General features: G+C 58.2%; 50 protein-coding genes and 1 pseudogene (1 of these 51 running past the window's edge). 26 read left to right on the top strand and 25 right to left on the bottom strand.

Annotated features, from left to right (window positions below; all coding sequences use genetic code 11):
- Positions 1–419: pseudogene (locus tag CKW23_RS26990) on the top strand (hypothetical protein); the annotation flags it as partial.
- A gap of 74 nt (positions 420–493) precedes the next feature.
- Here the strand turns inward: CKW23_RS26990 and CKW23_RS17590 are convergent.
- Both CKW23_RS17590 and CKW23_RS17595 read right to left on the bottom strand, forming a co-directional pair.
- A complete protein-coding gene (locus CKW23_RS17590; RefSeq protein ID WP_025262522.1) occupies positions 494–1,714 on the bottom strand; it encodes a CaiB/BaiF CoA-transferase family protein in 1,221 nt (406 codons plus the stop codon).
- Positions 1,715–1,724: 10 nt separating this feature from the next.
- Positions 1,725–2,906, bottom strand: coding sequence for an acyl-CoA dehydrogenase (locus CKW23_RS17595; protein ID WP_025262523.1), 1,182 nt, complete (start codon positions 2,904–2,906; stop codon positions 1,725–1,727).
- A 156-nt stretch (positions 2,907–3,062) separates the two neighbouring features.
- Between CKW23_RS17595 and CKW23_RS17600 the strand changes: the two genes are divergently transcribed.
- The 10 genes from CKW23_RS17600 (at position 3,063) to CKW23_RS17645 (ending at position 12,887) form a co-directional block, all read left to right on the top strand.
- Positions 3,063–3,971 carry a LysR family transcriptional regulator gene (locus CKW23_RS17600; protein ID WP_025262524.1) on the top strand — a complete coding sequence of 303 codons (909 nt, stop codon included), beginning with the start codon at positions 3,063–3,065 and terminating at the stop codon, positions 3,969–3,971.
- Between the two features lie 433 nt (positions 3,972–4,404).
- Positions 4,405–5,526: a Re/Si-specific NAD(P)(+) transhydrogenase subunit alpha gene (locus CKW23_RS17605; RefSeq protein ID WP_025262525.1), complete on the top strand. Its 1,122-nt coding sequence runs from the start codon at positions 4,405–4,407 to the stop codon at positions 5,524–5,526.
- Positions 5,527–5,536: 10 nt separating this feature from the next.
- On the top strand, positions 5,537–5,857 hold the full coding sequence (locus CKW23_RS17610; RefSeq protein WP_025262526.1) for an NAD(P) transhydrogenase subunit alpha: 321 nt from the start codon (positions 5,537–5,539) through the stop codon (positions 5,855–5,857).
- Positions 5,857–7,311: an NAD(P)(+) transhydrogenase (Re/Si-specific) subunit beta gene (locus CKW23_RS17615; protein ID WP_025262527.1), complete on the top strand. Its 1,455-nt coding sequence runs from the start codon at positions 5,857–5,859 to the stop codon at positions 7,309–7,311. Before CKW23_RS17610 ends, CKW23_RS17615 begins: the two co-directional genes overlap by 1 nt.
- Before the next feature lie 181 nt (positions 7,312–7,492).
- Positions 7,493–8,986, top strand: a complete 1,494-nt coding sequence (locus tag CKW23_RS17620; protein ID WP_095068067.1) for an acetyl-CoA hydrolase/transferase family protein — start codon at positions 7,493–7,495, stop codon at positions 8,984–8,986.
- A 320-nt stretch (positions 8,987–9,306) separates the two neighbouring features.
- Entirely contained in the window at positions 9,307–9,522 is a 216-nt protein-coding gene (locus CKW23_RS17625) for a DUF1127 domain-containing protein (protein WP_025262529.1), read from the top strand.
- A 354-nt stretch (positions 9,523–9,876) separates the two neighbouring features.
- Positions 9,877–10,194, top strand: coding sequence for a DUF2388 domain-containing protein (locus tag CKW23_RS17630; RefSeq protein WP_025262530.1), 318 nt, complete (start codon positions 9,877–9,879; stop codon positions 10,192–10,194).
- A gap of 72 nt (positions 10,195–10,266) precedes the next feature.
- Entirely contained in the window at positions 10,267–10,572 is a 306-nt protein-coding gene (locus tag CKW23_RS17635) for a DUF2388 domain-containing protein (RefSeq protein WP_025262531.1), read from the top strand.
- Between the two features lie 36 nt (positions 10,573–10,608).
- Positions 10,609–10,929 (top strand): DUF2388 domain-containing protein, encoded by a 321-nt coding sequence (locus tag CKW23_RS17640; RefSeq protein WP_025262532.1) that lies wholly within the window; start codon positions 10,609–10,611, stop codon positions 10,927–10,929.
- Complete coding sequence (locus tag CKW23_RS17645; RefSeq protein ID WP_025262533.1) at positions 10,926–12,887, top strand: DUF4105 domain-containing protein; 1,962 nt, start codon at positions 10,926–10,928, stop codon at positions 12,885–12,887. Before CKW23_RS17640 ends, CKW23_RS17645 begins: the two co-directional genes overlap by 4 nt.
- A 1-nt stretch (position 12,888) precedes the next feature.
- Here CKW23_RS17645 and CKW23_RS17650 read toward each other — a convergent pair whose 3' ends face one another.
- The 4 genes from CKW23_RS17650 to CKW23_RS17665 all read right to left on the bottom strand — a co-directional run bounded on the left by CKW23_RS17650 (position 12,889) and on the right by CKW23_RS17665 (position 15,343).
- A complete protein-coding gene (locus CKW23_RS17650; RefSeq protein WP_025262534.1) occupies positions 12,889–13,266 on the bottom strand; it encodes a helicase in 378 nt (125 codons plus the stop codon).
- A 216-nt stretch (positions 13,267–13,482) separates the two neighbouring features.
- The gene (locus CKW23_RS17655) at positions 13,483–13,758 is read right to left on the bottom strand and encodes an HU family DNA-binding protein (RefSeq protein ID WP_025262535.1); all 276 of its coding nucleotides are present in this window, start codon (positions 13,756–13,758) and stop codon (positions 13,483–13,485) included.
- A gap of 190 nt (positions 13,759–13,948) precedes the next feature.
- Positions 13,949–15,097: an NAD(P)/FAD-dependent oxidoreductase gene (locus CKW23_RS17660; protein WP_025262536.1), complete on the bottom strand. Its 1,149-nt coding sequence runs from the start codon at positions 15,095–15,097 to the stop codon at positions 13,949–13,951.
- A 78-nt stretch (positions 15,098–15,175) separates the two neighbouring features.
- Positions 15,176–15,343 (bottom strand): rubredoxin, encoded by a 168-nt coding sequence (locus CKW23_RS17665; RefSeq protein WP_025262537.1) that lies wholly within the window; start codon positions 15,341–15,343, stop codon positions 15,176–15,178.
- A gap of 213 nt (positions 15,344–15,556) precedes the next feature.
- Here CKW23_RS17665 and CKW23_RS17670 point away from each other — a divergent pair, with 213 nt between their 5' ends.
- The 5 genes from CKW23_RS17670 (at position 15,557) to CKW23_RS17690 (ending at position 20,624) form a co-directional block, all read left to right on the top strand.
- Positions 15,557–16,117, top strand: a complete 561-nt coding sequence (locus CKW23_RS17670) for a chorismate lyase (protein ID WP_025262538.1) — start codon at positions 15,557–15,559, stop codon at positions 16,115–16,117.
- On the top strand, positions 16,117–17,007 hold the full coding sequence (gene ubiA / locus CKW23_RS17675) for a 4-hydroxybenzoate octaprenyltransferase (protein ID WP_025262539.1): 891 nt from the start codon (positions 16,117–16,119) through the stop codon (positions 17,005–17,007). The genes CKW23_RS17670 and ubiA overlap by 1 nt, the downstream gene beginning before the upstream one ends.
- 100 nt (positions 17,008–17,107) lie before the next feature.
- Complete coding sequence (gene phoB / locus CKW23_RS17680; RefSeq protein WP_025262540.1) at positions 17,108–17,797, top strand: phosphate regulon transcriptional regulator PhoB; 690 nt, start codon at positions 17,108–17,110, stop codon at positions 17,795–17,797.
- Between the two features lie 63 nt (positions 17,798–17,860).
- Entirely contained in the window at positions 17,861–19,183 is a 1,323-nt protein-coding gene (gene phoR / locus CKW23_RS17685) for a phosphate regulon sensor histidine kinase PhoR (protein WP_025262541.1), read from the top strand.
- A 100-nt stretch (positions 19,184–19,283) separates the two neighbouring features.
- Positions 19,284–20,624 (top strand): hemolysin family protein, encoded by a 1,341-nt coding sequence (locus tag CKW23_RS17690; protein WP_025262542.1) that lies wholly within the window; start codon positions 19,284–19,286, stop codon positions 20,622–20,624.
- A gap of 43 nt (positions 20,625–20,667) precedes the next feature.
- On the opposite strand, the gene CKW23_RS17695 is transcribed toward CKW23_RS17690, so the two are convergent.
- The 9 genes from CKW23_RS17695 to CKW23_RS17735 form a co-directional block, all read right to left on the bottom strand.
- Complete coding sequence (locus tag CKW23_RS17695) at positions 20,668–21,570, bottom strand: M23 family metallopeptidase (protein ID WP_025262543.1); 903 nt, start codon at positions 21,568–21,570, stop codon at positions 20,668–20,670.
- 160 nt (positions 21,571–21,730) lie between these two features.
- A complete protein-coding gene (locus CKW23_RS17700) occupies positions 21,731–25,678 on the bottom strand; it encodes a deaminase domain-containing protein (RefSeq protein WP_159918435.1) in 3,948 nt (1,315 codons plus the stop codon).
- Positions 25,679–27,136: 1,458 nt separating this feature from the next.
- Positions 27,137–28,030 (bottom strand): response regulator, encoded by an 894-nt coding sequence (locus CKW23_RS17705; protein WP_025262545.1) that lies wholly within the window; start codon positions 28,028–28,030, stop codon positions 27,137–27,139.
- A gap of 203 nt (positions 28,031–28,233) precedes the next feature.
- Positions 28,234–28,995, bottom strand: a complete 762-nt coding sequence (gene phoU, locus CKW23_RS17710) for a phosphate signaling complex protein PhoU (protein WP_025262546.1) — start codon at positions 28,993–28,995, stop codon at positions 28,234–28,236.
- A 70-nt stretch (positions 28,996–29,065) separates the two neighbouring features.
- Positions 29,066–29,899, bottom strand: coding sequence for a phosphate ABC transporter ATP-binding protein PstB (gene pstB / locus CKW23_RS17715; RefSeq protein ID WP_025262547.1), 834 nt, complete (start codon positions 29,897–29,899; stop codon positions 29,066–29,068).
- A gap of 67 nt (positions 29,900–29,966) precedes the next feature.
- Positions 29,967–31,637, bottom strand: a complete 1,671-nt coding sequence (gene pstA / locus CKW23_RS17720; protein WP_025262548.1) for a phosphate ABC transporter permease PstA — start codon at positions 31,635–31,637, stop codon at positions 29,967–29,969.
- 15 nt (positions 31,638–31,652) lie between these two features.
- Positions 31,653–33,686: an ABC transporter permease subunit gene (locus CKW23_RS17725; protein ID WP_081741996.1), complete on the bottom strand. Its 2,034-nt coding sequence runs from the start codon at positions 33,684–33,686 to the stop codon at positions 31,653–31,655.
- Between the two features lie 390 nt (positions 33,687–34,076).
- Positions 34,077–35,075: a phosphate ABC transporter substrate-binding protein PstS family protein gene (locus tag CKW23_RS17730; RefSeq protein ID WP_025262550.1), complete on the bottom strand. Its 999-nt coding sequence runs from the start codon at positions 35,073–35,075 to the stop codon at positions 34,077–34,079.
- A gap of 160 nt (positions 35,076–35,235) precedes the next feature.
- Positions 35,236–36,525: an MFS transporter gene (locus tag CKW23_RS17735; protein WP_025262551.1), complete on the bottom strand. Its 1,290-nt coding sequence runs from the start codon at positions 36,523–36,525 to the stop codon at positions 35,236–35,238.
- Between the two features lie 432 nt (positions 36,526–36,957).
- Here CKW23_RS17735 and CKW23_RS17740 point away from each other — a divergent pair, with 432 nt between their 5' ends.
- Together CKW23_RS17740 and CKW23_RS17745 are read left to right on the top strand one after the other, a co-directional pair.
- Positions 36,958–37,359 (top strand): acyl-CoA thioesterase, encoded by a 402-nt coding sequence (locus CKW23_RS17740; RefSeq protein WP_025262552.1) that lies wholly within the window; start codon positions 36,958–36,960, stop codon positions 37,357–37,359.
- Between the two features lie 93 nt (positions 37,360–37,452).
- A complete protein-coding gene (locus tag CKW23_RS17745; protein WP_025262553.1) occupies positions 37,453–38,352 on the top strand; it encodes a D-hexose-6-phosphate mutarotase in 900 nt (299 codons plus the stop codon).
- Between the two features lie 9 nt (positions 38,353–38,361).
- Here the strand turns inward: CKW23_RS17745 and CKW23_RS17750 are convergent, their stop codons facing one another.
- The 4 genes from CKW23_RS17750 to purE form a co-directional block, all read right to left on the bottom strand.
- Positions 38,362–38,895, bottom strand: coding sequence for a DUF3299 domain-containing protein (locus CKW23_RS17750; RefSeq protein WP_025262554.1), 534 nt, complete (start codon positions 38,893–38,895; stop codon positions 38,362–38,364).
- 72 nt (positions 38,896–38,967) lie between these two features.
- On the bottom strand, positions 38,968–39,216 hold the full coding sequence (locus CKW23_RS17755; RefSeq protein ID WP_025262555.1) for a GlsB/YeaQ/YmgE family stress response membrane protein: 249 nt from the start codon (positions 39,214–39,216) through the stop codon (positions 38,968–38,970).
- Between the two features lie 128 nt (positions 39,217–39,344).
- Positions 39,345–40,427 (bottom strand): 5-(carboxyamino)imidazole ribonucleotide synthase, encoded by a 1,083-nt coding sequence (locus CKW23_RS17760; RefSeq protein ID WP_025262556.1) that lies wholly within the window; start codon positions 40,425–40,427, stop codon positions 39,345–39,347.
- Positions 40,428–40,436: 9 nt separating this feature from the next.
- Positions 40,437–40,928: a 5-(carboxyamino)imidazole ribonucleotide mutase gene (gene purE, locus CKW23_RS17765; protein WP_025262557.1), complete on the bottom strand. Its 492-nt coding sequence runs from the start codon at positions 40,926–40,928 to the stop codon at positions 40,437–40,439.
- 436 nt (positions 40,929–41,364) lie between these two features.
- On the opposite strand from purE, the gene CKW23_RS17770 reads away from it, so the two are divergent.
- Positions 41,365–42,006, top strand: a complete 642-nt coding sequence (locus CKW23_RS17770; protein WP_038400107.1) for a hypothetical protein — start codon at positions 41,365–41,367, stop codon at positions 42,004–42,006.
- Positions 42,007–42,037: 31 nt separating this feature from the next.
- Here the strand turns inward: CKW23_RS17770 and CKW23_RS17775 are convergent, their stop codons facing one another.
- Positions 42,038–42,940 (bottom strand): LysR substrate-binding domain-containing protein, encoded by a 903-nt coding sequence (locus CKW23_RS17775; RefSeq protein WP_025262559.1) that lies wholly within the window; start codon positions 42,938–42,940, stop codon positions 42,038–42,040.
- 414 nt (positions 42,941–43,354) lie between these two features.
- On the opposite strand from CKW23_RS17775, the gene aspA reads away from it, so the two are divergent.
- From aspA to CKW23_RS17790, 3 genes are all read left to right on the top strand, one after another.
- Entirely contained in the window at positions 43,355–44,779 is a 1,425-nt protein-coding gene (gene aspA / locus CKW23_RS17780; RefSeq protein ID WP_025262560.1) for an aspartate ammonia-lyase, read from the top strand.
- A gap of 282 nt (positions 44,780–45,061) precedes the next feature.
- The gene (locus CKW23_RS17785) at positions 45,062–46,513 is read left to right on the top strand and encodes a sodium:alanine symporter family protein (RefSeq protein ID WP_025262561.1); all 1,452 of its coding nucleotides are present in this window, start codon (positions 45,062–45,064) and stop codon (positions 46,511–46,513) included.
- A 26-nt stretch (positions 46,514–46,539) separates the two neighbouring features.
- Positions 46,540–47,544 (top strand): asparaginase, encoded by a 1,005-nt coding sequence (locus CKW23_RS17790; RefSeq protein ID WP_025262562.1) that lies wholly within the window; start codon positions 46,540–46,542, stop codon positions 47,542–47,544.
- Between the two features lie 36 nt (positions 47,545–47,580).
- Here CKW23_RS17790 and CKW23_RS17795 read toward each other — a convergent pair whose 3' ends face one another.
- The 3 genes from CKW23_RS17795 to CKW23_RS17805 all read right to left on the bottom strand — a co-directional run bounded on the left by CKW23_RS17795 (position 47,581) and on the right by CKW23_RS17805 (position 51,936).
- Positions 47,581–49,185 carry a glucan 1,4-alpha-maltotetraohydrolase domain-containing protein gene (locus CKW23_RS17795; RefSeq protein WP_095068069.1) on the bottom strand — a complete coding sequence of 535 codons (1,605 nt, stop codon included), beginning with the start codon at positions 49,183–49,185 and terminating at the stop codon, positions 47,581–47,583.
- Positions 49,186–49,273: 88 nt separating this feature from the next.
- Positions 49,274–50,188 carry a bestrophin family protein gene (locus tag CKW23_RS17800; RefSeq protein WP_177434659.1) on the bottom strand — a complete coding sequence of 305 codons (915 nt, stop codon included), beginning with the start codon at positions 50,186–50,188 and terminating at the stop codon, positions 49,274–49,276.
- Positions 50,189–50,379: 191 nt separating this feature from the next.
- Positions 50,380–51,936 (bottom strand): PLP-dependent aminotransferase family protein, encoded by a 1,557-nt coding sequence (locus CKW23_RS17805; protein ID WP_095068071.1) that lies wholly within the window; start codon positions 51,934–51,936, stop codon positions 50,380–50,382.
- Positions 51,937–52,025: 89 nt separating this feature from the next.
- On the opposite strand from CKW23_RS17805, the gene CKW23_RS17810 reads away from it, so the two are divergent.
- From CKW23_RS17810 to CKW23_RS17820, 3 genes are read left to right on the top strand one after another with little or no spacing between them, the layout of a single operon-like run.
- Positions 52,026–52,649 carry an FMN-binding negative transcriptional regulator gene (locus CKW23_RS17810; protein WP_038400110.1) on the top strand — a complete coding sequence of 208 codons (624 nt, stop codon included), beginning with the start codon at positions 52,026–52,028 and terminating at the stop codon, positions 52,647–52,649.
- 11 nt (positions 52,650–52,660) lie between these two features.
- Positions 52,661–53,107, top strand: a complete 447-nt coding sequence (locus CKW23_RS17815; RefSeq protein WP_025262571.1) for a GNAT family N-acetyltransferase — start codon at positions 52,661–52,663, stop codon at positions 53,105–53,107.
- Between the two features lie 16 nt (positions 53,108–53,123).
- The gene (locus CKW23_RS17820; protein ID WP_025262572.1) at positions 53,124–53,795 is read left to right on the top strand and encodes a GNAT family N-acetyltransferase; all 672 of its coding nucleotides are present in this window, start codon (positions 53,124–53,126) and stop codon (positions 53,793–53,795) included.
- A gap of 100 nt (positions 53,796–53,895) precedes the next feature.
- On the opposite strand, the gene oadA is transcribed toward CKW23_RS17820, so the two are convergent.
- Together oadA and CKW23_RS17830 are read right to left on the bottom strand one after the other, a co-directional pair.
- Positions 53,896–55,701, bottom strand: a complete 1,806-nt coding sequence (gene oadA, locus CKW23_RS17825; protein ID WP_095068072.1) for a sodium-extruding oxaloacetate decarboxylase subunit alpha — start codon at positions 55,699–55,701, stop codon at positions 53,896–53,898.
- Positions 55,702–55,804: 103 nt separating this feature from the next.
- On the bottom strand, positions 55,805–57,220 hold the full coding sequence (locus CKW23_RS17830; protein ID WP_025262574.1) for an acetyl-CoA carboxylase biotin carboxylase subunit: 1,416 nt from the start codon (positions 57,218–57,220) through the stop codon (positions 55,805–55,807).
- Positions 57,221–57,443: 223 nt separating this feature from the next.
- On the opposite strand from CKW23_RS17830, the gene CKW23_RS17835 reads away from it, so the two are divergent.
- On the top strand, positions 57,444–57,671 hold the 5' end (the start) of the coding sequence (locus CKW23_RS17835; protein ID WP_095068073.1) for a LysR family transcriptional regulator. The gene runs 726 nt beyond the window's last position; the window shows 228 of its 954 coding nt (coding positions 1–228); the start codon lies at positions 57,444–57,446; the stop codon falls past the right edge of the window.

Below are 57,671 nucleotides of genomic sequence, written 5' to 3' on the forward strand. Positions count from 1 at the left end.
CTGATAATCTGTTGACTTCAGTCTTACACCACAAGCACCCACACGAATTGCTTGATTCAGTTGTTAAAGAGCGGTGGGTTGAGCCTTTCGTCTCAACCGAGGCGCGCATTCTACAGCACCCTCTGTATCTGTCAAGCGGTTATTTCAACAAGTTTCAAAGTTTCCTTTGCAACTTCAACCACTTGCGCTTCGATCAACCTCAGGTTGCTCGTCAGCGGGAGGCGAATTCTACAGGACCCGAAGGCTGTGTCAAACGCTTTCTCACACCGCTGCTGATCCAACCACGATCGAAGCACTTCCAGCTCGACTCCAGAACCGTAAAACACTTGCAAACTATTGATCTACAAGGCTTTTTCAGTTCCGTCTGCTCCGGAAGTGGGGCGAATTATAGAGACATTAAATCGCCCGTCAACCGTTAATTTCGATTTCATTGAAATTAACCGAAACGGACGCTTCCCATATAGATGAAGAGCCTCTCGCTTCTATGTATGAGCTAAAGCACCCCAGCCTCACGGAGCGCCAGCACCTCTTCAGCCTTGAGCCCCAGAATGTTCTGCAAGACTTCCTGTGTATGCTCACCCAGCAATGGAGGCGCACGCCGGTATTCAACCGGCGTCTCGGAAAGCCGGATCGGGCTGGCCACCTGCGCAACGCTACCACCCAGTGCATGCGGCATCTCTATAGCCAGTCCACGCGCTTGAACCTGCGGATCTGCGAACACCTGGGCAAGATCATTGATCGGCCCACACGGCACACCCGCCGCTTCAAGTACCTCGACCCACTGCGCCGTCGTCCTGAACACCGTCACCTGGCGGATCAGCGGGATAAGCTCGGCACGATTGGCCACCCGCAGCGTGTTGGTCCGGAAGCGAGGATCATCAGCCCACTGCGCCTGCCCGGCCACCTCGGCAAACTTCCTGAACTGGCTGTCGTTACCGACTGTAAGAATGAAGTCGCCATCCGCCGTCGGGAAATCCTGATAAGGCACGATATTGGGATGAGCATTCCCCAGACGACGTGGAGCATTGCCCGTGGCGAGATAGTTCATCGCCTGGTTTGCCAGGCAAGCCACCTGTACATCCAGCAAGGCCATGTCGATATGCTGCCCAATGCCACTCTGATCCCGATGGGCCAAGGCCGCCAGCATCGCACTGGTCGAATAGAGCCCGGTGAGAATATCCGTCAAGGCGACACCGACCTTAACAGGCCCCGCGCCCTCCTCCCCTTCAGGGCGACCGGTAAGACTCATCAGCCCGCCAAGCCCCTGGATCATGAAGTCATAACCCGCTCGCTTGGCATAAGGCCCGTTTTGCCCGAAGCCGGTGATGGAGCAATAGATCAAGCGTGGATTGATAGCCTTGAGCGCTTCGTAGTCCAGCCCATAAGCCGCCAGCCCACCGACCTTGAAGTTCTCGATCAGGATATCGGAGCGCACCGCCAGCTCCCGCACCAGCTTCTGCCCTTCAGGCCGTGTGAAGTCGATGGTCACGGATTGCTTGTTGCGGTTGGCCGAGAGGTAATAAGCCGCCTCAGAGGTGTTCTCACCCGCCGGATCCTTCAGGAATGGCGGCCCCCATGAGCGCGTATCGTCACCATTGCCAGGACGCTCGACCTTGATGACGTCAGCCCCGAGGTCCGCAAGGATCTGCCCCGCCCAGGGACCGGCCAGGACGCGCGACAGGTCAAGCACTCGAATATGCGAAAGCGCGCCCATGGCAGACTCCTTAATAGAAAGCCTGAATGCCGGTCTGCGCACGCCCCAGAATCAATGCGTGCACATCATGCGTGCCTTCATAGGTATTCACGACTTCAAGGTTCACCAGATGACGGGCAACACCAAACTCGTCGGAGATGCCATTGCCGCCCAGCATGTCGCGAGCCATTCGAGCGATATCCAGCGACTTGCCACACGAATTGCGCTTCATGATCGAGGTGATTTCCACCGCCGCGATACCTTCGTCTTTCATGCGCCCCAGCCGCAGACACCCTTGCAGCGCCAGAGTGATTTCAGTCTGCATGTCAGCGAGCTTTTTCTGGATCAACTGATTTGCGGCCAGAGGACGTCCGAACTGCTTGCGGTCCAGCGTGTATTGCCGCGCCGTGTGCCAGCAGAACTCCGCAGCCCCGAGGGCACCCCAGGAGATTCCGTAGCGGGCCGAGTTCAGGCAAGTAAAAGGGCCTTTGAGACCACGCACATCCGGGAAGATGTTTTCTTCAGGCACAAAGACGTTCTCCATCACGATCTCGCCAGTGAGGGATGCACGCAATCCCACCTTGCCGTGAATCGCTGGAGCACTCAGCCCGGCCCAGCCTTTCTCCAGGACGAAGCCGCGAATGTCGCCCTCGTCATCCTTGCCCCAGACCACAAACACATCCGCGATAGGGCTATTGGTGATCCACATCTTGCTGCCGCTCAGGCGATACCCACCCTCGACCTTGCGCGCCCGGGTGATCATCGCACCCGGATCGGAACCGTGATCAGGCTCGGTGAGGCCGAAACAGCCGATCCACTCGCCGGACGCCAGTTTTGGCAGGTACTTCTGCTTCTGGGCCAGGGTGCCGAACTCATTGATCGGCACCATCACCAGAGAAGACTGAACACTCATCATTGAGCGATAGCCCGAATCGACGCGCTCCACTTCCCGCGCAATCAGTCCGTAGCTCACGTAATTCAGGCCGCTGCCGCCGAACTCTTCCGCAATGGTCGCACCCAGCAAGCCGACCTCGCCCATTTCACGAAAAATGGCAGGATCGGTCTGCTCATGACGAAAGGCTTCAAGCACCCGGGGAGCGAGCTTGCTTTGGGCGAACTGTTCAGCACTGCGCATCACCATGCGCTCTTCTTCTGTGAGCTGTTGATCCAGCAGCAGCGGATCAATCCAGTTGAAGCTTGCTTTACCACCCATGACTCACTCCTCGCGTCGCTCGCAAATGTTGTGAAGTGATCCTAGACCCGCTTTCACAAGGCGACAAACGACGATTACTCAAGCTCTTGTGCTAATTTCTCACTCCGTGATTCGTATAAACGCCAGATCTATCAACGACGAGTGAGGCCAGCGTACATGCGGCGAAAAATACCCAGCACAGCCGCACTCGTCAGCTTCGAGTCCGCCGCTCGCCACGAGAGCTTTACCAAGGCGGCACACGAACTGTCGCTGACCCAGAGCGCCATCTGCCGGCAGATCGGCAGCCTGGAAGAATTCCTGGGCATCGAACTGTTCCGACGCTCCAGGCGTGGCGTGAAGCTGACCGAAGCCGGCCTTTCCTATAGCCGTCGCGTTGCCGCGCAATTGGATGCGGTGGAGCGCGACACGCTGTCGATCATGGGTCAGCAAGGCGCCAGTGTGATTGAACTGGCGGTCGTGCCCACCTTCGGCACGCAATGGCTGCTGCCACGGCTCAAGGATTTCCAGCAGCGCCACCCTGAAGTCACGGTCAACCTCACCAACCGGACTCGCCCCTTCCTGTTTGCCGATACGGATTTCGACGCCGCAATCTACTTTGGCGATGCCGACTGGCCGGGCACCGAGGCCCATCGCCTCATGAGCGAGAACCCCATGCCGATCTGCAGCCCGGCTCTCATGCAAGGACGGCACAGCCTGGATACCAGGCAAATCGCCGAGATGCCACTGCTGCAACAGACCACGCGGCCTTACGCCTGGCGACAGTGGTTCAACGCGCAGCACCTGAATATCCCTCGCGACATGACAGGCCCTCGGTACGAGCTATTCTCCATGCTTGCCCAGGCAGCCATGCACGAGATGGGAATTGCCCTGATTCCTCCCTTTCTGATTCAACGCGAGTTACAGGAAAAGCGACTGGTCATTGCCAACACCCATGCACTCTCCAGCATCAAGGCCTATCACTTGATGATTCCGGAGCGAAAAGTCGAATCAGCGTCTCTGCGCGCATTCCGGGATTGGCTGATCGATCAGGCAAAAGACTACAGGCTGCCACCAGCAAGGGATTGAGCACCGAAACCAGAAAGTAGTGATGCCTTATAAACACCTACAAATATAAGGTTTTGTCGCTTGAGGACAATCTTTCACCATGACGCAAAAATTGACTGATGCTCTTTATTTACGGGGTCTTTGGCTGTTTTTGAAGCGTTTCGGGCAAATCCCTGAAAAATTCCTCTTTTCCACAATTTTCAGATGGAATCTCCTGATAGGCCTATAAATAAAGGCTTACAGCCATCACTTGCGACAATAGGTCACAGGATGACTTGTAGTTAATTTATAGTCTCGTTACAGAATGTGTTGAAGCGCCCAGACTTCAATTGCAGAATGCTCCGCCCCCAAGGCTTTCAAGGCCTGGGGGCATGCTGATCGGCCACCCCAGATGCACCAGCCGTAGTGCGCTGGCCTATTTATGAAGATAAAAAGATCACGCAGGAGATTTGACGTGCACATTGGTGTTCCTCTTGAAACCCAAACGGGTGAAACACGGGTTGCTGCCACCCCGGAAACCATCAAAAAGCTGATCAGCCAAGGCCATAGAATCACTGTGCAAAGCGGAGCGGGCATCCATGCCAGCGTGCCAGACAGTGCCTATGAAGCGGCGGGCGCCACCATCGGTGGAGCAAGCGAAGCCTTCGCAGGTGAGCTTATCCTCAAGGTCACAGCCCCCAACGACAGCGAACTGGCTCTGATAAAGAGCGGCACGATCGTCATCGGGATGCTTAACCCGTTCAATAACGAAACCATCGCCAGGCTGGCCGAACGCGGCATCACCGCTTTCGCCCTGGAAGCGGCGCCGCGCACCTCCCGTGCGCAAAGCCTCGATGTGCTTTCGTCCCAGGCCAATATCGCCGGCTACAAGTCCGTACTGCTGGCAGCCCATCACTACCCGCGCTTCATGCCGATGCTGATGACTGCTGCAGGCACCGTGAAAGCCGCTCGGGTTCTGGTGCTCGGTGCCGGTGTTGCCGGGTTGCAGGCCATTGCCACGGCCAAGCGACTGGGCGCTGTAGTAGAGGCTTCCGACGTGCGACCTGCTGTCAAAGAGCAGATCGAGTCTCTGGGTGCCAAATTCATCGACGTACCGTACGAAACCGATGAAGAGCGCGAGTGCGCCGAAGGGGTTGGCGGTTACGCACGTCCAATGCCTGCGAGCTGGATGCAGCGTCAGGCCGTCGCCGTGCATGAGCGCGCCAAGCTGTCTGACATTGTGATCACGACCGCACTGATCCCAGGCCGCAAGGCACCGGTGCTGCTCAGTGCCGAAACCGTGGCACAGATGAAGCCCGGCTCGGTAGTCATCGATCTGGCCGCGGCACAAGGCGGCAATTGCCCGCTGACAGTGGCCGATCAGGTGGTGGTGGAGCACGGCGTGACCCTCGTCGGCCATACCAACCTGCCCGCCCTGGTCGCGGCTGACGCCTCGGCGCTGTACGCACGCAACCTGCTGGACTTCATGAAGCTGCTGTTCGACAAGGACGGCCAGTTGCAGATCAATCTCGAAGACGACATCGTCGCCGCGTGCCTGATGTGCCGCGACGGCCAAGTCATTCGCAAGAACGGCTGAGGACAAGACAATGGAAGAGTTGATCTCCCCTGGTATCTATAACCTGATCATTTTTGTACTGGCGATCTATATCGGTTACCACGTGGTCTGGAACGTGACGCCTGCCCTGCATACGCCGCTGATGGCCGTGACCAACGCCATTTCCGCCATCGTGATTGTCGGCGCAATGCTCGCTGCCGCCCTGACGGTCACGCCGCTGGGCAAGATCATGGGCACGCTTGCCGTGGCCCTGGCTGCCGTGAATGTGTTCGGCGGTTTTCTGGTCACCCGGCGCATGCTGGAAATGTTCAAGAAAAAAGCACCCAAGGCAAAAGACGAGGTGCAGAAGTAATGAGCATGAATCTGGTCACCCTGCTGTACCTGGTCGCTTCGATCTGCTTCATTCAGGCGCTTAAAGGACTCTCGCACCCTACAACTTCCCGTCGCGGCAACCTGTTCGGCATGCTGGGCATGGGCCTGGCCGTGATCACCACCGTCGGCCTGGTCTTCAAGCTGGCGGCCCTTTCGACCGTCGAAGGCACCAGCGCGGGCATTGGCTATATCGTGGTCGGCCTGCTGGTCGGTGGCACGGCGGGGTCGATCATGGCCAAGCGTGTCGAGATGACCAAAATGCCGGAGCTGGTCGCCTTCATGCACAGCATGATCGGTCTTGCAGCGGTGTTCATTGCGATTGCCGCCGTCGTGGAGCCACAATCGCTGGGCATCGTGCGCAACCTTGGCGATGCGATACCCACCGGTAACCGCCTGGAGCTGTTCCTCGGCGCCGCCATCGGGGCAATCACCTTTTCCGGATCGGTGATCGCCTTCGGCAAGCTGTCGGGCAAGTACAAATTCCGTCTGTTCCAGGGCACACCGGTACAGTTTGCCGGGCAGCACAAGCTGAACCTGATTCTCGGGCTGGCCACGCTGTTCTTTGGCCTGACGTTCACGTTCACCGGCAACCTGACCGCCTTCGCAATCATGCTGGCCCTGGCCTTCGTGATCGGCGTGCTGCTGATCATCCCGATTGGCGGCGCGGACATGCCCGTGGTGGTGTCGATGCTCAACAGCTATTCGGGCTGGGCAGCGGCAGGTATCGGCTTTTCGCTGAACAACTCGATGCTGATCATTGCCGGCTCGCTGGTGGGCTCTTCGGGTGCGATTCTGTCCTACATCATGTGCAAAGCCATGAACCGCTCATTCTTTAACGTGATCGGTGGCGGCTTCGGCGGCGCAACCGAAGCCGGTGGCCCGGCGAATGCCAAGGAAGCGCGTCCGGTCAAATCCGGTTCGGCCGACGATGCTACTTTCCTGCTGACCAACGCCGACACCGTGATCATCGTCCCGGGCTACGGCCTGGCAGTCGCACGGGCGCAGCATGCACTCAAAGAACTGACTGAGAAGCTGACCCATCACGGCGTCACCGTGAAATACGCCATCCACCCGGTAGCAGGCCGTATGCCTGGGCATATGAACGTGCTGCTGGCCGAGGCCGAAGTGCCTTATGACCAGGTGTTCGAGATGGAAGACATCAACTCCGAGTTCGGTCAGGCCGATGTGGTGCTGGTGCTGGGCGCCAACGACGTGGTCAACCCGGCAGCCCGCAACGACCCCAAATCGCCGATTGCCGGGATGCCGATTCTCGAAGCCTTCAAGGCCAAGACGATCATCGTCAACAAGCGCTCCATGGCCAGCGGTTATGCCGGTCTGGACAACGAACTGTTCTATATGGATAAAACCATGATGGTGTTCGGAGACGCCAAAAAGGTGATCGAGGACATGGTTAAGGCTGTGGAAAACGCTTAGCCTCAATTCGCTTCAGAAAAGCCCCAGTGCGTTCTGCGCCTGGGGCTTTTTTACATTCCGCGTAACAGTGTTTTGCCTTGAAAGGCCCTGATTAGAGGCCTCCAATGCGACCTTGGTCGCGGGACGGAAAATCCCTGAATCTCTAGACTTGACCCTCGCTTCCACCTTCGAGACAGAATCCATGTACCGCGACCGTATCCGCTTGCCTTCTTTGATGAGCAAGGTAATGAGTGCAGCAGATGCCGCTGCCTTGATTGAAGATGGCATGACCGTCGGCATGAGCGGCTTCACCCGCGCCGGTGAAGCCAAGGCCGTTCCCCACGCATTGGCCGAACGCGCCAGAGTGTCGCCACTCAAGATCAGCCTGATGACCGGCGCCAGCCTGGGCAACGATCTGGACAAGCAGTTGACCGAAGCCGGCGTGCTGTCTCGTCGCATGCCCTTCCAGGTCGACAATACGCTGCGCAAAGCCATCAATAACGGTACGGTCATGTTCATAGACCAGCACCTGTCCGATACCGTTGAACAGTTGCGCAACCGCCAGATCAAGGCAGTGGATCTGGCCGTCATCGAATGCGTGGCGATTACCGAAGAAGGCCATCTGGTGCTGAGCACTTCGGTCGGCAACTCGGCCAGCTTCGCGATCCTGGCCAAGCAGGTGATCGTGGAGATCAACCTGTCACAGCCGCTGGAGCTGGAAGGCCTGCACGACATCTATATCCCCAGCTATCGGCCGACCCGCCTGCCGATTCCGGTCCTGGATGCCGACTCACGCATTGGCAGCAGCGCCGTGAAGATCGACCCGGCAAAGATCGTCGGTATTGTCATCAGCGATCAGGGCGACTCACCTTCAACTGTACTGCCGCCGGATGCCGAGACCCAGGCCATCGCCAACCATCTGGTGGAGTTCTTCAAGAAGGAAGTGCGCGAAGACCGGCTGACCAACCAGTTGATGCCGTTGCAGGCCGGGATCGGCACCATCGCCAATGCCGTGATGCACGGCCTGCTGGATTCGCCGTTCCATGACATGACCATGTATTCCGAAGTGCTGCAGGACTCGACTTTCGACCTGTTCGATGCCGGCAAACTGAGCTTCGCATCCGGCAGCTCCATGACCCTGTCCGCCGCCAAGCACGAGCAAGTGTTCTCGGATTTCAATCGCTACAAGTCACGCCTGGTGCTGCGCCCCCAAGAGATCTCCAACCACCCTGAAGTCATTCGCCGCCTGGGCATTATCGGCATCAACACGGCACTGGAATTCGACCTGTACGGCAACGTGAACTCGACCCACGTCTGCGGTACCCGGATGATGAACGGCATCGGCGGCTCCGGCGACTTCTCGCGCAATGCCCACCTGGCCATCTTCGTCACCAAATCCATCGCCAAGGGCGGTTCGATTTCCAGCGTGGTGCCGATGGTGAGCCATGTCGACCACACCGAGCACGATGTAGACATCCTCGTGACCGAGCAGGGCCTGGCCGATCTGCGCGGCCTGGCACCTCGCGAACGCGCACGGATCATCATCGGCAATTGTGTGCATCCAGACTATCGCGAGGCTCTGAATCAATACTTTGCGGCCGCCTGCGCCATCGGCGGACACACCCCGCACATCCTGCGCGAAGCACTGAGTTGGCACATCAACCTGGAAGAGACTGGTCGCATGCTGCCGACCTGAGGAACACAGTTGCAAGTGAGCAAGAGGTTTCTTGGCTCACTTTCCAGTGTCACTCAACCTATCTTAAAAAAACTGTACTTCTGTACCGGTCAAAAAACGGCTAAAAACAGCAAAACCCACCACGCCCGACCACAAAATGCACCATATAAGTGCTCACCGGTACAGTTGCCCCATTTATGAACAAAACAGTGCCTATAAACAGTTAACTGAACCATCACAATACAAATGAACTGTGTCTATAGATACTGGCCGACTGAGAGGAAGATAGGCACCAGTCAAGTCATTCTCTAAACCCGCCACAAGCGGAAGGAAGTCACACCATGGAACGTACAGTCAGTTCCGACCTGTTCAACGAAAGCACCGTCAACACCGCTCAAGCTGCATGGCCTCTGCGCGTACTCGCCAACCTGATGCTCTGGCAGCGTCGTCTCTCCAGCCGCCACCAACTGGCTCGCCTGGATGCACGTCTGCTCGCCGACGCAGGTATCAGCGAAGCACAGCGTTACGAAGAGCTGAGCAAGCCGTTCTGGCGCTAACTCAAGCGCCCGCTGGTCCAGACCTCACAGGTCTCTCACCAGCACCCCAAATTGTTTAACACAAGGCCCGTCTCAGACAACCGAGACGGGCCTTGTCGTTTGTGGACTGAAATATCCCGGAACAGGTACAGTTTTACCAACAGGAATAAATACCTGTACAGTTTGGCGCACGGCGGCTGACACCCGGGAAGCCTCATTCGCTACCAGCAGAGATGCAGAGAATGTACGGGGGCTCTTCCCGGATAAATCCGGTTCCACGTAAACCATTCGCCTACCGGCCTGCACCCTGCAATGACAATCTCATGACGGCTGCGATAGGCTAATGCCCACTCCGTCACACTTTGGAATTCCACCATGACTCTGTTCCGTATCCTCGCTGCAGCCGCACTGCTGACAGCGGCTGCCAGTGCAAGCGCCACCAGCTTCATCGTCACTACCGATGCAGTCGTGGGCGCAGTGGCAGCTTCCAGCGAAGCCACTTCCGATGCCTCTTCTTCCTTGAGAGACGACAAGATCGTCCGTGCCGCCCGTGACGAAGCTGCCAGCTTCGTGGCCAGCGAAGGCGACATCCGCGGTGCTCAACTGGAAGGCGCGTTCCAGCACATTCGCCAGCAATACCCGAACCTGAGCGCAACAGATACACAACTGGCCCAGGCCATTCTGGCCATCTAAGCCAGTCCTGGGGTAGCTCCAGGGCTGGCATTGCGCTAGCCTTGGACCTCGTTTTTCCAGCCATTGAAAGCCATGCGTTTATTACCTCTTCTGTTTGCAGCTCCAGTCGCCAGCCTGATCTGGGTCAGCCCGGCTCAGGCCTTTGATACGACGACACAGAGCCTGGTCATTACCGGATACGTCACCACTCAGGTCACCACTGCGCCTTTCGACAGAAAACTGATCCTGGCCGCTCAGGATGATGCAGCGGCGTTCGTTGCCACTGACGGCCAGATCCGCGGTGTCCGACTGGAGTCAGCATTGCGCAACCTGCGAAACACCCAGTCAAAACTTCATGCCAGCGACCTTGAACTGGCAGAAACAATCCTCGTCCAATAGTCACTTTCGACCTCTTTGCGTAACTGGAGACGTTACATGCGTACCCCGCTGATTGCCGCTACCCTTGGCCTGCTAGTAATGGCAGACATTGCCCAGGCCCAGACCGTCGTGGCCACGAGCAATATCATCGTTCGCGCTTTCGGTCGTTCCATCGACTTCACCTCGGACACCACGACCTCCATTCGCGACTCCAAGGTCGTTATCCAGGCCAAAGACGACGCCGCCAGCTATGTCGCCAGCGACGGTGACATCCACGGCGCGCAACTCGATGCCGCTTTCGATACCCTGCGCACCCGCGTGCCTGAAGCACGTGATGCCAGTGACCGGACACTGGCCGAAGCCATTCTCGCTCTGTGAGACGACTTGGCGCCTGGCTGCTTGCCGGCGCATTGTCGCTGGTCGCACCCCATGCTCTTGCCAGCCTGACGCTTGAGCTGCAGACCGACGACCTGACCCCAGCCCAACAACATGCGAGCCAGACACTCCTTGATGAAGCCATGCGCGCCCTGCCGCCAAGCTTCATCAAGGATCTGGACCGGCGTGTTGAAGTGCGCTGGTCCGGCGATATGCCTGAAAACGCCTATGGCCAGGCTGCCGGTCCCTACCAGCTTTATCTCAATACAAAACTGCTGGCGCCGTTGACCGACGGCTCGGCAGCCACCACCCAGACCGGACGCCCTCACGGCACGGTCCGGCGTGAAATGCTCGCCACGGTTCTGCACGAGCTGACCCACGTCTACGATCGCGCCCGCCTGTGGTCTTCAACGCAGCGCGCCCTGATTTTCCGCTGCTCACGCCAGAACAGTTCAGCAGGTAACATTGGCCTGCCTGACAGTTGCCGTGGCGAAACCGAGCGACGCTTCACCCTGAGCGATGATCCGCGCCTGCTGGACCTGGCAGGCTGGCCGCAATATGTCGGCCGACGCGGCGAGCGGGAGGAACACAACGGGCAGGTCGCACGCAGCCCGGACATCTACGAAACCACCAGCCCGCTGGAATTCGTGGCCGTGAACATGGAGTACTTCCTGCTCGACCCGGCCTACGCCTGCCGCCGTCCGGCCCTGTACGCCTACTACAAGGAACATTTCGGCTGGGCTCCGCCGCAGAAAGACGAGTGCCCGTCCTTCTTCCCGTACCTGAATGCGGGGAGCGATTTCGGACGCGAACCTCTGGGCAAGCTTGATCCGGAGCGGGTCTATGAAGTCGACTACCTGCTGGCTGAAGCCAACCAGAACTGGGTAAGCCGCTGGGGCCACAGCATGTTGCGCCTGGTGATCTGCAAGCCGGGACGACCACGCGGGCCTGATTGCCGCCTGGACCTGGATCAACATCTGGTCCTGTCTTACCGTGCATTCGTGGGCGATGTGCAACTGTCCAGCTGGGACGGCCTGATGGGAGCTTATCCGTCGCGACTGTTTGTGCTGCCGCTGGCCCAGGTCATCGACGAATACACCAAGACCGAACTGCGCAGCCTCGCCTCCGTGCCGATCAAACTGTCCCGCCCGGAAATCGAAGGGCTGGTGCAACATGCGGCCGAGATGCACTGGAGTTACGACGGCAACTATTACTTCCTGTCCAACAACTGTGCTGTGGAAAACCTCAAGCTGCTACGCAGCGGCACCCACAACCCCAAACTTGTCGGCCTGGACAGCATCCTGCCCAACGGTTTGCTGGAAGTGCTCAAAGGCCGCGGTCTTGCCGACACCAGCGTGCTGGACGATCCAAAGGAAGCGCTGCGCATGGGTTATCGCTTCGACTCCTATCGCGACCGCTATCAGGCGATGTTCGAGGTCTTGAAGAAGCATCTGCCCATCCCGCAGACCACCGTCGAAGACTGGCTGCTGCTGTCAGCCAAAGAACGCAGCCAGTGGTTCGATAAAGCCGATCTGCGCACCAGTGCCGCCATTCTGCTGCTGGAACAGGCAAGCCTGCGCCGGCAATTGCTGCTGGCCCAGGACGAAGTGAAACAACGCTATCTCGGAGCAAGGGAACAGAAAGACGGCAGCGTCTCCCAGGCGTCAAAGACGCTGCAAGAGATTCTCGCCAGCAGCGGCTTTCTCAGCCGTCCAGCCGAATTGCTGGGCAGCAGCGGTTATGGATTGCCACAGGCGGGCGAGTGGCAGCGACTTGAAGCAGAGAGCAGCCAGCGCCAGAAGCAATTGAAGCGTCTGACCGGCGATCTCGACAAGGAAGTACGTGCCTTGCTTGAGCCGGAACGCGCCACTGAAATCGCGGCCAACGAAGCCAATCTCAAACAGATGGGTGAACATTTGCGCGAGCTTCACAAAGCCGCAGGCGGGTTGCAGCTGCCTTGAATCAGTTGGCCTTCTTTTTCGGTTTCAGGTATTTGGTCAGGCCCTGAAACCACATCACCAGCGAAGTATTGCCCTTGATCTGGATGTCCTTGTCCTGAATCCCCTTCATGAACGCCAGTTGCTTGTTACTGGCCTGCATCGTGGCAAACCCGAAGGCCGCGTCGCGAAAGACAATGGCGAATGCAGGTTCGGCAACCACGCCACCGGCACTGCGGATGCGCTGGCCACTGACGATGAAATGACGAGCGACCTTGCCATCGGCAGTCTGCAACTGAAAGGTCAGCTCCTTGTCGGCAAGCTGCTGCTGAAACGCAGGATTGGTACGGCTGGCCCGAGCCATCAGAAGGCCCAGCATCCAGAGCAGGAAACGAAACTTCATACACATTGCCTCAGCAGAAAGTCAGCCCGGTCAGAGCGATTGGTGAGGCAGTGTAGCGGGTTATTGGCGGCAATCCTGTAGGACAATCGTGTTTTTCGGCGAAGATCGAATCATTTCTTATAAACGCAATCCTGAGCAATAAAAAACGGGCACCCCATCCAATGGGTGTGCCCGTTTCAATGACTGCTCGCCTCCCGCCAAGGCGCGCAGTGAATGTTATGGATTGACGCTGTCTTTCAGAGCCTTGCCAGGCTTGAAGGCAACGGTATTGCTGGCTTTGATTTTCACCGGTTCACCCGTTTGCGGGTTCTTGCCGGTGCGGGCACCGCGATGGCGTTGCAGGAAGGTACCGAAGCCCACCAGGGTCACGCTGTCCTTGCGGTGCAGTGCGCCGGTGATTTCTTCAAGAATGGCGTTGAGAACGCGATTGGACTGTTCTTTGGTGAGATCCGCTTTTTCAGCAATAGCGGCTGCAATATCTGGTTTACGCATGTATGAAGCCTCTTTACGGTTTTTTGTTTTTATGTCCCGTACTGCCTGGGTAAAGCAGCGACAAGGTGCCGCGACGGCTCTACGTAGCGGCAGACGTAACCGAGGATGGCATGCCGTTGAGGCACGCGCCAGTACATGCTTAACGTTTATAGGACGAAAAAAGCGACATATCCGACAAAACGCCCCATATTCAGGGCAATAGAGGGGGTAACGTCTTGTTCAGGGCCAGTTTCTCCGACACTGAGGCTCCCGTCAGGGCGTAGCCCAGCAACTGGCCTTCGGCGTCATGACACACGGCCTTGATGTCCGCGCCCTCGCCTTCGACACTCCAGCTTCCTTCGGTCCCGCGAGGAGGTGGCGAAACCACCAGAGGGCAAACCGGCGTCTTTACGGTGATAGGCATCGGGCCATATTTCACTGCCGTCGGCGTACCGGCGAGTGTCTGCGCCAAGGCACGGGCACAGCTCATCAACGGCATGACGTACAACAGGTTCAGACCATCGACCTCAGCACAATCGCCCAAGGCATAGATGTTGGCGTGCGAGGTCTGCAGGTGCCGATCAACCACGACACCGCGCCCGGTGAGTAAACCGGCAGCAGCAGCCAGATCGACTCGTGGACGCAGGCCGATGGCCGAGACGACCAGATCGCAGGCAATCACCTGCCCGTCGGACAGGTGCGCTTCAAGTGTCTGTTCATTGCGCTGAAGACGGCTAAGGATCGGCCCCAGATGGAAACGGGCGCCAATACCTTCGAGCCCCGCCTGCACCGCAGCCGCAGCAGCGGGAGGCAACAGGGTCGGCATGACCTGCTCGCAGGGCGCGACCAGATCGACCTCATAGCCGCCAAGGATCAGGTCGTTGGCAAACTCACAACCAATCAGGCCTGCGCCCAGGATCAGAACCCGCTTTTTGCCTGCCGCCGCCTCGCGGAAGCGGGCGTAATCTTCAAGATCGTTGATGGGGAAAATGGCGTCCTGCGCATCCCCTTCCACAGGAACCCGAATGGTTTCCGCGCCCCATGCCAGCACCAGATCGCGGTAGTACACCGCCTCTTCGCCGATCCACAGTCGCTTGTGGCCGGGATCGATGCCGCTGATGCGGGTATGGGTGCGAACGTGCGCCTTGAGCTGATCTGCCATGGCGCCGGGTTGTGCCATGCTCAGTTCGTCGGCTTGCTTGTTCTTGCCAAAGCCGGTGGACAGCATGGGCTTGGAGTAGGAGCGGCCATCATCGGCCGTAATGAGCAACAGCGGTGTTTCGCCGTCCAGTTTGCGAAACTCACGGGCGAGGTTGTAGCCCGCAAGGCCGGTACCGATGATGACGACAGGTGCGCTCATTACTTCTCTCATCAAAAAAGTGTGGGAAGCCGCTTGCTGGCGAAAAAGGCCAGTGAAGCCGGCAGATATTCTGCTGGATCAGCCGATTTCAATCATTTCAAAGTCGATCTTGCCGACACCGCAATCCGGGCAAAGCCAGTCTTCGGGTACATCTTCCCAGCGAGTGCCGGGCGCAATACCGTCATCGGGCCAGCCATCGGCTTCGTTGTAGATAAGGCCACAGACAATGCATTGCCACTTTTTCATGGTTCGGGTCCCTCGATGATCAGGCTAAATACTGGCGCAGCGGTCTATTGCCACTGGCTCGTGTTTCTGGAGTCAAATCCCCGCGAGGGTTGTACTGTCCACAGCACTCATATGCAAGCCTGTTTGTGATACCAGGTGCACGACCAATCGTCGGTCAGCCCCGGCAATCATGCTAAGCTCCCACTTCTTGTTGACTGCCGATAATCGCTTACCGTGTCCCAGCAAAACCCCGCATTGCCTGCCCCCGTATGGCTTGAACACGAGCAACTGGCCAATGTGCCGGGGCCCTTGATTCTCGACTGGCTGTTCAATCAGGACTCCCTGACCCGACGCCTGACGCGCCTGTCGTCAGACGGCTTCAGCGTCACGCTGCTGTTTGAAGGCTGGCAGCCGTTGCGCCCCGACGAATGCACCGCTCTTGAGCTACCCGAGGCCAGTCTGGGCTGGGTGCGTGAAGTGTATTTGCGCGGTCGCGGCGAAAAGTGGGTATTCGCCCGCAGCGTCGCGGCCCGCAGTGCCTTGCTCGAAGGCGGCTTGAACATGGATGAACTGGGCACACGCTCGCTGGGCGAGTTACTGTTCAGCGACAAGGCCTTCGAGCGCGGCCCGCTGCAAGTCTGCCGCTACCCTGAGGCCTGGCTGCCCGAAGCGGATGCCACCAGCGATCTGTGGGCTCGCCGTTCGTGCTTCAGCCGTGGCCCGCTGAGCGTGCTGGTTGCCGAGATTTTTCTGCCCAGTTTCTGGAACGCCCTCAAGAACGAGGAACACTCCTGATGTACCTGTCGTTGCTCAAATCCCTCAATCGCCTGAACCCTCGCGCCTGGGACTTCATCCAGCTGACCCGCATCGACAGGCCGATTGGCGTCTACCTGCTGCTATGGCCAACGCTCTGGGCCTTGTGGATTGCCGGTGAGGGCTCACCCTCGCTGGCCAATGTGCTGATTTTCGTGACCGGCGTGTTTCTGATGCGTGCCGCCGGCTGCGTCATCAACGACTTCGCTGACCGCAAGGTGGATGGCCATGTAAAACGCACCGAGCAGCGCCCGCTGGTCAGCGGCAAGGTCAGTTCGCGGGAAGCACTGGCGCTGTTCGCCATTCTGGTGACCCTGAGCTTCCTGCTGGTGCTGCTGACCAATTCGACGACTGTCTGGCTGTCGTTCGGCGGGCTGGCGCTGGCTGCCTGTTATCCGTTCATGAAACGTTATACCTATTACCCGCAAGTGGTACTGGGTGCTGCATTCTCGTGGGGAATGCCCATGGCCTTCACCGCAGAAACAGGCGCATTGCCTGCCGCCGCCTGGCTGCTTTACATCGCCAACCTGTTGTGGACCGTGGCCTACGACACTTACTACGCCATGGTGGACCGCGACGACGATCTGAAAATCGGCGTGAAATCCACTGCCGTGCTGTTCGGGGATGCCGACCGCATCATCATCCTGACGCTGCAAGGCCTGGCACTGGGTTGCCTGATACTCGCTGGCATTCGCTTCGAGCTGGGCGCCTTTTTCTACACAGGCCTGCTGGTGGCCGCCGGCTGTTTTGCCTGGGAGTACTGGAGCACCCGCCTCAAGGACCGGGACGCCTGTTTCAAGGCTTTCCTGCATAACCACTGGGCCGGACTGGCCATCTTCCTGGGGATTGTGGCGGACTACGCACTGCGCTGATTTCGGCCCTCGTGCTAGCCTCATCTCAAGATGTCACACGACTGCAATATTTCCGTTATCTAATGCGCCCCAAGACAGTTAAATGACAAGAGGTTCGAGCATGGCTGGCAGGAGCATCCTGATCGTTGACGACGAAGCCCCCATTCGTGAAATGATCGCCGTCGCACTGGAAATGGCTGGCTATGACTGCATGGAGGCGGAAAACTCCCAGCAGGCCCACGCAATCATCGTCGACCGCAAGCCAGACCTCATCCTGCTGGACTGGATGCTGCCCGGCACATCCGGTATCGAGCTGGCGCGACGCCTCAAGCGCGACGAACTGACCGGTGACATCCCGATCATCATGCTGACGGCCAAGGGCGAAGAGGACAACAAGATCCAGGGCCTGGAAGTCGGCGCCGACGATTACATCACCAAGCCGTTCTCCCCACGGGAACTGGTTGCCCGCCTGAAAGCCGTTCTGCGCCGTGCAGGCCCGAGCGATGGCGAAGCGCCGATAGAAGTCGGCGGCCTGCTGCTCGACCCGGTCAGCCACCGCGTGACCATCGATGGCAAGCCTGCGGAAATGGGCCCAACCGAATACCGTCTGCTGCAGTTCTTCATGACCCACCAGGAACGCGCCTACACTCGCGGCCAATTGCTGGATCAAGTATGGGGAGGCAACGTGTATGTCGAAGAGCGTACCGTGGACGTCCACATCCGGCGCCTGCGCAAAGCCCTGGGTGATGCTTACGAGAATCTGGTACAAACCGTGCGCGGCACCGGTTATCGCTTTTCCACCAAAAGCTGAGAGCCGTTTGCGTAGAGACACAAGGCAGCGGCCAATGTGTACCCGTCAAGGATGTACCTTTAATTGAATCGAAACTGGCACGGCACGCTGATACGCCACATGTTGCTGCTGGTCACCGCCTGCCTCGTGGTCGGCCTGATCAGTGGCGAGTACGGCTGGAGCCTGGCTATCGGGCTGGGGCTTTACCTGGCCTGGACCCTCAAGCAACTGCTGCGCCTGCATGAATGGCTGAGCAACCACAGCACTGACGAGCCGCCACCTGACGGCTATGGCCTGTGGGGCGAAGTCTTCGACAGCATCTATCACCTGCAACGCCGGGATCAGCGCGTACGGGGTCGCCTGCAGGCGGTCATCGACCGGGTCCAGGAATCCACCGCAGCCTTGCGCGATGCGGTCATCATGCTCGACAGCGAGGGCAACCTGGAATGGTGGAACCGCGCTGCCGAAACGCTTCTGGGCCTCAAGACGCCTCAAGACAGCGGCCAGCCGGTCACCAACCTGGTACGCCATCCACGCTTCAAGGAATACTTCGCGCTGGGCAACTACAGCGAGCCGCTGGAAATCCCCTCGCCAACCAAGGACCACCTGCGCATCCAGTTGCTGATCACCCGCTACGGCAACAACGAGCACCTGATGCTGGTGCGCGATGTCACGCGGATCCATCAACTGGAACAGATGCGCAAGGATTTCGTCGCCAACGTTTCCCACGAGCTGCGCACGCCGCTGACAGTGATCTTCGGCTATCTGGAAACGCTGCTCGACAACGTCGAAGAGGTCAATCCGCGCTGGGTGCGGGCCTTGCAGCAGATGCACCAGCAAGGCGGGCGCATGCAGACGCTGCTCAACGACTTGCTGCTGCTGGCCAAGCTCGAAGCCACTGACTACCCCTCGGACAACCATCCGGTCGCCGTGGTGACACTGCTCAAGACCATCAAGGCCGACGCCAAGGCGTTGTCAGCCAGCAAGAATCACCAGATCACCCTCGATGTGGAAAGCGACATGCAGCTCAAGGGCAGCGAAACCGAGCTGCGCAGCGCATTTTCCAACCTGATCTTCAATGCCGTGAAATACACGCCAGCGGAAGGCAATATCCGTATTCGCTGGTGGACCGATGACCGCGGCGCACACCTGAGCGTGCACGACTCGGGCATCGGCATCGAAACCAAGCACCTGCCGCGTCTGACCGAGCGTTTCTATCGCGTCGACACCAGCCGCGCCTCCAATACCGGCGGTACCGGCCTGGGCCTGGCGATCGTGAAGCATGTGTTGCTGCGCCATCGCGGCACACTTGAAATCAACAGCGTAATGGGCAAAGGCAGCGTATTTACCTGCCATTTCGCCGCCATTCAGTTGGCAAAACCCGGAGATGTGGATCCAGACTACTAGGCAAGCTCGCTGCGAGCCGCTACATTGCCTCGTTCATGGCGCCATTTCCTGTGCCGCACGCCCTTATCTTTGAATACAACGGATTCCGCAAAACCCCACCATGGACCCATCCCCTAGTTTCACGACGGCTTCACTCTTCGCCGATTTCGGCATGATTCTTTTTGCACTGTTCCTGGTCCTGCTCAACGGCTTCTTCGTTGCAGCAGAGTTCGCCATGGTCAAACTGCGCTCGACCCGCGTCGAGGCCATCGCCAAGAAAAACGGCTGGAGCGGCCACATCCTGCGCACGGTTCACGGGCAACTGGATGCCTACCTGTCGGCCTGCCAGTTGGGTATTACCCTCGCGTCTCTCGGCCTGGGCTGGGTCGGTGAACCTGCCTTCGCCCACTTGCTGGAACCGCTGCTCAGTGCGATGGGCGTGGAATCCGCAGAAGTGATCAGAGGCGTGTCGTTCTTCACCGCATTCTTCATCATTTCCTACCTGCATATCGTGATCGGTGAACTGGCGCCCAAATCCTGGGCCATTCGCAAGCCCGAGCTGCTGTCGCTGTGGACCGCCGTGCCGCTGTATCTGTTCTACTGGCTGATGTACCCGGCCATCTACCTGCTCAACGCCAGCGCTAACGCTATCCTGCGCATTGCCGGTCAGGGCGAGCCCGGCCCGCATCATGAACACAGCTACAGCCGCGACGAGCTGAAACTGATCCTGCACTCCAGCCGTGGCCAGGACCCCAGCGATCAGGGCATGCGCGTGCTGGCTTCGGCCGTGGAAATGGGCGAGCTGGAAGTGGTCGACTGGGCCAACTCCCGCGAAGACCTGGTTTCCCTGGATTGCAACGCACCGCTCAAGGAAATCCTGGCCCAGTTCCGTCGTCACAAATTCAGCCGTTATCCGGTCTACGATGCCGAGAACAACGAGTTCGTCGGCCTGCTTCACATCAAGGATCTGCTGCTGGAACTGGCGGCACTGGACCATATTCCGGAATCCTTCAACCTCTCCGAACTGATCCGCCCGCTGGAGCGCGTCTCACGGCACATGCCGCTGTCGCAACTGCTGGAGCAGTTCCGCAAGGGTGGCGCGCATTTCGCGCTGGTGGAAGAAGCTGACGGCAAGATCATCGGCTACCTGACCATGGAAGACGTGCTGGAAGTGCTGGTCGGCGACATCCAGGACGAGCACCGCAAGGTCGAACGCGGCATCCTCGCCTACCAGCCGGGCAAGCTGCTGGTACGGGGCGATACCCCGCTCTTCAAGGTCGAACGCCTGCTGGGCATCGATCTGGACCACATCGAGGCCGAAACCCTGGCCGGCCTGATCTACGAAACCCTGAAACGGGTGCCGGAAGAGGAAGAGCAGATGGAAGTCGAAGGCCTGCGCATCATCATCAAGAAGATGAAAGGTCCGAAGATCGTGCTGGCCAAGGTGCTGAAGATCGACTGATAGCGTTCGCTCCTACCGTGGGAGCGAATTTATTCGCGAAGCCCTAATTCCCGCCCACGGCGAAATTGGGCAGGCTCTGGACCGGCGAGGCGAATTCATAGGGAATGGATTCCAGCGCCTGACCCGTATTGCGCTGGATGACAAAGTGCAAATGCGGGCCGGTGCTGTTGCCGGTATTGCCGGAGCGCGCCAGCGGGCTGCCGACGCGCACTTGCTGGCCTTCCCTGACACTCACCGAGCCACGCATCAGGTGCAGATAGACGCCCATAGTGCCGTCATTGTGCAGGATTCGCACGAAATTGCCTGACGGGTTCGAGCCTCGGCCAGTCTGATTGTTCTCGACCTTCACTACCGTGCCTGCACGCGCCGCGATGATGGGCGTGCCTTCCGGCATGGCGATGTCCATCGCGTAACGCCCCTTCGGGCCGTAATGGCTGTATTTGCCGCCAGGCCCCTGAGTCAGTCGGAACGGCCCGCCCACCCACGGCAAAGGATACTTGTAGGCCTGCGTAGCCCGCTTAGAGTCTCCCAGAGTGGAAGTCAGTATCGAGGCGTAGTTCATGGCCTTGCCCGTCTGTTTGGGGCTCAGCACGATCATGCGTTCGTTACTGCGCGCAGGCACGGTGCGGCGAATGGTTGACGACGATCCCGTCACCCCGAGCACGTTGCTCAGCCCGGAAAGCTTGAGCTCAACCTCGACCGGCGCATACAGATCGTTGCGCACATAAAGGCTGTGGACACCGCCTTCCTTCTTGACGCTCAGATGCACCTGCTTCTCGAAATGCTCGACCATCCGGTCCCTGAACACCACGACAGAAGCACCGGGTGCAGGACGGTCGGAAAACGAAACGACGCCATCTGCATCGACGGTTTTATAAATCGTGACCGCACCCGCCGTTTGTACGGCCAGCGTCAGGGCAGTCAGGATCAGCAGGCGTTCAAGCATCAGAAATGTTCTGGGTCACGGACAAGAGCGGCCAAGCCTAGCAGCGTTGAGCGCAGAAATGGACACCGCGATATCAATCGATAATCGTAGAGGCGTCAAGAAACACACGCCATGGTGCCGCTGTGCGGTGCTCCCTGCACACCACACAGGTCAGGGTCCGTTACGAAAAGGTGTAATTTTTCAGGTAGGTGACGGAAAACAGGGCGTCAGGAAAATCCAGTTTCAAGCGAGGCAGCACGAATCCGCCACAGGATCGACAGGTATCGAGCACGGTAAAGAATCTGATATGGGTCAAGCGCGTCGTCGCCATATCCTCTTTCAACACGGTTGCGATCAATCGCTCTGCATCGAGGTCGCGGCTGAAATCCCGAATCACCGTGCGGGCAGCATCCCTGACCACCGGCAGGCTGGTAAACCGGGGATCGGGCTCGCGGCTTGCCATTCGGGCACGGGCATCGCGGAATATGACCCCGTCCAGGATCTGCTCGGTCGTTTCGGCAGAATCGATCCGTAATTTAAGGCCCCTGGCTTTCTCCCCCCCCGAAAGCGCGTAATACACGACCCGCTCCCCGGACTCGGTATAAACCTGGGCAAAGGAAAGGTTGGCACCCTTGATCTGGCTCAGAATCGCGTTGGTAGCCTTGGAGGTAATAATGCTCTGCATATTCAGCTCTACCCATTTTCCTTTTGAGCCCGCTACCGGCAAAAGCCTGTTGAGAACTTCCAGGATATGCTGCTTTTCGGGCACGCTTCTCTGAGCAATCTTCTTGAAGTCAGGAATGCACTGCTTGGCAAGCTCCACGAATTTCTTCTGGATTTCTTCACCCGCCAGAATTTCACTGGCAAATCTCAGAAGTGAATTTTCCTCCCCATTGGTAATACACCACCGCGCATAGTCATCATAAGAAGTGATCTGCGGGGTCAAGGAAACTTTCCACGCATCCCGTTCGGCATCATCGAGCATATCAAAGAGCAAACGTGCGATATTTTCCCGATCTGTCTCTATATTCGGACGCTCCCGCACCAATCGGTATTTCTCCGATACCCGAATGAATTCATTGATCTCGTCAACCTCAGTGACGCGAGAAAACTTCAACTCAATGCGATTACTTTCAGGCACTCGGGCCTTATAGAACGCACCCGTGTCAGGCTCGACGAAAATCCAGTCTGTGTTCACAAATTGAAGGCGCATGCCGCGCAGGGTTCGAGTATCACTGACCCCTTGGGCTATGGGCCCGAATTCGATAACCGGGGCAAATTCATAAACGAAAGCGGTATCTTGAGGCGTAAAGTTGGGCGGTACACCCAATTTGCCCTCAGCCGACAAGATCCCATCCAGCTCCGGCAAGTAAACCGGTGTTTCGGGCAACGAAAAAAGCTCCCGCTCTTCCTGTGAAAGAGGCACGACCATTTTCCCTGTCGAGGCCTGTGCCGAAGTCGATGGCGTCACTTCAGTCGATTCGGCCCATTTGCAGAACTTTCCTTCATAGACAAAGACATCGAGACGTTGCGAAGTCTCTCCAGCGCCTGTCGTCAGGGTGGCCAGCGTGAACTCACGGGCATCAATGGCATGACTCGGGTATTTGCCGGTTCGCTTGGGGGAAAGCGATCCAGGCTTCACGGGCTCAGGCGTCGGCGTGACCAGTTTTACACCTGTCGCGCAGGGCACCGACTCCAGGTTGCGACGAAACCTGCACAGGTTCTCGGTTTCCTCCAGCCAGCCAGCCCGGGAAGAAACCTTGCTGGCCGATAGCTTACGCATGGCAGCACCCGGCGTGCCAGCATCCAGATGATAGACCTCGCCATCCACAAGGATATCGAACACACCCTCCTCTCTTTCGATGACCTGCACGACACAGCTGTCGGCGATACGAATTTCAGTAAAGCCCTCCACTTTCGAGACCACCGGTAAAACCACCGGATAGTGACCACGAACAATGCCGTCGGCGGCGGACGACATTGAGAACTCCCGCGGCCTGCTGCCTGAAACAGATGTCAGCTGTTTTCCGAACACTGCATCGGACTCAGGATCAAGCAACCTGAAATCCGGCTCTTGCGCTGTACCGATATTGCGCACGACCACATCGGATCGGCCATCGACAATCACCCGCTTATCCAGCGCTTTAACCTTGGGGCGCCAAGGGTGCTCCACACTGTCGGAGATCCGGTACATGCCCTTGTCGAGGCTGATGCCGCCGTCCATAAAGACTTGCGAAGCAAAGATTTTTTTCAGCGAAGGCACTTGTTCCAGCAACCGCGACCAGCCAAGCCTGCCAAGATTCAGCGCGGACTTGCCTGCGTCACGCACAATAAACAGTGCGCTTTGCTCTGCAAGCCCTGCGATCAGACGAGCCACCGCTTTACCAGTCAGCTTAAATACCGAAAGAACGCTCATTTCACCGGCCTTGATGACAATCCGCGCCGTGGAACCGGCAAATTGCCCGGCCGGAATCAACGCAAAGGCCACCTCCATCACACAGCCGATGACGACACCGGCAGAGTGCTCTCCATGGGCCAGATCCGTGATGCAGCCATAAAAAGGGATCAGCAAGCATGCGGCGATATCGGCATATTCGCGCTCTTTGGCCCAAAGTTGCTCCCATTGAGTCGCATGCTCATGTTCGGCCCTGCTCCTTTCCAGAAAGCTGGTAAACAAGTGACCCGCCGCAACCTGCACAAAAGCTTCAAGCCTGGCCTGCTCACTGCCGTCAGGCAGGTAAATCAGTTCGGCGCAAGGAATCAACACGCCTTGACGTGGCTGGTGATAGGCCACCGAAGAGCGTGATGCGGTCCCTTTCAGGTACGCATCGCCATCAAATGGCAACAATGGCGTCACCCGGGCCTTGGCGACATTTGCGGCATTGCGCTCTCTCTTCTCGACGGTTTCCAAGATATTTCCGCTAAAACCGGTGTCGGGCTCGACCTGGTAGTGGAAGCGTTGAGCGACTTTTCGGACCACACCGCCAGCAGGAATCAACTCATAGAAAATCTCAGCGGCCGTGTGATCGTGAAAGTCCGCTTGATGATCGCCCGGCTGGCAACGAATGAAGAGCCCGTGAACACCCTCTTCGGCACCGAAAGCCACCCGACTCACTTCGCTGGTCGAGTTCAGCAACGCTGTGCGATCGGCTGCCTGCATCTCGGCCAGCAACCGGGTCATGACCCTGGCTTCAGCGCGGATCAACGCTTGCTGGAATGCGTCGAACGCGCTGGCGTAGGCTTCGGGAATCGTCGGTTTTCCCGGTATGTACGCCTCTCCCATCATCACCAGTTCCAGCACACTGGCTTGCGGACGTCCGACAGCCAGCAGACGATCAATGGAGTAGGAGTCTGCGATGGTGAAGCCGTGCTCCTGCAGGATTGGCCAGCCGTGAAGCTTGATGGAGAGTTCCCAGATCCGGCGATCAACATGGGCATCGGTCAGCATTTGCTCGGCAAGACGCTTGCGATCCGGCGGCTTGATGCTCAGTAAATCATTCAGCTCTGAGGCATGAAGCGCCTGTTGTTGCTGGAGGTAACTCAAGGCCTGACTGATTTGCGCGGCGCTTGCCTGATCAATGTTGTCAGAGCCAGACCATTCAATACCGCCATGGGCAATGGCATAGCGCAAAGCCGGAATGGCCAGCGTCCTTGCCCACAAGGCATGGACATTGGCATCACTTGATTGGGTCAGTTCGGAGCTGATCCCGATCAGGTCATCAAACTGAGGGGCCTGGGAATGGCCCGGCCGCATGCTTTCAACCAGAGCAACGCCATGCAACAAGGCCACGCTTTGCAGCGATCGCCCATATTGCAGGTGATCGGGGACACCTTCCACCAGCAGTTCAGGCATGGCTTCACGCGCAAACAGGTAATAAAGCATGTCGAGCGTCGATGACGATACCGTGGGCTGACGCGCCTTGATATCCGCCCGCACCCTGGCGCAAAGCTGCACATGGCTGTACTCACAGACCCACGTGCAGCGAAGCGTCTTTGCCAGTGGCTCGGCAAAAGTCCGGGTTGCGCCAAGGAAGTAATCGACAATGGCGCGCCCCGCCAACGCCTGAGTGATAACCGGCGAAGCCTGTTCGTGTGCCAGTGCTCCGTACCACTGCATGCTGTTGAGCAACGGGGCAAACATGGATCTGAAGCGTGCAGTCTGGATCAGCGCATGCCAGGTTTGCGAAGGCCTCCAACGCATGACACTCGCATCGCCATCAGCCCGGCACAGCAAACCGATGCCCAATTGCTGGAACAGAACATCGGCATCACGCACGGGGCTCCAGGAGTCCAGCGGCGGGACATGGACATTCAACCCAAGGCTGGTTGGCAGCGAATGGCTCAACTCGGGGCTCGATTGCAGCTGCGACGTCAGCAACAGAGTGGCCAACGCAATAGCTGAATCGAACACCAGGCCTGAATGCGTGAAACGCAGCTCAGTCCCCAGCGAGAGCGCACGCATGCCGGGAGCACCCTTTGCATTGGCGATAGCCAGGGGCAACCAGGATTCGTCATCGGGGTTCACGGCATACGCTGCTACCTTGCGATAAAACTCGGCCCGGCTGACGACAGGTATCGGCGTCAGGAAATCGATCTGCAAGCCCTCGCAAGGCGAGGCTATCTGCGAACCCGCTTTCAGATAGAACTCGAACAGCCACCAGGTCGCAATTGCTGTCAGCTTCTGATCGAGGGCATCCGATAAGGATTTGTCGCGATACTCGCCGGGCGGCAACATTTCGGCAATGGCATCACACAACACACTCAACGGGCGTCGGGCTTGCTCGTCTCTGGATGCAGCGATGCCGTTATAAAGCGAACGCCCTGAGCTGCGCGCGATCCATTCACCGATTGGCATCAAGCGGGCACCACGTTTGAATTGCACCATCCACAGGCGCAGGTCTTGCGGGACAGCCATCAATAACCCGCCCAGTTCGGGATAGTCCTTGGGGTCCAGCACAACATCCGCTCCCCGATAAGGGCGAAGCCCGTACAGGTAAGCGCTTAGCTGCGCTCTGGCCGTTTCAGTGGTGACAGCCGATTCATCGAGCCAGGCAAGTCGTGCGAAAAACTGATGCACCATCCAGGGTGTCACCTCTGCCAGAGGTGTTTCCATTGCATCGGCGTACAGCTTCCAGGCTTTTTCGCTTTGGTAAATCAGGAACAGCTTCTGGCCCTGAAGCGACTTCGGGTGTACAGGGTTCGTGTTCGAGAAGCTCGTATCCTCGCCAAGCAAGTGCTGGAGAACGAGCCTGGCCACTCGAAAATGCTCTTCAGGCAAAGCCTGAGCATCGACCATATAGTGTTCGGCAGGATCGACGCCCAGGGCGTGATGGATATTGAAAAACAATCGACAGGAGCTGATGGTTTGAATATTCAGCGGTTGAATTGCGGTAGGCGTCATTTGAGTAGTCTCGTATGCATATGTCATGCGGCGAGACAAACTGAATAGGCAAGAACCAGCCTCCGAAACCGGAAAACCAGCATTTATTGCGCAGGAAAGTTCTGAAACGGGAAATGCCTAAGACATCGTTCGCGGATAAATCCGCTCCTACGACAGGAGCGAATTCATTCGAGAAGAGGTCAGCAATCAGGCGCCAGGAACGAAGTGCTTCTGGGCAGTGCCGCGGGCGATCAGGCGCGACAGGTAGTCCATCTTCTGGGCATCCTGGTCGACGAAGCGGAAGGACACTTGCAACCATTCGCTGTCAGGTTTCTGCTCAAAGGCTGCGACGGAATGCAGGTAGCCGTTCAAACGCGCGACTTCATTGCTCTCGCCCTGCTCAAGATCCAGGACGGCACTGTCGAGAACCTGCGGCAGCGCATCGCTGCGACGTACGAGCAGCGATGCTTCCTTCAGGCTCAAGGCCTTGATCACGCACGGCTGAATACCATTAGGCAGGCGCAACTGTCCTTGCCCGCGACCTGCAGGCTCCGCCGCCTTGGCAACCACAGGCGGCGCCTTGGCAATACCGGCCGATGCCTGGGCAGGCGCGGCACTGCGGACCACTTCGGCCTTGCCACCGGTCAATGCACTCAGGGAGTCATTGAGCGGAGAGTTCATGCGCGCCGGAGCACTGGACATCACCAGATCAAGCTTGCCCACCTTGGCCAGGGCTTTCTTGACCTTGGTCAGCAACTGTTCGTTGGTGAACGGCTTGCCGACGAAATCGGTTACGCCAGCCTGAATGGCCTGAACAACGTTTTCCTTGTCGCCACGGCTGGTCACCATGATGAATGGCACGGTCTTGAGGTAACTGTCTTGCTCACGGCACCAGGCCAACAGCTCCAGGCCCGACATTTCGGGCATTTCCCAGTCGCAGAGAATCAGATCGAAGGTCTCGCGAACCAGCAACGCCTGAGCCTTGCGACCGTTGACCGCATCCTCGGTATGAATACCGGGGAAATAATTGCGCAGCCCTTTTTTTACCAAGTCGCGGATGAAAGTCGCGTCATCCACCACCAATACACTGACTTTACTCATCGACGCTCCTGCGGGCGTGTTCACCTTGAAGGTGAACTGCGGTATGCCAACACGCCCTTTGTTTCGGCAAGCATAGCGTTGGAGGGTAGCCAACTGCCATATTGAATGACTGCGCCAGCACGGAAGTTCGCGGGCGGTTACAAATCTTAATCCCCTGAACGAAAAACGCCCAGCAAGTGCCGGGCGTTTTTTCGCAGGCAATCTTAATTATCGTCAGTCTTACCCGGAACATTAGATGTTTCGCTCAGGATACCCTGTACTTCTTCTTTCATGCGCTTGAGACCCATGTGGCGCACGTCCGTACCACGTACCAGATAGATCACCAGCTCGGAAATATTACGGGCGTGGTCACCGATACGCTCCAGCGAGCGCAGGACCCAGATCACGTTCAGTACACGGGAGATCGAGCGCGGATCTTCCATCATGTAGGTCGCCAGCTCACGCAGCGCCGTCTTGTATTCGCGGTCGATGATCTTGTCGTACTGGGCGACGGACAGGGCCAGTTCGGCGTCGAAGCGTGCGAACGAGTCCAGCGCATCGCGGACCATGTTGCGGACCTGGTCGCCGATATGACGCACTTCCACATAACCACGCGGCGACTCACCCTCTTCGCACAGCTGGATGGCACGACGGGCGATCTTGGTGGCTTCATCACCGATGCGCTCCAGGTCGATAACCGACTTGGAGATGCTGATGATCAGGCGCAGGTCGGAAGCCGCAGGCTGGCGACGGGCAAGAATGCGCAGGCATTCTTCATCGATGTTGCGCTCCATCTGGTTGATCCGGTCGTCGACTTCCCGGACCCGCTGGGCAAGGCCCGAGTCGGCTTCGATCAGGGCCGTGACGGCATCGTTGACCTGCTTCTCGACCAGGCCACCCATTTCGAGCAAATGGCTGCGAACTTCTTCGAGCTCGGCGTTGAACTGTTGCGAGATGTGATGTGTATGGCTGTCTTTGTGGATCATGCTGGGTGTCCTTGGAACGTCCGGTTAATTGCGAAAACGCAGCGGTGGTTCAGGGCTGACGGAGCACGTCCTAGCCGTAACGACCGGTGATGTAGTCTTCTGTCTGCTTTTTGGTCGGGTTGGTGAACAAGGTATCCGTATCACCGAACTCGACGAGTTTGCCCATGTGCATAAAAGCGGTGTAATCAGAAACCCGTGCCGCCTGCTGCATGTTGTGGGTAACGATCACAATGGTGTATTTGGATTTCAGTTCGTAGATCAGCTCTTCAACTTTCAGCGTCGAAATCGGATCGAGCGCCGAACAGGGCTCGTCGAGCAGCAGGACTTCCGGCTCCACGGCGATAGTGCGGGCAATCACCAGACGCTGCTGCTGACCGCCGGACAGGCCAAGCGCCGACTCATGCAGCCGGTCCTTGACCTCATCCCACAAGGCCGCACCTTTGAGTGCCCACTCGACAGCTTCATCGAGTACGCGCTTCTTGTTGATCCCTTGAAGACGCAGGCCGTAGACCACGTTCTCGTAGATCGTTTTGGGGAACGGGTTCGGCTTCTGGAACACCATGCCGACGCGACGGCGCAGCTCGGCGACTTCCTCGCCCTTGCTGTAGATGTTGTGGCCGTAGAGGTTGATGGCGCCTTCCACACGACAGCCATCGACCAGATCGTTCATGCGATTGAAGGTGCGCAGCAGCGTCGACTTGCCGCAACCGGACGGGCCAATGAACGACGTCACCTTCTGCTTGGGAATATTCAGGCTGACATCGAACAGCGCCTGCTTTTCACCGTAGAACAGATTCAGGCCCGGCACTTCGATTGCCACGATTTCATCGGCCAGATGCAAACCTGACTTGTTGCGCCCCAGGGCCGACAGATTGACGCCGTGGTTTGAGCCTTCGTGTTGCATGGATTGCTCCTGTGCGAACTTTTCGCATCATCGAACCGCCCTGCCAGTGCGGGGCGGGACTTTCGGATCAGTTGTCGAGCGCCTTGTACTTCTCGCGCAAATGGTTACGAATGGCGACCGCCGACAGGTTGAGCAAGGCGATCACCAGCACCAGCAGCAAGGCCGTGGCATACACCAGCGGACGTGCGGCCTCGACATTGGGGCTCTGGAAGCCCACGTCATAAATATGGAAACCCAGGTGCATGATCTTCTGATCCAGATGCAGGTAGGGGTAGTTGCCATCCAGCGGCAGAGACGGTGCCAGCTTGACCACACCCACCAGCATCAAGGGCGCAACCTCGCCTGCAGCACGGGCCACCGCCAGGATCAGACCGGTCATCATTGCCGGGCTGGCCATGGGCAGGACGATTTTCCACAGGGTCTCGGCCTTGGTTGCACCCAGCGCCAGCGAACCTTCACGCAGGCTCAACGGGATACGCGCCAGACCTTCCTCGGTGGCCACGATCACCACCGGAACCGCCAGCAACGCCAGGGTCAGCGATGCCCACAACAGACCGGGCGTGCCGAAAGTCGGCGCAGGCAGCGCTTCGGGGAAGAACAGGTGGTCCAGAGAACCGCCCAGCACATAGACAAAAAAGCCCAGGCCAAACACGCCATAGACAATGGCCGGCACACCGGCCAGGTTGTTCACGGCAATGCGGATCAGTCGCGTGACCGTGCCCTGGCGTGCGTACTCACGCAGATAGACCGCTGCGAGCACGCCAAACGGGGTGACAATCACAGCCATGATCAGCGTCATCATCACCGTGCCGAAAATGGCCGGGAAAATGCCACCTTCGGTGTTGGCTTCCCGTGGGTCTTCGCTCAGGAATTCCCAGAGTTTCTTGAAGTAGAAACCGATCTTGGTGAAGAACCCCATGGCATTGGGCTGATAGGCATGCACCACTTTGCCCAGACTGATCTCCACCTCTTTACCGTTGGCCTCGCGGACGGTCAGGCTGTCCCGGTCGAACGCCTGATGCAGGCCGCCAAGCCGCTCTTCGATCACTTTATAGCGGGCATCCAGTTCAGCCCGTTCGGCAGCCATGTCCGCCTGGGCCGTCGCATCGAGCCGGCCTTCCAGCTCCAGCTTGCGGGCCTGCAGGCGCAGACGCTCGATACCGTGGTTGATGGCGCCAATGTCTTTCTTTTCCAGGCTGTAAAGCTCGTCGGCCAGCTTCTCGACCCGCTTGATACGCTCTTGCAGGGTCGGCCAGGCCGCTTCGCCTTCAGCCACTACCGTACCGTTTTCCTTGACGTTGACCAGATAGCCGTAGAAGTTGCCCCACTCACGACGCTCAAGGGTCATCAGTTCGGCAGGCAGGCTCTGTTCGGTCAGCCATTCACCGACCACCCAGGTGAAATCGCTGGGGTTCAGGTCGCGGTTGCCGACCTTGAACAGCTCGCGGGTCATGAATTCGGGGCCGCTGTCCGGCACTGGCAAGCCAGCACCCTTGAGGCGCGCAAGCGGAACCTGCTCCTGCTCGACCAGCTCGCCCACCAGCACATGCGGCGGCTGACCGGGCACATCGTATTGCGCATGCACCAGATCCGCTGGCCAGAAATGCCCCAGGCCACGCACGGCAATCACCGCCAGCAGCCCGATGGTCATGATCACCGCGATGGAAACAGCGCCCGCACTCAGCCAGACGCCGGGGGCGCCGCTTTTGAACCAGCTCTTGAGAGAGTCCCGTTTCACTAAGTTCTGCCTTCCTTAAAGCGACGAGTATTTCTTGCGCAGGCGCTGACGAATCAGCTCTGCCAGGGTGTTCATGACAAAAGTGAACACCAGCAGCACCAGCGCCGCCAGGAACAGCACGCGATAGTGACTGCCTCCCACTTCCGACTCGGGCATTTCTACAGCAACGTTGGCCGCCAGGGTGCGCATGCCCTCGAACAGGTTCATGTCCATGATCGGCGTGTTACCGGTGGCCATCAGCACGATCATGGTTTCACCCACGGCACGGCCCATGCCGATCATCAGCGCCGAGAAGATGCCGGGGCTTGCGGTCAGGATCACCACGCGGGTGAGGGTTTGCCAGGGCGTCGCGCCCAGGGCCAGCGAGCCCAGGGTCAGGCTGCGCGGCACGCTGAAGACGGCATCTTCGGCAATCGAGTAGATATTGGGGATGACCGCAAACCCCATGGCGATGCCGACGACCAGTGCATTGCGCTGATCGTAGGTGATGCCCAGGTCATTGCTGATCCACATGCGCATGTCGCCACCGAAGAACCAGTTTTCCAGATGCGGGCTCATACTCAATGAGAACCAGCCCACCAGCACCACCACTGGCAGCAGAATCGCGCTCTCCCAACCGTCAGGCACACGCAGACGAATCGACTCGGGCAGACGGGTCCACAGGAAGCCCGCCAACAGGATGCCGATGGGCGTCAACAGCAGCAGGCTGAAGATGCCGGGCAAATGGCCTTCCAGATACGGCGCCAGGAACAATCCGGCAAAGAAGCCGAGGATCACCGTCGGCATCGCTTCCATCAGCTCGATGACCGGCTTGACCTTGCGGCGCATGCCCGGCGCCATGAAGTAAGCGGTATAGATCGCGGCAGCAATGGCCAGCGGCGCAGCCAGGATCATGGCGTAGAACGCGGCTTTCAACGTGCCATAGGTCAGCGGCGCGAGGCTCAGCTTGGGCTCGAAATCGCTGTTGGACGCCGTGGACTGCCAGACATACTGAGGCGAATCGTAGTTTTCATACCAGACCTTGCCCCACAGCGAACTCCAGGACACTTCCGGGTGCGGGTTATCCAGCGTCATGGGGAGCAGCAGGCCTGAACTCTCGACCAGAATCTGGTTGGCCCGTGGCGACAACGCCAGAATGCCCGAGCCTTCCACCACCTGATCGACCAGCAAGGTGCGATGGGCCGTGCTGTGAAATACGCCCAGCTTGCCCGAAGCATCGAGCGCGATGAAACCCTTGCGACGCTGCTCGGCCCTGATCTGCACGATCGGTGCGTGGCTCATCTTGAAGTCGCGAACGCGCATGAAGCGTTGTTCGCCATCGGTGTCACGGGCCATGAACCACTGGCTCATGCTGCCCTTGGAGTTACCGATGATCAGTGAAATGCCGCCCACCAGTTGAGCGCTGGCGGTGATTTCCGCGTTACCGTCTTCCAGTAGCTTGTAACGACCATTGAGGGTGCGATCCCGCAGGCTGAACACGTCGGCCTGGGCACGACCGTTGATCACATACAGCCATTGCTGGCGAGGATCGATATAGATGGCTTTGACGGCAGCGGACATCTGCGGCAGATCGATACGGCTCTGCTCGCGGGTCATCTCGCCCGTCATCATGTTCTCGGTCTGCTCCAGGGCCAGAACGTGCAACTGGGTGCCGGTTGAACCTGCAACCTTGAGATTGTCGCCACTGGCGCTGACGGTAACGTACTCCACCGGCCGGCCCTGATCGTCCAGCACCAGCGGCGTCTCGCCGTAAGGCCAGGCAATGCTCGGCGTGATGGTTTTCTTGTTGTCCGGATATGTCGTCTGGTAAGCATGCTTGAAGATCAGCACCTGACCATTGGACAGACCCAGAGCAATCAGCGGCGCGCCGGGCTGGTCCTTGCCGATGGACGCAACGCTCACACCGGCTGGCAGCGGCAGGCTGATGCGCTGCAGTTCGCTGCCTTCCCTGATATCAAAGAAGATCACTTCGCCCTTGTCGGAAACCCGCATGCCGATCTGGTTCTGCTCTTCGATGCTAATCATCAGCGGCTTGCCCGCGTCCTGCATCCAGGTAGCGTTCAGCGGCGTCTTGACGCTCAGGCTGGCCCCCTTGAACAACGGCGCGACGACATAGGCGAGGTAGAAAAAGATCAGCGTGATAGCGGCCAGCACGGCAAGACCACCCACGGCGACATACCAGCGGGTCAGGCGGTCCTTGAAAGCACGAACGCGGCGCTTGCGCAGCATCTCGGGCGTATTGAAATCAATGCGCGCTGGAGGTGAACTCTGATTCATTCTCGATTTAGCCAGATCATTCATGCGCGCACACCGTAACGGCCTTATATGACAAAAACATTACAGTAAGGTGACGCAAAAAAGCCCGCCGCCCAGGAAAACCGGCAGCGGACTGTTCAAGTGCTTGCGAGGCCAATCCTTCAGCCTCCCCTCATGCTGCTGTTATTTCGAAGCGACACCCGAGGTACCTTGCAGGCCCAGATCGGCCAATGCCTTTTCCACCACGCGGGACGGCAACGGAATGTAGCCGTCCTTCATCACCACTTCCTGGCCCTGTCTGGACAGCACCAGTTTCAGAAATTCGGCTTCCAGCGGCGCCAGAGGCTTGTTTGGCGCCTTGTTCACATACACGTAGAGGAAACGCGACAACGGATAAGTACCGTTCAAGGCGTTGGCTTCATTGTCCTCGACGAACGCTGAGCCTTCCTTCTTGGCCAGCGGTACAGTCTTGACGCTGGAAGTCTTGTAGCCGATACCCGAGTAACCGATGCCGTTCAGCGAACTGCTGATGGCGCTGACCACCGAAGCGGACCCCGGCTGCTCGTTGACGTTGGCCTTGAAGTCACCTTTGCACAGCGCCTCTTCCTTGAAGTAGCCATAGGTGCCGGACACCGAGTTACGGCCAAACAACTGGATCGGCTTGCTCGCCAGGTCGCCGGTCACGCCGACCTCGCCCCAGGTCTTCGCATCGGCCTTGGCACCGCACAGGCGGGTCACGGAAAAAATCGCGTCCACTTGCTGCATGGTCAGGCCCTTGATCGGGTTGTCCTTATGAACGAACACGGCCAAGGCATCCACGGCGACCGGGATGGCGGTCGGTTTGTAGCCGTGCTTCAACTCGAACGCCGACAGCTCGCCGTCCTTCATCTTGCGGCTCATCGGCCCGAGGTTGGCAGTGCCTTCCGTCAGGGCTGGCGGCGCAGTGGACGAGCCGGCGGCCTGAATCTGGATGTTCACGCTTGGGTATTCTTTCTTGTAGGCCTCGGCCCACAGGGTCATCAGGTTTGCCAAGGTATCGGAACCCACACTGGAGAGGTTTCCGGATACACCCGTGGTTTTTGCGTAAGGCTTGATCGCAGGGTCAACAGCAGCGAAGGAATTGGCTGTCGCAACTGCGGCGGCAGCAAATGTCAGTGCGGTCATCCAGCTCTTGAATGTCATGCCTTGCGCTCCTGCAGGGTATGTAGAGGATCTGCGACCTGCCTTCATTGGAGGGTCGTATGAATACTCTATGAATTGATTGTGACAATAAGATGAAAAGGCCGTCCCCCTTTCGGGATGACGGCCTTTATCCAAGACAAAATGCTTCAGCGAGAGGCTATCAGCGCTTCTTGGAGAGCAGATACAGACCCAGCGCCATACCCAGGCCACTCAACGCCGCCACGTACCAGGCCGGAGCCATCGGGCTGGTCTTGAGCATGAGGGTCACGACCATCGGGGTCAGGCCGCCGAAGATGGCATACGCCACGTTGTAGGAGAACGAAAGCCCCGAGAAACGCACCACAGGCGGGAACGCCTTGACCATCACGTACGGCACGGCGCCGATGGTGCCGACGAACAGACCGGTCACGGCATACAGCGGGAACAGCCAGTCCGGATGCGCGGCCAGCACATGGTAGAAAGTCCAGGAGCTGATCAACAGACCCGCGCTGCCCAGCAGCAATACCAGGCCCGCGCCGATACGATCCGCCAGCGCACCCGCACCGATGCAACCCAGACTCAGGAGAACGATTGCCAGGCTGTTGGCCTTCAAGGCAGTGGCTGCCGGGAATTCATACTTGGTCTGCAGCAGGGTCGGTGTCATCAGAATAACGACGATAATCCCGGCCGACAGCAGCCAGGTCAGCAGCATCGACAGCACCACGGCACCGCGATGATCACGCAGTACGCCTTTGAGCGGCAGTTCTTCGGCCAGCGCCTTGCGCTGTTGCAGTTCGGCAAACACTGGGGTTTCGTGCAGTAGACGACGCAGGTAGACCGACATCAGGCCGAACACACCGCCCAGCAGGAAAGGGATGCGCCATGCGTAGTCGGAAACCTCGACCGGCGTATAGATGCTGTTGATCACGGTAGCGACCAGCGAACCGATCAGGATCCCCGCCGTCAGACCGGCCGTCAGCGTGCCACAGGCATAACCGACATAACGGGCCGGAACGTGCTCGGACACGAATACCCAGGCGCCCGGCACTTCACCGCCGATGGCTGCGCCCTGAATGACGCGCATCAACAGCAGCAGGATCGGCGCCCACATGCCGATCTGGGCGTAGGTTGGCAGCAGACCCATGATCAGGGTCGGCACGGCCATCATGAAAATGCTCAGGGTGAACATTTTCTTGCGGCCCAGCAGGTCACCGAAGTGCGCCATGATGATGCCGCCCAGCGGTCTTGCCAGATAACCGGCAGCAAAAATGCCGAAGGTCTGCATCATGCGCAGCCAGTCGGGCATGTCCGCCGGGAAGAACAGCTTCCCGACCACCGCCGCGAAGAAGACGAAAATGATGAAGTCGTAAAACTCCAGCGCCCCACCCAGGGCTGAAAGCGACAGGGTTTTGTAATCGCTGCGGGTCAAAGGCCGCGCGGACTTCGCGGAATCTAAAGGTACGGATGACATGACAAGGCTTCTCTTTGGGCTTTTCTTTGAATGAGCGAACGACAGCTACGCTGGCTGCGACGGGGTGGCGTGCAGAAGCGATTGTCCGGGGCAATTGTGCAGATAGGCACCAAAATTGCGTGTACAGGCAGTCTTGTCACCTGTAGAGGTCAGGCAAGATAGCAAATTGTTTCAAAAAACACCTAGCAGAAGCGGCGCTCGGTAAAAAGAAAGCCCAATGGTCGTGCTGTGACGCAACGCCCGATATACTCGCAGACCGTCACGCGCATCGGGAAACTGCGCAAAAACCTCTTTAGCCAGCGGCTTTCGCAGAGTTTCCCTTTTGGAGCCATAGGTCGGCTGAACGCACAATGTTCATCGACGTAGTTTTGAATGGCACCTGTCAACCGCGGTAGAAAACAATGAGAGTCATGGGTCAGAGGCACCCTAGGCATGATTGAGCTCGAACAAGAAGATCCAACCCCACAAGGCGACCTGGCCTTGCAAATTACGGCCCTGCCCCGTGAGACCAATGGTTTCGGCGATATCTTTGGCGGTTGGCTGGTGTCACAGATGGACCTGGCAGGCACCGCAATGGCCAGCAAGATCGCGGGCGGACGTGTCGCGACCGTTGCGATCGACCGCATGGCATTCCTGGTTCCGGTGGCCGTTGGCGAACAGCTTTCCTTCTATACACGGACCCTGGAAGTCGGCCGTACCTCGATCAAGATGATGGTCGAAGTCTGGAGCGACGACCCGTTGAGCAGCGAATGGCGCAAGGTCACCGAAGCCGTGTTCGTCTTCGTGGCCATCGACAGCAGTGGCCGGACACGTTCGGTCCCGGCACGGCGGTAAATGGCCGTTCGGGCAGAGACTGGCCGGTTAAGGCTAAACTCCTCGACCTTGAAAGCGTCTATTCATGTCACGGTCCTTGAGTGAGAACTTCGCATGCCAACACCGCAGGTTGAATCCGTAAAATACGACGAGCTGAATTGCTGGCGTATCCGTCATGGCGATGCAGAGCTGCTGGTTGCCCAGCAAGGCGCGCATATCCTCAGTTATCAGGTCGCAGGCCAGGAGCCTCTGATCTGGCTGAACGACGGTGCGCTGTTCAAGCAAGGCAAGCCGATTCGTGCCGGCATCCCGGTTTGCTGGCCATGGTTCGGCAGCCTGGAGCGCAACCCGCAAAGCGTGCAGGCGATGCGCCAGAGCAGCGAGCCCGCCAAAGCCCATGGGGAAGTCCGCACGCTGGACTGGGAACTGCTGGGGATTGGAGAAGATGGCGATGCGCTGCTGGTGGAGTTCGTCCTGCCGCAGGCTGAAGGCCATTTACCAGGCTGGCCACACAACGTTGCCCTGAAACTCAGCATCCGCCTGGACCATGCACTCAATGTCAGCCTGGTCAGCTACAACAACGGAAGCGAAACCGTAAGCTTCAGCCAGGCGCTGCACACTTACTTCGCAATCAGCGATATTCACCAGATCCACATCGAAGGCCTCGATGGCCTGCGCTATATCGAAACCCTGGAAAACTGGGAAGAACGCCAGCAGAGCGGCGACCTGACGTTCGTCGGCGAAACCGACCGTATCTACAAAGATACGCCGCCATTGCTCAGCATCGTCGATCCAGAGTGGAAGCGCCGGGTTCACATCCAGACCAGCGGCTCGAAATCCGCTGTCCTGTGGAACCCGTGGATCGAAAAAACCAGCAAGCTCGCCGACATGAAGCCCGAGGGCTGGCAGCGCATGGTCTGCGTCGAAACCGCCAACGTGCTGGACGATGTCGTGACCCTGGCCCCGCAGGACATGCATGTCCTGGGGATCAGTATCTGGAGTGAAGCGCTCTAAACCCGGCTATCAAAGGTCCGAGTCGACCACGACGCGGACCTTTGAAGCATCCATCGCATAGGCCGCATCGGCCAGATCGTTACTGACCTTCTCAACTTTCAGCGTACCCACTACCCACAAAGGTGTGTAGATATCATCCAGTTTCAGGCCTTTGGGGTAACGAACCAGCACCAGTTGGTTTGGAGGCGGTGGCGGCACGTGAATGCAAGCGCCCGGATAAGGGACGAGAAAGAATAAAGTGCTATGGCCCTTGGCATCGGTTTCCAGCGGCACCGGATAACCGCCGAGGCGGATCGTCTTGCCATTCATGTCGGCCACAGTCTTGGTCGAATACATGACGGCGGGCAGCCCTTTGCTCTGCTTCAAACCACCCTTGCTGTCGAAGGTCCCCATGGCTTCCGGGGAGTTGTGGTCGATCTCGGGCATGGCTTCGAGGGCTTTCTGGTCCGACTTGGGCATGAGTTCAAGCCAGTCGGTCTCGGGAATCTCGGCATGCACAAGCCCGGATACCAGTAGCAGGGTCATCAATAGAAAACGACGCATCATAAAGCTCGGCAAAGTGGAAAATACTGCCGCGCATTCTAGCCCTCTGCGCACAGAGGGCCAGATGAAAAATCAGCTCTTCTTTTTAATCATGCCGAAGATAAACAACAGGATGATTGCACCGACCAGCGCGCCCAGGAAACCTGCGCCCTCACCCGCCTGATAGATGCCCAGCGCCTGACCGCCATAGGTCGCAGCCAGAGAACCGCCAATGCCCAGCAGAATGGTCATGATCCAGCCCATGCTGTCATCGCCTGGCTTGAGAAAGCGTGCCAGCAGGCCAACGATCAAGCCGATAAAGATGGTTCCGATAATGCCCATGTATTTCCCCTGTCTGTGTTGAACACGCCAAGGCCTGATGGCAGCGTTGGCTTACTGCTATCTGAGAACACGGAGAGAGGATTGGTTCCAGGCCCTTTGAAAACAAAGGACCTGGAATCAGCAGGCAATCAGTTTTGAATCAGTGCCTCGACCTGCTTGACCTGACGGTCCAGGGTCGCACGATCAGCGCTGCGCACGGTGGCATGGCCAACCTTGCGACCGGCCTTGAAGGCTTTGCCGTAGTGATGCAGATGGCAGTCATCGATGGCGATGACCTTGTCCACGGCTGGCACTTCACCGATGAAGTTCAGCATGGCGCTCTCACCGACCTTGGCCGTGGAGCCCAGTGGCAGACCGGCAACCGCCCGCAGGTGGTTCTCGAACTGGCTGCACTCGGCACCTTCGGTGGTCCAGTGTCCGGAGTTGTGGACACGCGGCGCGATTTCGTTGGCTTTCAGGCCGCCATCGACTTCAAAGAATTCGAAGGCCAGCACACCCACGTAATCCAGTTGCTTCAGAACCCGACCGACGTAATCTTCGGCCAGCGCCTGCAACGGGTGATCGGTACTGGCGATGGAAATGCGCAGGATGCCGTTCTCGTGAGTGTTGTGTACCAGCGGATAGAAGCGTGTTTCACCATCGCGGGCACGCACGGCAATCAACGAAACCTCACCGGTGAAAGGTACGAAACCTTCCAGCAGGCAAGGCACGCTGCCCAGCTCGGCAAAGGTATTGACCACATCGGCAGCCGTGCGCAGGACTTTCTGGCCCTTGCCGTCGTAACCCAGGGTGCGGGTTTTCAGCACGGCAGGCAGGCCGATGCTGGCGACAGCAGCGTCCAGGTCCGACTGCGACTGGATATCCGCGAACGCAGGCGTCGGGATGCCCAAGTCCTTGAACATGCTTTTCTCGAACCAGCGATCGCGAGCGATGCGCAAGGCGTCGGCGCTCGGATAGACCGGCACGAACTGTGACAGGAACGCCACGGTTTCGGCTGGCACGCTTTCAAACTCGAACGTCACCAGATCGACTTCATCGGCCAACTGACGCAGGTGATCCAGATCGCCGTAATCGGCACGCAGATGCTCACCCAGCGCAGCAGCGCAAGCATCCGGTGCGGGGTCGAGAAAGGCGAAGTTCATACCCAGCGGCGTACCTGCCAAAGCCAACATGCGGCCCAGCTGGCCGCCACCGATTACACCGATCTTCATGGAAAAACCTCAGGCGTGGCGCGGGTCTGGATTGTCCAGCACGCTGTCTGTCTGCTCAGTGCGGAATTTCTTCAGCACTGCATGGAATTGAGGATGCTTGGCGCCCAGGATACTGGCGGACAACAGGGCGGCGTTGATCGCGCCTGCCTTGCCGATGGCCAGGGTCGCCACAGGAATGCCTGCAGGCATCTGCACGATGGACAGCAGGGAATCGACGCCCGACAGCATCGATGACTGAACCGGAACGCCCAGCACCGGCAAGTGTGTCTTGGCAGCACACATGCCCGGTAAGTGAGCAGCACCGCCAGCACCGGCGATGATCACTTCGATACCACGGCCTTCGGCTTCTTCAGCGTACTGAAAAAGCAGATCCGGCGTCCGGTGGGCAGACACCACTTTGACTTCATACGGGATGCCGAGCTTTTCCAGCATATCGGCGGTGTGGCTAAGGGTGGACCAATCGGACTTGGAGCCCATGATCACGCCAACCAGTGCGCTCATCGTCGTGCCTCTCATCGGGCGCCCGCAGGCGCGTCAAAAAACAACAAGCCACGCGGGAGGACCGGCGTGGCTTGTTGTACGAATAATGGCCGATTCAACCGGCCAAAGGCCGCGCAGTATACCTCAAAGCGCAAGGATGACAGCCCCCCTGACGACCATCTGCACAAGGACCTTGCCGACAGCCCGTAAAGCAGCCCCGTGAATGACAAATCCGCAGCAGAACAGACCATGTGAAAACGCAGCATGACCGAGCGCAGCAGTTTTCACACAGCCTGAGAAATTCCTACAGGCTGCGTCCACCCTCCACTACTTCTCACGAAGTAAAGGCCAACTGACAACCTCTCAAAACTTCCTGTTACCTCTTGATCTCACCCACCCGATGAACGGCATGAGTCGTTCAAATAAACACTGCAACTCTGTTAATGGATTAACTTATATGAAAATGAATTTCAAAAGACTCGCGGTCCTGCTCGGTGCAGTGCTGCTGTTGAACTTCCCGCCGGCCTACGCCAACGAGGTAAAGGAAAAACGCCCGCTGTTCCTGTATGTATTTCTGCATGACGACATACCTGCTTTTGAACGGACCGACCTGAAGCGTGATTACTTTTCATGGATGATCAAGGACCTCGAAAGCTTTACAGGTCGCAGGGTCTATCTCGATATCATCGAGAAAAAGTCAACGCTGAGCGGCTTCGCCTACAAGACCACTGACCTGAAAAGAGGCAAACAGGAATGGGATCATCTCGTGGACCAGTATATTCAGGAGAACAATCTTCCCCGAAACGGAACAACCAAATACCTGCTGTTGACTCGCCACCCCGTCAACAAAAAAATCCTGGGTTATACCCGCGAGAAGCATTATACGGCGATAGCCTCCATGCAGACGTATGCCGCGGCAGCCCATGAAATAGGTCATATGCTGGGCGGCACTCATGAGCACTCGGAAGTGTTATTCCGAGGTGGCTGGTGGTGTGAAACCAACATAACGCCCACTCGGGAAAAGATAAGATCCAATTGTTATGTCTACAGCGACAAGAACAAAAAGATCATCGCCGAACATTTGAATCAATTCCCGTAAACCCGTCTGCAAACTCAACAGGCGCTACGCGTTATTGTGCAGCGCCGCCCTCCAGCTTGCGCCACAGCAACCGGACATTGGCCTTGCGCACCAGGGCGCAGCGATACAGGCGGATTTCCAGCGGGACGTGCCAGTGCGGCCCGCCACAGACGACCAGTTCGCCACGCTCAAGCTCGGCCCGCACGCTCAAATGCGGCACCCAGGCAATCCCCAACCCTTCAAGCGCCATGCCTTTGAGGCTGTCGGCCATTGCCGTTTCATAAACCGTGGTGAAACGCAGGTTGCGCTGACGCAGCAACAGATTCACCGAACGCCCGAGAAAAGCCCCCGCGCTGTAGGCCAGCAGCGGCACACTCTGTTCATTCTCCAGATCGAACAGTGGCTGGCCATTGGCATCGGCAGCACAGACCGGCAGCATTTCGGTGTGGCCCAGATGCAGCGAAGGGAATATCTCCGCGTCCATCTGCAAGGCAGCATCCGGATCATAGAACGCAAGCATCAGGTCGCAGCCGCCTTCGCGCAATGCATGCACCGCGTCGCCCACGTTGGTCGCCACCAGCCGGGTCGCGATGTTCAAGCCATCGTTACGCAACTGGGCGATCCAGCGGGGAAAAAAACCGAGCGCCAGGGAGTGCGCAGCCGCTACCTGAATAACCTCACCTTGCCCGCCTTCCAGATGATGCAGGTGACGCACCACTTCACCCAACTGCTCGACGACCGTGCGCGCCGTCACCAGAAACAACTGTCCGGCAGCCGTCAGTTCAATGGGGGTCCGAGAGCGGTTGACCAGCGTCAGCCCAAGGGCCGACTCCAGACTGCGGATGCGGCGGCTGAAGGCTGGCTGCGTCACGAAACGACGCTCGGCCGCCTGGGAAAAACTGCGGGTGGCAGCCAGGGCACTGAAATCTTCCAGCCATTTGCTTTCCAGGTTCATCACGTCCTCCCGGACATTCGGGGCATGAATGAAAGACATTCGGTAGGAGCGAATTTATTCGCGAGAGGCCCGCCTACACGAAGAAGATGCTCGCCTTCAATGACGTCTCGCGGATAAATCCGCTCGCACTGCGCAACGTCCAGACAGGACATGCCCCCTTTAACCGGGACATTCACTTTGCACACGCCCATTCATTCTGCCGCGCAATTTGCCAGATAACGTCGCCTCTGCGACAAAAACAAATACAAGTGCGACATTTTGTCCTGTTTACGAACAAAGAGAAACCCACGTCACATGTGCATTATGCCGTTATTGCATAGGGCAGCGTTTAACAGCATTGGTCAACTTCCAGCTCAAACCCCAACATTCGCGGCGTTCCGGCATTGTTGTGCCTTATTTGAGATAATCTCTATCATGTCCTCGCCTGCATCACTGCGCATCGAAAAAGACCTGCTTGGTGTTCTCGAAGTACCTGCTCACGCTTACTACGGTATCCAGACCCTGCGAGCAGTGAATAACTTCCACCTCTCCGGTGTACCACTTTCGCATTACCCGAAACTGGTCGTTGGACTGGCGATGGTCAAGCAGGCGGCAGCTGATGCAAACCATGCTCTGGGCCACCTCAACGATGCCAAGTACGCAGCCATCAGCGAAGCTTGCGCACGTTTGATCCGCGGCGACTTCCACGACCAGTTCGTGGTCGACATGATTCAGGGCGGCGCTGGCACTTCAACCAACATGAATGCCAACGAAGTCATCGCCAACATCGCGCTTGAAGCCATGGGCTTCGAGAAAGGCGAATACAAGCATCTGCACCCGAACAACGACGTAAACATGGCTCAGTCGACCAACGACGCCTACCCGACGGCAATCCGTCTGGGCCTGCTGTTGGGTCATGACGCCATGCTCGCAAGCCTCGAAAGCCTGATCCAGTCTTTCGCAGCCAAGGGCGAAGAATTCAACCACGTTCTGAAAATGGGCCGTACCCAGTTGCAGGACGCGGTTCCAATGACCCTGGGTCAGGAATTCCGCGCCTTCGCCACCACCTTGACCGAAGACCTGAACCGCCTGCGCACTCTGGCTCCAGAGCTGCTGACCGAAGTGAACCTGGGCGGTACCGCAATCGGTACGGGCATCAACGCCGACCCGGGCTATCAGAAGCTGGCAGTAGAGCGTCTGGCAATCATCAGCGGCCATCCGCTGGTTCCAGCCGCCGACCTGATCGAAGCGACGTCCGACATGGGCGCTTTCGTGCTGTTCTCCGGCATGCTCAAGCGTACCGCCGTCAAACTCTCGAAGATCTGCAACGACCTGCGCCTGCTGTCCAGCGGTCCACGCACCGGCATCAACGAAATCAACCTGCCAGCGCGTCAGCCAGGCAGCTCGATCATGCCAGGCAAGGTCAACCCGGTCATTCCGGAAGCCGTCAACCAGGTAGCCTTTGAAATCATCGGCAACGACCTGGCCCTGACCATGGCAGCCGAAGGCGGCCAGTTGCAGCTCAACGTGATGGAGCCGCTGATCGCCTACAAGATTTTCGATTCGATCCGCCTGCTGCAACGCGCCATGGACATGCTGCGCGAACACTGCATCGTCGGCATCACTGCAAACGAACAGCGCTGCCGTGAACTGGTCGAGCACTCGATCGGTCTGGTCACCGCCCTGAACCCTTACATCGGTTACGAAAACTCGACCCGTATCGCCCGCATTGCCCTGGAAAGTGGCCGCGGTGTACTGGAACTGGTCCGCGAAGAAGGCTTGCTCGACGACGCGATGCTCGATGACATCCTGCGTCCGGAGAACATGATCGCTCCGCGCCTCGCTCCCCTGAAGGCCTGACCGAAAATGCTTTTCGCAACATGCTCACCAGGTTGAGGGCCTAGACACCCCTCACCTTTTGGGGGTCTGGGAGTGATTCTCCAGACCCTTTTTTTTGCCTGCTTGCTGACGACCCAAAGGAGGGCATCAAGCACCTGAAAAGCCCGTTTTTGCTGACGTCCTGGCAAAAACATTCGTTTCGCACCGCAAATGAAGATTCAGTTACACAACAAAGCGGCTACAGACGTAAAAACTTTGCACCGGTATAGTGCGCCCCCTCAAAAGTAGCGAGGAATAACAAAAATGTTGGAAATGATTAACGACTTCCTCTCGGGAAAGGTCCTCATCGTCCTTATCGTAGGCCTTGGTGGTTACTTCACGATCCGCTCGCGTTTCGTTCAGTTTCGTCACTTCTTTCACATGTTCGCGGTTTTTCGCGACAGCTTGCGTAGCAGCTCGGGGCAACTGAGTTCGTTCCAGGCACTGATGCTCAGCCTTGCAGGTCGCGTCGGAGCAGGCAACATCGCAGGTGTCGGCCTTGCCGTGACACTGGGCGGCCCAGGTGCCGTATTCTGGATGTGGGTGACCGCACTGGTCGGCATGTCCAGCAGCTTCATCGAGTGTTCTCTCGCTCAGCTCTACAAACGCAAGGACTCCGAAGGCCAGTTCCGCGGCGGTCCATCGTTCTACATCCAGCACGGCCTGGGCAAGCGCTGGCTGGGCATGGTCATGGCAGTATTACTGATCATGACCTTCGGTCTTTCCTTCAACGGCCTGCAATCCCATGCCGTGACCGACTCGCTCAATAGCGCTTTCGGCGTCGACCACACGACCACCGGTATCTGTCTGGTCGTCCTGCTGGGCCTGGCGTTCATCGGTGGCATCAAGCGTATCGCGGCCATTTCCGACCTGCTGGTACCGGTCAAGACCCTGGCCTACATCGCGGTCACCATCTATGTCATCGCCATTCAGATCGAACACGTTCCAGGCATGCTGCTGACCATCGTCAAAAGCGCCTTCGGTCTTGACCCGGTGTTTGGCGGCCTGATCGGCAGCGCAATCGTGATGGGCGTGAAACGTGGCGTTTTCGCCAACGAAGCCGGTCTGGGTAGCGCCCCGAACGTTGCAGCCGTCGCTCAGGTCGACCACCCGGTTTCCCAAGGCGTGGTTCAGGCGTTCAGCGTATTCCTCGACACCTTCCTGATCTGCACCTGCACCGCCTTGCTGATCCTGCTGTCCGGTATCTATGACGTAGGCTACAGCGGCAACGGTATCGTTCTGGCGCAGAACTCTCTGGCAGCCGTAGTGGGCGACTGGGGCCGGATCTTCATCAGCGTTGCGCTGGCACTGTTCGTATTCACCTCGATCCTCTACAACTACTACCTGGGCGAAAACAGCCTGCGCTTCCTGGTAGGCGAGAAGATCCAGGCCATCGTCGGCTTCCGCATCGTAGTTCTGGCTCTGATCTTCTGGGGCGCAGTGGTTGACCTCAAGACGGTGTTTGCCTTCGCCGACATCGCCATGACCCTGCTGGCCTTCGTCAACCTGATCGCCCTGGCCCTGCTGTTCAAGGTCGCCATGCGCATCCTGCGTGACTACGATGAGCAGCGTAAGGCAGGCATCAAGACGCCGGTCTTCGACTCCAGCAAGTTCCCGGATCTGGATCTGGACCGCAACGCATGGCCAGCCAACCCGACTCAACAGCCTCAGACTGGTGCTGAAGCGGCAGGCAAACCTGCTTCACAAGCTCACTAACCACCGAAATGCCGCAGGAGAGAACCATGGCTCATGATGCACCCCGACCCGCTCAGCGAGTGATGGTTCTTTACACCGGCGGCACCATCGGCATGCAAGCCAGCGCCAATGGCCTGGCTCCAGCGTCCGGTTTCGAGGCAAGGATGGCCGGGCAACTGGCCGACCTTCCTGGACTGGTCGTGCCGCAGTGGCGTTTTCGCGAGATGTCACCTCTGATCGACAGCGCCAACATGACGCCCGATTACTGGTTACGCCTGCGCGAAGCGGTGATCGAAGCCGTGGATGTGGATGGCTGTGACTCAGTGCTGGTGCTGCATGGCACCGACACACTGGCCTACAGCGCTGCCGCAACGAGCTTCCAGTTGCTGGGACTCAATGCGCCAGTGGTGTTCACCGGCTCCATGCTGCCAGCCGGTGTGCCGGACAGCGATGCCTGGGAAAACGTCAACGGTGCCTTGCTTGCCTTGGGCTCTGGTCTGGCATCGGGTGTTCACCTGTACTTCCACGGCGAACTGCTGGCACCGACCCGCTGCGCGAAAATCCGCAGCTTCGGTCGTCATCCGTTCGCACCGCTGCAACGCTCGCGTGGCGGCCAGGCTGCCTCGTCATTGCCTGAGGCGCTGGATTATCGCCAGCCCAAGACGCTGGCAAATGTCGCGGCATTGCCACTGTTTCCCGGTATCGGGGCAGCGCAGATCGATGGCCTGATCGACAGCGGCATCAAAGGTCTGGTGCTTGAATGCTACGGCAGCGGCACCGGCCCGAGCGATAATCCGGCGTTCCTTGCCAGCCTGGAGCGAGCACAACAACAGGGCATTTGCGTGGTTGCGATCACTCAATGCCATGAAGGCGGTGTCGAACTGGACGTCTACGAAGCAGGCAGCCGCCTGCGCGGCGTGGGCGTTCTTTCCGGTGGCGGCATGACCCGCGAAGCAGCGCTTGGCAAACTGCATGCGCTGCTGGGTGCTGGTTTGAAGATTGAAGAAGTCCGGCGTCTGGTGGAGCTGGATCTGTGTGGAGAGCTGCGTTAAGCAGCTCGTCACCACAACAGAACCTAGTAGCAGCATCTAAAAGGTAGCAGCACTGCTACCTTTTTCATTTGCAACAAACACTGTATTCCCTCCTTCCTGCCACTTGATGACCTTGTTCGGGTCAGCCTCGCTGCGCACGATGCATTTCCATTCATAGCGGGTATTGTCGGCAAGCCGGATCTGCCCTTTCCAGACGGGATACTGGCTCACATCACTCAGGCGCACCGCCCGTGCCGGGTTCCACTCACCCAGCTCGAAGCCCGCCCCCACGACATAAACGCCCTCGCCCACCTGGGTTTCGCCCTTGTCGCAACGAAACTGCACATCGACCCCTTTGGCCCGCCAGATTCGTATGGCACCGTTGTCGCCCGCCACCAATGCCTGGCTGAAACTGCCCGGCACACTCTCGCTCTTGAAGTTGGAGCCCAGCGCTACCAGCAGCATCTGGTGCGAGCCTGTCACTTCGGCCACCAACCCTGAATAGTTGTCCATAAAGCTGATCGCGGAATCGGCCTTGATACCCGCCGTGCGGCGTATCTCTATCAACTGGCGCAGCAGTTGGCCACGCGGCCAGTCATACATGTCCGGCCAATACACCGTTGGCGTTCCGGGGCTGCTGAGAATATAGGCGTAGGCCTGGTCGCGAAGATTTTCAGGTAATGACCAGTGATGCTGACCGCCGTTGGCTCCCGGCGAATAACCGGTGTCGTGGTTATCCACAAAGGTCATGGCAGCGGCACGCCATGCAGGATCGGGATTACCGTTGAGGCCATATCGCCATTCGGCGAGCCCGGCATTCTGCATACGCTCTTTGAGCGCGAAGTCGAATACCGTGCAATGCGACTGATCGGACCAGACTTTCAGACCATCCTGCCAAGTGGCGTTATGTCGCCAGTCGTTGGCGGGATACTCGTTCGGCGCTTTCCAGAGTTCGCCGACACAGAAATGCTGATCGCCGAAGGCCTTCATCCAGTTATCCACCGTCGTCGCGCTGTAGCCTTTTACAAAATCGAAACGCAGGCCGTCGGCGGAATAGTGATCGCGCAGGTTCAGGAACTCGTTCTTGAAGAGGTTGAACACTTCAGGCTTTTGCGTATTGAGATCGGCATCACCGCCCATGAACGGATCGCCATCGTCACACTGGGCGCAGCCATCACGCCAATCCGTCTTGTCACTCAAGGATTCCTTGAGCGCAGGCCCGACATGCTGGCGGTCCATATGATTGGGCACCACGTCATAGATCACTTTGACATGGGCGGCGCTCAAGGCATCGATCGCTTGCCGGAGTTCGGCATCGCTGCCATAAGCACTGTTCTTGTCGAAGTCCTGCCAGAAATACCCCTCGCCACCCCCTGAAGCACCGGTCCCCGGATCGCTCCAGCGCGAAGTGTCACGCCAGGGCACAGGCATCCAGACCGAGGTAAAACCGTCAGCCCGAATCTGCGGGGCCATGGTTTTCAACGTGCTGTACCAACTGCCAGGGCTTGAACGACTGGAGTTCCAGTGAAACCCTTGCAACACGATTTCATCGTTGCCGTCGTTGCGCGTGCCCTGAGGGGTATTACCGCGCACATCATCGGCACTGGCGGCCTGTGCCACCACCAGCAGGATTGAAAGCGCACCAAGCGTCAAAAGCTTCATGGCGATACTCCTCGGGAAGAAGGAAGTTATCGCCAGAGTAGGCCCGCTGCGAGCGCCTGTAACCTGATAGAACTGACAAAGGGTGCTTTCAATTGGTTACGGAAAAGCTCTTGTTTATTCCTGCTGCTGAAGTGCCCTCCTGACTTCCCACCTCGGCATCGCGAAGCATCGAATCCAGATTCCGCTCGATGTTCTCGCACAGTGCGGTCATCTGGATTTCGTGTTCGCTGGCGCGAAACGGGCTTTGCAGGTCGGTGCCGATTTTTTCAATGGCCAGCAGCATGAAGCCCACCACGGTGGACGCCAATGGCGTGAACCAGCCCAGGGTTTCAACCAGTCCGATGGGGACGATCACACAGAACAGGGTAATGAACAGTCGGGGGAATGCCACGTAAGGATAAGGCAGCGGAGTGTTGGCAATACGCTCCATGCCGCCCTGGCAGTTGGAGATATCCACCATTGTCGATTCAAGGCGCGCGAGGCGGATGCTGTCCAGGCGGCCGGACTTGTACTCCTTGGCGATCATTGCTGCGGAGGCATTGAGCAGGTCGTTGGGGAAGTTATTGGTGTCCTGACGGCGCTCGAACTCTTCGCGGGGAAGCAACCCCTGCACATCGGCCTTGGTGATATCGCCCTTCAAATGCGCCGACAGGGATTTCACATAGGCCACATGTCGACGCAGCAGCAGCGCCTTGACCGGGTTGATGCCGTCTTCGTCGTCGATCAGCGTCAATACCTGGCGGGCGAAACTGCGGGAGCTGTTGACCAGCGCCCCCCATAAAGTCCGGGCTTCCCACCAGCGGTTATAGGCGCTGGAATTGCGAAAACTGATCAGTACGACCAAGGCCGAACCCAGCAGGGTCAGGGGCATGGAAGGCAGCGTGACCTTGCGCTCCAGGAACAACATGAAGTCGACCGTGACGATCACGTCCCAGATCAGCAGCCAGAATAGCGACCACCCTACATAACCAAATGTTCTGCTCAGAAATCGGAACCGCTCCATGATCGCCTGCTGCAAAGCATCACCTCATCGATAAACGTGCGGGACTGCAAAAATTTCCCACCACTGCGCAAGGTTTGAATGCCATTGGCCCGGATGGTTCGTTTTTATCCAATCCGGAATATTTCCGTGCAAGCCGTGTGGGAGCGAATCGGGCGGCGCTCCGCTCATTCGCGAAAAGCCAACCAAACACCCTAGCGCCATACCTGACGCAATCTCTCCAGCGCATCGGCAATCGCGTCCTCCGGCACACCTGCAAACCCCAGAACCAGCCCGGCACGGTTATCCACAGGCTCGGTGGAATCCGGCAGCCAATAACTGCTCAATGCCGTGATCTCGACTCCGACACTCTCGGCCTTTTCGATCAACTCCCGCTCACGGGCGAGGCTGTCCACTCTGACCGTGACATGCAGGCCAGCCACGACTTTAGGCATCGCTCCACAGCCCGGAATATTCTCCGGCCAGCCCGCCAGCAATGCATTGCGACGGCTCAAGGCTGCACGGCGCATGCGGCGGATATGCCGTTGAAAGTGACCGGTGGCGATAAATTGCGCCATCACCGCCTGTGTGCTGACTTCGGAATGGCGCATGTCCACACCCCGGCGCTGGCTAAACGGTTTGACCAGCTTTTGGGGCAAGACCAGATACCCCAGGCGCAATGCCGGGAAAACCACCTTGCCGAAAGTCCCGACATACAGAACCCGGTCCCCGTCCAGCGCAGCCAGCGGTGCCAAAGGCGAACCGCTGTAACGGTACTCGCCATCGTAGTCGTCTTCGACAATCCAGCCCTGGGTCTGTTTTGCCCAGGCCAGCAGTTCCAGCCGGCGAGCCAGGCTCATGACCACACCGGTCGGGTATTGATGGGAGGGCGTGACGTAAGCCAGTTTGCAGTCGATCTGTTGCAGATCCGCACAGCGCATGCCGTCTTCATCCACAGCAATACCCTGCAACCTCGCCCCCGCAACAGCAAAGGCATGACCCGCCGCACGATAGCCAGGGTTTTCCACAGCAACCCCGTCGCCAGCCTCCAGCAGCAACTGTGCACAAAGGCTTATGGCCTGTTGTGCGCCATTGGTGATCACTATTTGTTCAGCCGAGCAATGCAACCCGCGAGACGAGCGCAGGTACAAGGCAATCAGCTCTCTAAGTCGCCACTCTCCGGCAGCCTCGCCATAGCCCAGCAGTTGAAGGTCCGGCTTGCGCCAGAAAGCTGCATTCAGCTTGCCCCATATGGCAAAAGGGAAGAGATCGAACGCCGGCACACCCACCCGGAATGCACGTGGCGCGCTCTTGATCGGGGTACTCAAATGATGCTTTTGCAGAAGCTCCATCGCTGGGCTGTGGATAACTTGATCCGGCGCATTTTGAAGATTTTCGGAGGGAAATGTGGATAAACATGTGTATAACCTTGTTGATAAGCCTGTGGATAGTTCAGTGGATAATTTTTTCGCAGGTGAACTTTCAACAACCACTGTTTTATCAGGCAACTGAGCGACATAGGTCCCGTCACCAATACGCCCTTCAATGAAGCCTTCAGCGTAAAGCTGGTCGTAGGCACGCATCACGCTGTTGCGAGAAATCGACAACGACTCGGCCAGGTCACGGCTGGCCGGCAGGCGCGTGCCACTGCCAAGGCCGCCATCGAGAATCCGCTGACGCAAGACCTGATAAAGCTGGCGACTCAAGCCCCTGCGCCTGTCCAGTTCGATACCGGCGAGGTTCAAGGGAAACGCGGGAGAGCCTGAAAGCATGGAATTGGTCCTATGAAATCTATCGTTAATGGCTCTTACAAGGAACCAATAGCTTGCCTAGGATTTAGCCATTAACCAAGGACATTGCCATGTACACGCCCAAAGCCTTCAGTGAGAACGACACGCTGCAGTTGCAGGACTTGATGGAGCAGACACGTCTGGCGATTCTCGTCACTCAGGACGAAGACGGCTTGCAGGCGACGCACCTGCCACTGTTACTGAGCCGCGAACAAGGCCCCAACGGCACGCTCTACGGGCACCTGGCCAAAGCCAATCCTCAATGGCGAGCACTCGAAAAACCGACTGAGGTCATGGTGATATTCCCCGGTGGCGATGCCTATGTGAGCCCGTCCTTTTACCCGAGCAAGGCGGAGCACGAAAAAGTCGTACCGACCTGGAATTACCTGGCCGTTCACGCTTATGGCCAGGCCGAGGTCTTCACTGATCCCGAGCGCCTGCACCAACTGGTCGGCCGTCTCACCGACAAGCATGAATCCCGTCGTGCCCAGCCCTGGTCCATCAATGATGCACCGGCCGAGTACATCGAAAAGATGCTGGGCGCGATTGTCGGCTTTGCCTTGCCCATCGAACGCTTGCAGGGCAAACGCAAACTCAGCCAGAACCGCAGCGCCCCGGATATTAAGGGGGTACGCGATGGCCTGGCTGCCAGCCATGATCCAAAAGACCAGGAAATCGCTCGCTTGATGAGCTGAAGGAGATTGTCATGACCGCAGTTCAAATCCGCCCCGTAACAGCCGACGATCACGGCGCATGGCTGCCGTTGTGGCAGGCCTATCTGCGCTTCTACAAGACCGAACTGGCCGATGGCGTCAGTGATGTCACCTGGCAGCGCATCCTGGACCCCGCCGAAACCACCCACTCGGCATTGGCCTGGCTGGATGGCAAAGCAGTGGGCATGGTGAACTTCATCTACCATCGCTCCAACTGGAGCATCAAGAATGCCTGTTATCTACAGGACTTGATCGTGGCCCCCGAACAACGCGGTACCGGCATCGGCAGGCGGTTGATCGAACATGTCTACGCTACAGCCAAGGCCAACGATTGCGACAAGGTTCACTGGCTGACCCACGAAACCAACACCACGGCCATTCAGCTTTACGAACGCATCGCAGAACGCGGCGGCTACATTCAATTTCGCAAGGCCCTTTAAGGCAGGAAGTCTGCTCATGTCCGATATCCCGCTCCACTGGCAACCCGCAACACTTCCCGGCGGCACGATGCTGGAAGGCCGTTTCATTCGCCTGGAAAAACTCGACCCGCTACGCCATGGCGACGATCTGTGGCTTGCGCTCAATGGTCCGAACTCCGATCCAAAGCTCTGGGATTACCTGCCTTACGGCCCGTTCAACGAACGCGAGGCTTTCGATGCCTGGCTGGAGCGACATGCCAAGGACACTGACCCGTGGTTCTACAGCGTGGTCGATCAGGCCACAGGCATGACCGAAGGTGTGATCAGCCTGATGTCCATCGTCGCCGCCCATGGCCGTATTGAAATAGGCCACGTGACCTTTGGTGCCAGCATGCAACGCACCCCCAAAGGCACAGAAGCCATCTACTTGCTGGCCCGGGAAGCCTTTGCTCTGGGCAACCGCCGACTGGAGTGGAAATGCAACGCCAATAACGCCCGCTCCCGGCGTGCGGCAGATCGCTTCGGCTTCAGCTACGAAGGGCTCTTTCGCCAGCATATGGTGACTAAAGACGTGAACCGCGATACCGCCTGGTATTCGATCATCGACAGCGAATGGCCCGAACTGCAAAAGGCTTTCGAGGCCTGGCTGGCTGTGGATAACTTCAAGGATGGGCAGCAGATTAAGGGACTGGAAGCGTTTCGCGGATGACCGGGAAATAAAAAAGGGGAGCCACATGTGCTCCCCCGAGGAAAATCGTTGATTCGCGAAATGGCCTTTCGCGAATGAATTCGCTCCTACAGCGTTGCTGTCATTCGATCTCGACCAGGATCTCGCCAGGGTTGACCCGGTCGCCTTTGGCAACATGAATGGCAACCACCTTGCCGGCGATGGAGGCCTGGACTTCGGTTTCCATTTTCATCGCTTCAGTGATCAGCACGGCCTGACCGGCCTTGACGGTGTCGCCTTCCTTGACCAGCACGTCGACGATGTTGCCGGGCATGGTGGTGCTGACATGACCCGGTGCATGAGCTTGTTTGCGCTTGCTGGCACCGCCGCCGACGAATTCGTTGAGCGGCTCGAACACCACTTCTTCCGGCATGCCGTCGATGGACAGGTAGAAGTGACGCTTGCCCTCGGCCTTGACACCTACGCCGGTGATATCCACACGGTAGGTTTCGCCGTGAACGTCGATCACGAACTCGGTCGGCACACCTTCGCCGCCCACCTTTGCGACGCTGCCCGCTTCCGGAATCGGCAACAGTTCTTCAGGTTTCAGGGTGCCCGCAGCGCGCTCTTCGAGGAACTTGCGGCCGATGTCCGGGAACATGGCGTAAGTCAGCACGTCTTCTTCGGATTGCGCGAGGTCACCGACTTCGCCACGCAGCTTGGTCATTTCCGGCTTGAGCAGATCGGCCGGGCGCACATCGATCAGGTCTTCGTTGCCGATGGCCTGACGACGCAGCTTGGCGTCCACTTCACCCGGCGCCTTGCCGTAACCGCCTTGCAGGTACAGCTTCACTTCGTTGGTGATGGTTTTGTAACGCTCGCCCGCCAGCACGTTGAAAAACGCCTGGGTGCCAACGATCTGGGAAGTCGGTGTCACCAGCGGCGGATAGCCCAGATCCTTGCGGACACGCGGGATCTCGGCCAGCACTTCGCCCATACGGCTGAGAGCGCCCTGCTCCTTGAGCTGGTTGGCCAGGTTGGAAATCATGCCGCCCGGCACCTGATTGACCTGTACGCGGGTGTCGACTGCGGTGAACTCGCTCTCGAACTGGTGGTACTTCTTGCGCACGGCGTAGAAGTACAAGCCGATTTCCTGCAACAGTTCCAGATCGAGCCCGGTGTCGAACTCGCTGCCCTTGAGAGCCGCGACCATGGATTCGGTGCCTGGATGGCTGGTGCCCCAAGCGAAGCTGGAGATGGCCGTATCGATATGGTCGGCTCCGTTTTCGACAGCCTTGAGCTGACACATGGCCGCCAGACCTGCGGTGTCATGGGAGTGGATAAAGACCGGAAGCGATTGCTCGGCCTTCAATGCCTTGACCAGTTCGCCCGTGGCGTAAGGGGTCAGCAGACCGGCCATGTCCTTGATCGCCACCGAGTCGCAACCCATGGCTTCCATTTGCCTGGCCTGTTCCACGAAGGCGCTGATGGTATGCACCGGGCTGGTGGTGTAAGCGATGGTGCCCTGGGCATGTTTACCCGCCGCTTTCACGGCCTCAATGGCGACTTTCAGGTTACGCACATCGTTCATGGCGTCGAAGATACGGAACACATCGATACCGTTTTCCGCCGCCTTGGCGACAAACGCCTTCACCACGTCATCGCTGTAGTGGCGGTAGCCCAGCAGGTTCTGGCCGCGCAGCAGCATTTGCAGACGGGTGTTGGGCAAGGCCACACGCAACTGGCGCAGGCGCTCCCACGGGTCTTCTTTCAGAAACCGCACACAGGCATCAAAGGTCGCACCGCCCCACACTTCCAGCGACCAGTAGCCGACCTTGTCGAGCTTGTCGCAGATCGGCAGCATGTCTTCGGTACGCATGCGGGTCGCCAGCAACGATTGGTGAGCGTCGCGCAGGATAGTGTCGGTGACAAAGATTTTCTTGGACATGTTCGGAGCTCCTTATGGCGGCAAGCTTCAAGCTATAAGTGGCAAGCAAGAACCCATCGGCTTTTACTTGCAGCTTGTTGCTTAAAGCTTGCCGCTCACACATTCATAGACCTGCATGGGCGGCGATGGCGGCGGCGATGGCCAGGGCCAGCTCTTCGGGTTTGCGCTTGATCGAGTAGTTGGTCAGTTCAGGGTGGCTTTCAACGAAGCTGGTGTTGAACTGGCCGCTGCGGAATTCCGGATTGCGCAGGATTTCCTGGTAATAGGCTGCAGTGGTCTTCACGCCCTGCAGGCGCATGTCGTCCAGCGCACGCAGACCGCGGTCCATCGCCTCTTCCCAGGTCAGCGCCCAGACAATCAGTTTCAGGCACATGGAGTCGTAGAACGGCGGAATCGTGTACCCGGTGTAGATCGCCGTATCGGTCCGCACGCCAGGCCCGCCGGGCGCGTAATAGCGGGTGATCTTGCCGAAGCTGGGCAGGAAGTTGTTCTTCGGGTCTTCGGCATTGATCCGGAATTGCAGGGCAAAACCGCGATGAATGATGTCTTCCTGCTTGATCGACAGCGGCTGGCCGGACGCAATGCGAATCTGCTCGCGCACGATGTCGATGCCGGTGATCTCTTCGGTGATCGTGTGCTCAACCTGAACCCGGGTGTTCATCTCCATGAAATACACCTCGCCATCGGCGAGCAGGAATTCCACGGTCCCGGCATTCTCGTAACCCACCGCCTTGGCGGCACGCACCGACAGGTCGCCGATATAGGCGCGCTGTTCAGGTGTCAGTTGCGGGCTGGGGGCGATTTCGATCAGCTTCTGGTTGCGACGCTGGATGGAGCAATCACGCTCGAACAGATGCACCACATTGCCGAAGCTGTCACCGAGGATCTGCGCCTCGATGTGCTTGGGATTGACGATGCACTTTTCCAGGAAAACTTCCGCCGAGCCGAAAGCCTTGGTGGCTTCGGAAATCACCCGTGGGAAAGCCTGCTCCAGTTCGTCGCGGCTGTTGCAGCGGCGAATGCCACGGCCACCACCACCGGAAGTCGCCTTGAGCATCACCGGATAACCGATACGATCGCCTTCAAGCAAGGCTTCCTGGATATCCGCAACGTTGCCTTCCGTGCCCGGCGTGACTGGCACGCCAGCCTTTATCATGCTGCGGCGCGCTTCGGTCTTGTCGCCCATGCGGCGAATGACTTCTGCGGACGGGCCGATGAACTTCACGCCGCGCTCTGCGCAGATTTCCGCCAGTTCGGCGTTTTCCGAGAGGAAGCCGTAACCGGGATGCAGCGCATCGCATCCAGTTTCCACTGCCAGGTTCACCAGCTTGCGCGGGTTCAGGTAACCGGCGAGAGGTTCAGCGCCAATGCTATAGGCTTCGTCGGCACGTTTGACATGCAAGGCATGCCGGTCGGCGTCCGAAAAGATCGCAACCGAGCGAATGCCCATTTCGGCGCATGCACGCACGATCCGGACAGCAATCTCTCCACGGTTGGCGATCAGGATTTTTGTTATCACTGGCATTTCCTCGACCATAAGGACTATCGAACCGGCAGAGCCGGTCGGCGCAGGGGCCGCATGACGCAGTGTAGTTACTGACTTTTTGTAACTGCGTATGTGACTGAATGACGCAGGGCCACCCTATTCCTGATCATCGATTAATAAAAATGAGTAAAAATTGGGATAGGCATAAGCAAAAGCTTATAGTCAGCACTTCAGCCATTGGCAGGAGTTGTTGAGCATGCGTAAGTCATTGATGCGTATGACATTGCGTCAGTTGCGAATTTTCAATGAAGTGTGCGACCTGCGCTCCTACAGTCGCGCCGCAGAGGAAATGTCCCTCACTCAGCCGGCTGTCAGCCTGCAGATCCGACAGCTTGAAGAGCTGATCGGACAGCCGCTGTTCGAGTATGTCGGCAAAAAACTCTACCTGACCGAAGCCGCCGAAGCGCTGCAACTGGCCAGCCGT

It is taken from the genome of Pseudomonas sp. Irchel 3A18, from assembly GCF_900187465.1.
GTDB classification, from domain to species: Bacteria; Pseudomonadota; Gammaproteobacteria; order Pseudomonadales; family Pseudomonadaceae; genus Aquipseudomonas; species Aquipseudomonas cichorii.

Bases quoted from the DNA above. Each gene is read 5' to 3' on its own strand.
- CKW23_RS17810 (WP_038400110.1), top strand. From the start codon at position 52,026: ATGTACACGCCCAAAGCCTTCAGTGAGAACGACACGCTGCAGTTGCAG.
- CKW23_RS17660 (WP_025262536.1), bottom strand. From the start codon at position 15,097: ATGAGCGCACCTGTCGTCATCATCGGTACCGGCCTTGCGGGCTACAAC.
- CKW23_RS17600 (WP_025262524.1), top strand. From the start codon at position 3,063: ATGCGGCGAAAAATACCCAGCACAGCCGCACTCGTCAGCTTCGAGTCC.
- CKW23_RS17695 (WP_025262543.1), bottom strand. From the start codon at position 21,570: ATGCTTGAACGCCTGCTGATCCTGACTGCCCTGACGCTGGCCGTACAA.
- CKW23_RS17665 (WP_025262537.1), bottom strand. From the start codon at position 15,343: ATGAAAAAGTGGCAATGCATTGTCTGTGGCCTTATCTACAACGAAGCC.
- pstB (WP_025262547.1), bottom strand. From the start codon at position 29,899: ATGCAACACGAAGGCTCAAACCACGGCGTCAATCTGTCGGCCCTGGGG.
- CKW23_RS17820 (WP_025262572.1), top strand. From the start codon at position 53,124: ATGTCCGATATCCCGCTCCACTGGCAACCCGCAACACTTCCCGGCGGC.
- CKW23_RS17775 (WP_025262559.1), bottom strand. From the start codon at position 42,940: ATGAACCTGGAAAGCAAATGGCTGGAAGATTTCAGTGCCCTGGCTGCC.
- CKW23_RS17655 (WP_025262535.1), bottom strand. From the start codon at position 13,758: ATGCGTAAACCAGATATTGCAGCCGCTATTGCTGAAAAAGCGGATCTC.
- CKW23_RS17790 (WP_025262562.1), top strand. From the start codon at position 46,540: ATGGCTCATGATGCACCCCGACCCGCTCAGCGAGTGATGGTTCTTTAC.
- CKW23_RS17620 (WP_095068067.1), top strand. From the start codon at position 7,493: ATGTACCGCGACCGTATCCGCTTGCCTTCTTTGATGAGCAAGGTAATG.
- CKW23_RS17610 (WP_025262526.1), top strand. From the start codon at position 5,537: ATGGAAGAGTTGATCTCCCCTGGTATCTATAACCTGATCATTTTTGTA.
- CKW23_RS17750 (WP_025262554.1), bottom strand. From the start codon at position 38,895: ATGCGTCGTTTTCTATTGATGACCCTGCTACTGGTATCCGGGCTTGTG.
- CKW23_RS17625 (WP_025262529.1), top strand. From the start codon at position 9,307: ATGGAACGTACAGTCAGTTCCGACCTGTTCAACGAAAGCACCGTCAAC.
- CKW23_RS17740 (WP_025262552.1), top strand. From the start codon at position 36,958: ATGATTGAGCTCGAACAAGAAGATCCAACCCCACAAGGCGACCTGGCC.
- CKW23_RS17640 (WP_025262532.1), top strand. From the start codon at position 10,609: ATGCGTACCCCGCTGATTGCCGCTACCCTTGGCCTGCTAGTAATGGCA.
- CKW23_RS17745 (WP_025262553.1), top strand. From the start codon at position 37,453: ATGCCAACACCGCAGGTTGAATCCGTAAAATACGACGAGCTGAATTGC.
- phoB (WP_025262540.1), top strand. From the start codon at position 17,108: ATGGCTGGCAGGAGCATCCTGATCGTTGACGACGAAGCCCCCATTCGT.
- CKW23_RS17725 (WP_081741996.1), bottom strand. From the start codon at position 33,686: ATGCAGGACGCGGGCAAGCCGCTGATGATTAGCATCGAAGAGCAGAAC.
- CKW23_RS17815 (WP_025262571.1), top strand. From the start codon at position 52,661: ATGACCGCAGTTCAAATCCGCCCCGTAACAGCCGACGATCACGGCGCA.
- CKW23_RS17630 (WP_025262530.1), top strand. From the start codon at position 9,877: ATGACTCTGTTCCGTATCCTCGCTGCAGCCGCACTGCTGACAGCGGCT.
- CKW23_RS17795 (WP_095068069.1), bottom strand. From the start codon at position 49,185: ATGAAGCTTTTGACGCTTGGTGCGCTTTCAATCCTGCTGGTGGTGGCA.
- CKW23_RS17595 (WP_025262523.1), bottom strand. From the start codon at position 2,906: ATGGGTGGTAAAGCAAGCTTCAACTGGATTGATCCGCTGCTGCTGGAT.
- CKW23_RS17760 (WP_025262556.1), bottom strand. From the start codon at position 40,427: ATGAAGATCGGTGTAATCGGTGGCGGCCAGCTGGGCCGCATGTTGGCT.
- CKW23_RS17735 (WP_025262551.1), bottom strand. From the start codon at position 36,525: ATGTCATCCGTACCTTTAGATTCCGCGAAGTCCGCGCGGCCTTTGACC.
- oadA (WP_095068072.1), bottom strand. From the start codon at position 55,701: ATGTCCAAGAAAATCTTTGTCACCGACACTATCCTGCGCGACGCTCAC.
- CKW23_RS17730 (WP_025262550.1), bottom strand. From the start codon at position 35,075: ATGACATTCAAGAGCTGGATGACCGCACTGACATTTGCTGCCGCCGCA.
- CKW23_RS17635 (WP_025262531.1), top strand. From the start codon at position 10,267: ATGCGTTTATTACCTCTTCTGTTTGCAGCTCCAGTCGCCAGCCTGATC.
- CKW23_RS17615 (WP_025262527.1), top strand. From the start codon at position 5,857: ATGAGCATGAATCTGGTCACCCTGCTGTACCTGGTCGCTTCGATCTGC.
- ubiA (WP_025262539.1), top strand. From the start codon at position 16,117: ATGTACCTGTCGTTGCTCAAATCCCTCAATCGCCTGAACCCTCGCGCC.
- CKW23_RS17755 (WP_025262555.1), bottom strand. From the start codon at position 39,216: ATGGGCATTATCGGAACCATCTTTATCGGCTTGATCGTTGGCCTGCTG.
- CKW23_RS17785 (WP_025262561.1), top strand. From the start codon at position 45,062: ATGTTGGAAATGATTAACGACTTCCTCTCGGGAAAGGTCCTCATCGTC.
- CKW23_RS17590 (WP_025262522.1), bottom strand. From the start codon at position 1,714: ATGGGCGCGCTTTCGCATATTCGAGTGCTTGACCTGTCGCGCGTCCTG.
- CKW23_RS17705 (WP_025262545.1), bottom strand. From the start codon at position 28,030: ATGAGTAAAGTCAGTGTATTGGTGGTGGATGACGCGACTTTCATCCGC.
- CKW23_RS17770 (WP_038400107.1), top strand. From the start codon at position 41,365: ATGAAAATGAATTTCAAAAGACTCGCGGTCCTGCTCGGTGCAGTGCTG.
- CKW23_RS17650 (WP_025262534.1), bottom strand. From the start codon at position 13,266: ATGAAGTTTCGTTTCCTGCTCTGGATGCTGGGCCTTCTGATGGCTCGG.
- CKW23_RS17805 (WP_095068071.1), bottom strand. From the start codon at position 51,936: ATGCTTTCAGGCTCTCCCGCGTTTCCCTTGAACCTCGCCGGTATCGAA.
- phoU (WP_025262546.1), bottom strand. From the start codon at position 28,995: ATGATCCACAAAGACAGCCATACACATCACATCTCGCAACAGTTCAAC.
- CKW23_RS17690 (WP_025262542.1), top strand. From the start codon at position 19,284: ATGGACCCATCCCCTAGTTTCACGACGGCTTCACTCTTCGCCGATTTC.
- CKW23_RS17800 (WP_177434659.1), bottom strand. From the start codon at position 50,188: ATGGAGCGGTTCCGATTTCTGAGCAGAACATTTGGTTATGTAGGGTGG.
- purE (WP_025262557.1), bottom strand. From the start codon at position 40,928: ATGAGCGCACTGGTTGGCGTGATCATGGGCTCCAAGTCCGATTGGTCC.
- aspA (WP_025262560.1), top strand. From the start codon at position 43,355: ATGTCCTCGCCTGCATCACTGCGCATCGAAAAAGACCTGCTTGGTGTT.